The following is a 53,885-nucleotide window of genomic DNA, read 5'->3' as shown; positions in this document are numbered from 1 at the left end:
CCCGCGGATGGAGTGGTTCTCGCCGGGGTAGACCACGTACTCGTGCTCGACGCCGAACCGGCGCAGGGCGCGGTGCAGGTACTCGGCCTGCGACAGCGGCACGTTGGTGTCCTCCGCCCCGTGCAGGATCAGCACCGGCGTGCGGATGGCCGAGGCGTAGGAGATCGGGCTGAGCCGGTCGTGCGGGTGCGGACCGACGCCCTCCCAGCCGGTGCTGCCGCCGAGCGCGGCCTCGAACGCGCCCCACTCGCCGGTGGCCGCCAGCATCCCCCAGTCGCTGATCCCCGCGCCCACCACCGCGGCGGCGAACCGGTCGGTCCGGCCGACCGCCCAGGCGGCGGTGAACCCGCCGTGGCTCCACCCGCCGATGCCCAGCCGGTCGGGGTCGGCGACGCCCTCGGCGACCAGCAGGTCTATCCCGCTGAGGACGTCGGTCCACTCCTGCTGGCCGACCGCGCCCGCGACGGCCGCGGCGAAGTCGTGCCCCCGGCCCTGGCCGCCGCGCGGGTTCGGCAGGAACACCGCGTACCCGGCGTGCGCGAGCCACTGCCCGGACGGCGCCCAGTGCAGCGCGAACTCGTCGGCGTACCGGTCGTAGGGGCCGCCGTGGGCCAGGGTCACCAGCGGGAACGGCCCGTCCTGCCGGGAACGCCCCGGTGGCAGGACCAGCAGGCCGTCCAGCGCGAGCCCGTCGCCCGCCTGCCAGGACAGCCGCTGCTGGTCGCCCCACCGGATGCCGCGCAGTTCGGGGCGGGTGTCGCTGCGCCGGGTGAGCGGACCGCCGACGGGGCCCGCGTGCACGTCGTGCGGCTCGTCGGCCGCGCTGACCACCGCCGCGACCACGTCACCGCCCCGGTCGGCGCTGAGCTGTCCGACCCGGCCCCTGATCCGCGACAGCCGCACCGGGCCGTCGGGTGCCAACCGGTGGATCGCGGTGTCCAGACCGTCGGCGACCAGCACCAGCGGCGCACCTCGGTCGACCTGGACCAGCTCCGCCGGGCACGCGGGCAGGCGGGCCGTGAGGTTGCGGTGCGCCCCGGCCGGTCCGGTGTCGGGCACCTCCAGGTCGAACACGGCGGTTCCGCCGTGCAGCCCCGGCGGGGTGAGCGCGAGGTAGGCCAGGTGCCACCGCTCGCCGCGCCACCACGCGGGCGAGTGGGCGTCGGCCGGGGTGGGGCCGAGGTCGCGGGCCTCGCCGGTGCCGGGGTCGAGCAGGTGCAGCGCGGGGTTGACCAGGCCGGGATCGATGTCCGGGGTGGACCAGGTCAGCACCGCCAGCGGCCCGCCGTCGGGGCGCTGGACCGCGTCGACCACGTGCCTGCCGCCGAACGACGCGGGCGTGCGGACCCGCCCGGTGCGCAGGTCGAGCAACCGCAGCCGGGACGGGGCCGGACGACCGCGCACCCAGGCGTCAGCCGGGTTCTCCGGCTCGGCGGGCTCGTCGGCGGCGATGATCACCACCACGTCGGGATCGGCCGAGCGGCGGCAGGCGTCGATCCCGCCGCGCCAGTCGGTCAGCCGCTGGACGTCCCCGCCGGTGCGGCCGACCCGGTGCAGCTGCGCCACGCCCGGTGAGCCGTGGTCGGACAGGAAGAACAGGGATTCGGAGTCCGAGGCCCACTGCGGGCACGACACGTAGGCCGGTGGCAGGTCCAGCTGCCGCGGCGGCGCGCTGCCGCCAGCCGCGGTGACCCACAACCGGCTCGACGGGTGCTCGCCGGTGCGGCCGATGGGGGCCACGGCGTAAGCCACCCAGCGGCCGTCCGGCGACAGCACCGGGGTCGACGGCGGACACCCGTCGACCACCAGCTCTGCGCTGAGTTCCATGGGCGTGCCTCTCCGCAGCGGCGAAAACTCGTTCGACCGTATCGAATCCGGGCTGCGACAGTGGGCGGGTGGAGCTGAGCGCGGCCGTGAAGAGCTGGCGGGACCGGGGGTTCGCCGTCCTGCCCGGCTACCTGCCCGCCGAGGTGCTGCGCCCGGCGCTGGCCGAACTGGAGCTGATGTTCCCCTCACCGCAGGCGTTCCACGACGGCAGCGACCCGCGGCGGCAGCGCTTCCTCGAAGACGAGTTCGCGGGCATCGACAGCTTCCCCTTCGCCAGCACCGAGATCAGCCTGCTGGCCGTGCACGACCTCCTGATCGACCTCGCCCGGACCCTGCTGGAGGACGACGACCTGCGGCTCTACACGGCCGAGGCGTGGGCGAAGTACACCGGGGCGGCCGACTACGACCAGGCACTGCACCGCGACTACCTCAACCACACGGTGACCGTGCCCAGCGCGGACCCGCGCTTCCGGCAGCTGGAGATGTTCGTCTACCTGGTCGACGTGCCCGAGGAGCTGGGTCCGCCGCACCTGGTTCCCAGGACGCGCACGACCGGGTTCGGGGCCAAGCCGAACTGGCTGGTCCCCGGTCCGGCCGACGTCGCGGACGACTTCGTCGAACCAGGGCATGCCGCCCTGTACGCGCACGAGGTGTCCGCCGCGGGACCGGCGGGCACGGTGGTGGCCTTCGAGACGGGCACCTTCCACCGCGGCACCGGCCTGTCCCGCCCCGGCGGCGCGCGCTACTCGATGCAACTGGGCTACCGGCGCGCCGAGGTCGAGTGGGGGCACCGCACGGGGTGGGTCGCGGCAGGCCACGAGCCCGCCTGGTACCGGTTCGTGGAGCGCGCCACGCCCCGGCAGCTCGCGCTGTTCGGGTTCCCGCCGCCGGGGCACCCGTTCTGGACCGAGGAGACGCTGGCGGGCACGGCGCTGCGCTACCCCGGCCTGGACCTGTCGCCGTGGCGGTCAGGCCAGCGGCGCGACCACGCTGAAGGAGGCGTCAGCGGCGAACCTCCCGCCTAACTCCCGTGGTTCCACCCTCATCTCCTGGCCCGCGTGGCGCAGGTAGTGGCCGGGGTGGTCGTAGGACTCGAACGACGTGGTCCCCCGGCCCGCCAGCCCGGCCCGGCCGCAGAAGGTCGCGTCGCCGCGGAACTCGGCCGACCCGTCGAACCGGCCCAGCACCAGCGCCGTCCCCCGGTGGCGCAGGAAGTGGCCGGGGTAGTTGGACGACTCGAACGAGTAGCAGTCGGTGTGCGCCAGGCCCGCCACCACGGAGAAGGTGGCGTCCTGCCGGTCCAGGGCCGTGCTCACCGGCTCCAGGTAGGCGACGTTGTCACGGTGCCGCACATACCGGTCGGGGTGGTCGACCGAGCGCAGCGAGCGGTTGCCCGCCGGGACGGCGGTGCGGTCCCCGACCTCCTCCCGCAGCACGGTGAAGTGCCGAGCGACGCCGGACAGGCCCGGCAGTTCCGCCTTCGCGCCGAAGGCCCGCAGGTCCGGGGTGTCGGCGTAGAAGTAGCGGCCCGCGCCGTACTGGTCGAAGTAGATCCGCCACCGCCCGTTGGGCAGCTGCACCAGGGCGGGCCCCTCCAGGCCCGGTCCCCAGCCCGCCCAGTCGCCGGTGCCCACGAAGTGCCACGGTCCCGCCAGCGACCGCGCTACCGCGTGCTCGACGTACTTGGTGGTCTCGTTCTTGAGGAAGTTGTGGTACGTGCCGTCGACCTTGACCAGGAAGCTGTCGATGAAGTTCGCCGGGATGCCCAGCGGGGTCGGCGCGGTCCACCTCGACAGGTCGCCGCGGGTGGCGGTGATCCGGTACGGGCGGAACTGCCCGCCGACGCCCTCGCGCGAGGCGGAGAAGATCACGTGGACGCTGCCGTCGGTGTCCTTGAACCACTCCGGCGCCCACGTGCTGCCGGTGGCGCCGTTGAGCCCCACGGTGAGGGTCCGCAGGAAGGTCCAGTTCACGCCGTCGGTGCTGCGGGCGAAGGCGATGGTGTCGCCGGTCCATCCGGTGGTGTGCACGACGTAGTAGCGGCCATCGGTGTGCCGCATGACGCTCGGGTCGCGGATCAGGCCGGTCGGCGGGGTGTAGGCGTTGGCCCTGACCAGTGCGAAGTCCGTCGCGTCCGGCGAGTCGTAGACGTACATGTTGGACTCGCTGGTGTTGGTGAACGCGGTCATCAGGTAGTGCGGGGCCGGACCGACCGCTTCGGCCGCGGGGGCGCGGACGAGCAGGGCGACCAGCGTCGCGGCCACAGCGAGCACAGCGGTGTGCAAGCGGGTGCGCATCGGGTTCTCCTGTCAACCTAGGCGGAGGTCGGCCACTCTGACAGGCGAGGGCGTCGTGCCGCTGGAGATCTGCTGGTACTGCACGGAGATCACGCCTTCAGCGGGCAGCCGGGAGGTGTCCACGTTCACCTCGCCGAAGGCGTTCATGGCCGGGTTGTCGAACACCAGGGCCCAGTCGGTCCACCCGCTGGCCTTGCTCGCCGACACGATCCTCCCCCTGGGCATGATCAGGTAGGCGTTGTCGGCCCGGTCGAAGACGATCTTCGTGCGCTGGGTGTGGCCGGGGGCCACGGGCACCTCGCGCTTGGTCCACCGGCCGTCGGAGCCGCGCACCAGGTGGAACGCGCGCGCGTACTGCGCGCGCTGCCGGGCGTAGCTGGTGACGCACTGAGTGAACCGGCCGGGCACGTAGCTGATCACCGCGTGCGGCGTGCCGGTGGAGTCGACCGCCTGCCCCTCCTGGTTCATCAGGCCGTGGTTCGGGTCGAGGGGGTCGGCCACCAGGCCCGGCGAGCCGATGCCGACCCCGGTCCCGCCGGTGGTGCCCACCACCGCCCCCTCGCCGTTGCGCCAGGTCCGGCCGCGATCGTCGCTGTAGACGTAACCGGTGTCGTGGTTGGCCAGGCCGCCGGAGCTGCACAGCACGCCCGTGTTGCCCTCGCGCCAGGTGAACGCCGCGTGCAGCCGTCCTCGGTGGTCGTAGGTCAGGCCGTGCAGGTACATGTTGCGCGTCGTGGACACCACGCCGTTGGGGCCGGTGTAGTTCCCGGTCGCTGAGCTCCACGCGCCGAGCTTGCGCCAAGATCCGCCGGAGTACTCGGCGAGCTCGTTGACGCCGTTACCCGATCCCCCCGTCCGGTAGCTGAACTGGAGGACGCCCTCCGGGGTGACGACGAATTGCGGGTAGGTCATGTCGCCCAGCTCGGCCCCGCCGAGCGTGCGCTGCACCGCGCCGAACACCGCTGATCCCCACTGGTGCGCGGCGGGCCGCGAGGCCAGCCCGTCGACGGACTTCGCGTAGTACAGGCGGGTGTTGTGGGTGTCCATCGCCACGTGCAGGGTGCCGTCCTGCGGCGAGATGCCCAGCGAGATCACGTTGTGGGAGTCGTTGGCGCTCAGGGTGTGCGGCAGCGTCGCGGTCTCCCACCGGGTGCTGTCGGCCAGGGAGCGGCGGGCGATTACAGCGTTCCGGCTCGCCGTGTACCAGGCGGCGTACTGGTAACCCGCATGGGTGAGAATGGCGTCCTGCTGGAAGGCGTTGTTGTTGACCAGCCCGTCGTAGGACACGAAGTAGATGCCCGAGCGGTCGAGCAGGGTGTCCGACAGCAACGTCACACCGGGTGCCGCGTGGGCCGCGCCGGGCAGGGTGAGGCCCGCGGCCAGCGCCACGGCCGCGGGGAGGGCTTTGCGCATGGCTCCGCCTAGGCAGTGTCCTGTAAGTCTGCGATCAGGGTGTCTGATAGTTCTGGTGGGTGGTAGGCCGTGGTGAGCTGACCGATCGGGCGTGGGCGGCGATCGAGTCGTTGTTACCGGTGTCGGGGCGTGGTCGCAGGTGGCGGGATCACCGTCAGGTGATCAACGCGATCCTGTGGAAGCTGCGCACCGGCGCCCCTGGCGGGACCTGCCCGACCGGTACGGGCCGCGCAAGACCGCGCACGAACGGCTGCGGACCCGGACCGCGTGATCGTCAAGGACGACTCGGTCGGCGAGCTGGAGTGGGTCATCAGCGTCGACTCCAGCGTCGACTCCAGCGTCGTCCGGGCCCCACCGGCACGCCGCCGAGGCCCGGAAAAAAGGGGGATGCCACCCCTGGGGTCGACGCCCTCGCCGTCGACGGGGAAGGACTCGGACGCTCCCAGGGCGGGCTGAGCACCAAGATCCACCTGGCGGTCGACGGACGCGGCCTGCCGATGCGCATCCTGATCACACCCGGCCAGGCCGGGGACAACCCGCAACTGCTGCCGCTGCTCGACGGCATCCGCGTCGCCCGCACCGGTCCCGGCCACCCGCGCGTCCGACCCGAGGCGGTCACCGCGGACAAGGCTTACTCGCACACCTCGACCCGACAGGCCATGCGAACCCGCCACGTCCGGTTCACCTGCCCCGAACGCAAGGACCAGATCGCCCGCCGAGCGTCCCTGGGCTCACACGGCGGACGACCACCGGCCTTCGACCTGGGCACAGTCCGCTGGCCAGTCGAACGCACCTTCGCCTGGCTCAAAGGCTTCCGACGACTCCGCATCCGCACCGAACGACGAGCCGACGTCCACCAAGCCATCCTGAGTCCGGCCTGCTCGATCATCTGCCTGCGCAAACTCATTCTGAACTGATCACTAAGCGGCTCAGGCCGACCCGGTCGCCGAGATATCAGCGAGCGGGCCAGCCTTCTCCACGGTGACAGCCTCCTCGCCGCCAAGGAGCTGTTGGACGCGCCAGGCCCTGTCAGTGTGACTACTCAGGTGTCCAGGACTGTTCGGCGTTGGCGCTGGGTTACGGGTTTTGACAGCCAGGATCGCTGGCCGGCAATGCCCTCGCGTCGAAACCAGGGTAGGCGTCACTGAGCTCCCATTGAGCTCCGCTTGTTCCACCTGGAAGGAGTTGAGGGTCCGTCAGGCCTGACGGAGGCGGGGGATTTTGCTCGGTCCCGTAAAGCCAACCGCGAAGTCTTACGCAGAATCCCGGCCCGACGTAAAGGCCTGCGGTGTGGGCGTAGCCCGAAAAGCGCCCGCCTGGAATCAGGTCATCGTACTGACCGGGATGTTTGTATTGACCGTCGAACACCTGGATGGCACCGATGCCGATCGTGCCTGTATTGCGGACTTCGTTGGCCGTTGGTGACGCTGACGCGGCGGGCGTCAGACCGGTCGCGCCTGCGAAGGCCAAGCCGACCAACACCGTGGCGAGCCCGGCTCTTACCGTCCTGCTCATTGCGTGTTCCCTCCTTTGACGATCACGGCTCCCGTCAACTCCTGACGAGATTCAGCACTCAAAGGTGGCATCTTGGCCTGCGAACCGTTGGAGAACCACGCGAAAGCGTCCGGGAGGCCGGTACGGAGCATCCATGCGCTCGTCGCTCGGTGGACTGATCGGACCACAAATTCCACACGTGGGGTCAATCCCCAGGGTCCCGGCAAAGTCGGATCCGCTGTGTGGCCAGGCGATGTAGGGCGGGCGTTGCAGGACGGGCACGGCGTCCTGGTTGATCATGGATGAAGCCCTTGGTTGATCATCCTTCTTGCGAAAGATGGGAGATCACACCAAGGGCTTCGATGATCGGTGTGCATCACACCGGCGCGGGCGCCGCACCGGGGACCTTTCTCGGTTCCGTGAACGGTTCCACCAGTGTCTCGCCGCACGAGCGGATGCGTTGTTCGAGTTGAGCGATGCGGCACTCTGTGCCGACGGGCCGGTCACCTCGCTGGTCGAGTTGTCGCTGACGCCAGAGCACCGGCGCGGCCATGGCACCCTGTACCAGGCGCTGAACCAGGGGCGGATCGACACCGACCGGTTCCGCGGTATCGTTGCCCGCCAACCGATTCCGCGCGACGACGACGGCCGCGTCATGCCGGCCATCGACATCAGCCACTGGCTGCGCCCGGACGCCGACACCAGCCCACAGCGACTGTTCCGCCACACCTACGGCCGGGGCAAGGGCCGGCCAAGCCCAGGTGATCCCCGGCTGGCCCTACTCCTTCGTCGCCGCGCTGGAACCGGGTCGCAGCTCCTGGACCGCGTTGCCGGACGCTGTGCGGGTCGGCCCGGAGGATGACCGCACCGACCTGGCTGCGGCTCAGCTGCGCGACGTGGTGGACCGGTTGATAGTCGCCGGGCACTGGCAGACCGGCGACCCGGAGATCCGGACCGTCGCCGGCAGTGGCTACGACGGTGTCCGGCTGACGTTCCTGCCGGCCGATCTCCCGGTCCCGGTCCTGGTCCGGCTGCGCTCCGATCGAGTCTTGCGTTCTCCCGCTCCGGCCAGAGCGCCCGGCACGCGCGGGCGCCCCGTCCGTCACGGACCCCGGTTCGGGTTCACCAACCCGGCCGGCCCCGGCACAGTCCACCTCCACTGACAGCACCCGCTACGGCGCAGCGCATGCCCAGTCCTGGGACCGCCTGCACACCAAGCTGACGCGGGTCGGCGCCTGGACAGAGCACGAGGACGTGCTACCGATCGTGGAAGGCACCTGGATCCGTTTGCACGTTCAGCCTCTGCCCGGCACCGCCACCCCGAAACCGTTGTGGCTGTGGCACTTCAGCACTGGCCGGGAAGAGGTCACCGCGGCACGGGTGGACCGGCTGTGGCAGACGTTCCTGCGCCGATTCGACCCGGAACACACGTTCCGGGTCTTCGGACAGACCCCGGACTGGACCCGACCCCGCATCCGGGACCCGCAGGCGGCGGATCGGTGGACCTGGCTGATGATCGCCGTCTACACCCAGCTCCGGTCCGGCCGGTCTCTCGTGGAGGATCGGCGCCGTCCCCGGGAACGCGCACCGGCCACACCCGCCCGGTTGTCTCCGGCCCGGGTCCGTCGAGGGTTTCGTGCGATCCGACCGATGATCGCCTTGCCCGCAAACGCGCCGAAACCCTGCCGCCCAGGTCCCGGACGCCCAGCGGGATCACGAAACCGGCTTCCGGCACAACACCATGAGCCCGGCAAGACCCCAACAACGGACATCAAAGGTTAGAACTCAAGCTTGGGGCAGGTAGAGCGGTGACGGATGATTTCCTTGCACCGCGCGGCTGCGTTGGGCGGTGCCTGCGCCGGCATGGGAAGGGGTGGAATGCCCTGCGGCATCTCCCGTTACCAGAGGCGGTTGAGGACGTGAGCTCACGGCACTCGGAAATCGCCTCCTTCTTCGAAGGGCGCGTGCGCGGGGGACGCGACGCCTCAGGAGAGCGTGCCGGGAGGAAGGGATGCGCGCAGCCGCAGAACGGCCGGGATCGTCAGGGCGGCCAGGATGCCCAGGGTCGACCACAGAACCACGTTCCCCTGGCTCAACAGGCCCGTCAGCAACACCGGGGCAGCCACTTGGGCGACACCCCAGGACAGCTGGAACAGGCCGCTAGCTCGCCCGCCCATGTGCGGCGGCGCCGCGGCAGCGGCGGTCGCGGTGGTGATGGGCGCGAAGATCGCCTCGGCGCCGGATGCCAGCACGCTGAACGCGAGGATCGCTACCGTGGCCAACGACATCGGTAGCGCGGTCAGCGTGGCCAGCGTGGCGAACGAGACGGCGAACAGGATGCTTGCCGTCACCATGCCCGTGCTCCGGTTGCGGCGGGCGAACCACGCGGTGATCGGTCGTTGGCTGGTGACGATGATCACCGTGCTGACCGCGACCGCCGCACCGGGCAGCCACTGGGGGCCACGCAGGACATCGAACACCACCAGAGGCAGAACGGCGAACTTGCTGACGCTGGCCAGCGCGTAGAGCACGTGCGTGGCGCAGAACGCCACGTACGGCCGGTTGCGGAGCAACAGCAGCCAACTGCCCTTCACCGGCTTGGCAGTCGGATCGGGAGGAGCGCTCGGCGCACCCGGCACGGGGACTCCGAACAGCAGCACGGCGGCGAGGGCGAAACTGGCGGCGTTGGCCAGCGCCAACAGGTTGTACATCGCGGCACCGGCGATGGCAGGCAGCACAGCCGCGGCGGCAGCACCGATGCCTGCGCCGGTGAACCGGGCGATGGTCTGGGTTCCCATCAACTTCTCGGCGTCACGACCGCTGGTCAGCGCGGTGACGAGCGGAGCGTTGGCCGTCCAGAAGAGCCGATCGCCGATGCTGATGACCGCCGCAAGAACTATCACCTGCCAGGCGCTGGACACGAAGGGGTAGCACAGGAAGCAGGCGCACCGGATGACGTTGCCCGCTACGAGCACGCGAACGAACCCGATTCGGTCGGCGGCGGTGCCGACCAGCGGCACCGAGGCCAACCCGATGAAACCACCCACGGTCAGCGCCGCCCCGGACTCGACCAGCCCCAGACCGCGTCCGTGCACGAGGAACAACAGCGCGAAGGGCATCCACAGTCCGCTGCCGACGGCGTCGATCACCGTTGAGGCCACGAACCTGCGCCGCGCCCCCGGTGTGACCACGTCATCTCTCGCCGGGGAGAGAGCTTCGGACATGGGTGCGCATTCCCTCTCGGCGAACGCCACGGGCACGTGAATGCTATCGACTGTCGAGCTGGTGATCTTCGGGTTGTGACAAATCGAGGGTGTGGTTGTGGTTGAAGGCGATTCGGCCGGCGTAGGACCGCACGGGTCGGTGGTGGCTCACGCCGGCATCGGTGTGAGCCACCACCGACCCACACGGTGCGATCGTGATCCGAGCGGTCGTCCCCGATGCGACGACTGGCGTCTGCTGGTGATCGAGCGTCAGCATGGCTGCGGGTGGGATTCCATTGACCGAGCTGGTTGTGGTGGGGTCGTCCCCGACCACCAAGCGCGCACGCGGGGCGGCGCGGAGCTTCGGCCCTGACCGAAGCTCCGTAGAGCTCCAATTCCAAACCGCCATACGTATAGCGCCGATCAACCACAGACGATCGTGTGGCACGAGGTCATGGGCTACCCCGACACCGTCCACGGTGGGCTTGTGGGCCTCGTCAGCCGCAGGGTCGACAGATCGTGGTCCAACCGGCGGGCACGGCCCTGGGATCGATCACCACACTGGACGGGTCGCAAACCCCGGCGTCTTTGATCTTGCAACCCTCGGGTCCTATCCCTTGGTGCGACGGTACTTCGCCCAATCGACGACGGCGTCCACCAGGAAGCCGCCCAGCAATGCACCGGCGAGCACCGTGGCCCGCGAAGCCTGATCGCTGAAGATGAACGCGATGATGTTGACGACCACGACGAACGCACCGGCGATGATGCAATGCCGCTTGCTTCGACGCGGATCGACGTCACTAGCTTGATTTTTAACCTTCGGGTGGTGTCTGCTTGCCCCTGGTTGATCATGCGTGCAGCCCTTGGTCGATCATTCCTTCTTGCGACAATTGGAAGATCGACCAGAGGGCTGCGGTGATCAGTGTGCCTCACGCCGATGGCAGGCGTGTCGACGGGGAGTTGTCCGGATTCCGGCGTGAGTTCTACGGGTGCCTGACCCGGCGTGCGGATGCGTTGTTCGAGCTCGCCGATGCGGTGTTGTGTGCCGATGGGCCGGTACGCTCGATCGCGGAGTCGTCCCTGGTGGGCGAGCATCGGCGAGGGCATGGCAGCGGGTATGCCGCGCTCGCTCGCGGCGGGATCGACCTCGCGCGGTTGCGGACCGCGTTGAGCGCGGTGTCGATCCCGCAGGCGGCGGGCGGGCGGTTGGTGTCACCCACGGTTGACCCACCGCATCGCCTGGGCCGCCCATGACGAGGAGCTGCCGATCCTGGAAGGCACCGTGATCCGGCTGCAGGTCGAGCGTCTGCCATCGGGCGCGATTCCGAAACCCGTGTGGCTCTGGCACTCCCGCACCGGCCTCACCTGCACCCAGCTCCGCCTCGCCCGCGAACTTGCCACCGACCTGCGTCGTCCCTGGGAGAAACCCCGGCCGACCCAGCGGCTGAGCCCGTCACGGATCCGCCGGGGTTTTCGGAACCTGCGTCCACAACTGGCCTGTCCGGCCTGTGTCCCGAAACCCTCTCGCCCCGGCCCGGGACGCCCCACAGGACTGCCCAACCATCAGCCCGCGGCACGCCACGACGTCCACACCGTCACCAGCACAAACAAGCAGAAACCCACACGCGGCAAGAAGACCAAGTCGACCACTCCACGCCCCCGCCGAACAGGTTAAAACTCAAGCTAGAAGTCGTAGTCGTCGATGTTGGCGGCGTCGAAGGTGGTGGGCGGACCGAGGATGACCTCGCCGTGCTCGCCGATGGTGCGCTCGCCCAGCGACCCCGCTTCGAAGACCTCGCCCTGGGCCCCGGTGATCCGCCCCGAGGCCAGTGCGGCGGCGGCGTACCCGGCGAGGTAACCCAGCTCCTCGGGGTCCCACAGGGCGAAGGCGGTGACCGTGCCGTCCTTGACGAACTGCCGCATCTGGTTGGGCGTGCCCAGACCGGTCAGCGCGACCTTCCCCTTCTGCGGCGAGGTCGACAGGTAGCGGGCCGCGGCGGAGATGCCCACGGTGGTGGGCGCGACGATGCCCTTCAGGTCCGGAGTGGACTGCAGCAGCGCCTGAGTCTCCTGGAAGGACTTCTGGTCGTCGTCGTCCCCATAGGCGACCTTGACCAGTTCGATGCCCGCGTGCTCGGGTTTGCCGAGCTCATCGCGCATGAACTCGATCCACGTGTTCTGGTTGGTGGCGTTGGGCGTGGCCGACAGGACCGCGATCTTGCCCCGGCCGCCGATCTGCTGGGAGATCATCCGGATCTGCGAGCGGCCGATCTCCTCGGAGTCGGCCTGGTTGACGAACACCCGGCGGGCGTCGTGGGCGGCGTCGGAGTCGACGGTGACCACCGCGACGCCCTCGGCCATGGCCTCCCTGAGGGCGGGCGCGACCGCGTCGGGGTCGTTGGCCGCGATGACGATGGCGTCCTGGCGCTGCTGGACCAGCGTGGTGATGTAGGAGACCTGCGAGGACGCCGAGGCGTCGGACGGGCCGACCTCCTTGCCCTCGCCCTTGAGCTCCCCGACCGCGGTGATGCCGCCGCGGTCCATGAGCGCCTCGTAGGGGTTGTCGATCTCCTTGGGCAGGAAGGCGACCTTGAGCCCCTCCTTGATCGGCGCGTTCGGATCGGCCTTCGCGGTGCCCGCACCCGCGTCGGCGGTGGGCGCGGACCCCTTGGTGGTGCTGCCGCACCCGGCCAGGAGCAGCAGCGCGGCCAGGGTGGCCGCCGCGGCGCGGTTCGGCGTTCGGGGATGGGTCATCGTCGAGCCTCCTCTGGAACGGGTGCGGGAACAGCGGCCGGGGCGGTGCGGCGGCGGGCGCGCAGCGCGCCTGCCGCCACCGGGACCAGCACCGACACGATCAGCAGCAGTCCGTTGACGACGTTCTGGACCTCGTTGGTCACGTCGTTGAGCAGCAGCACGTTGCGCAGGCCAGCGGTGAGCAGCAGGGCGCCCGCGACGCCCAGCACCGTGCCGCGCCCGCCGAAGATCGACACGCCGCCCAGCAGCACCGCGGTGACCGCGACCAGCTCCAGCCCGCTCGCGTTGTCGGCGCGGGCGGTGTTGTAGCGCAGGGTGTAGACCAGCGAGGCCACCGCGCACAGCAGCCCGGAGGCGACGAACAGGGCGAACTTGATCCGCCGCACGCGGATGCCGGAGAAGCGCGCGGCCTGCTCCCCCAGCCCGATCGCGTACAGGGCGCGCCCGACCGGCGTGGCGTGCACGACCACCGCGATCGCCGCGCCGACGACCAGCACCAGCAGCGCGGAGAAGGGCAGGAAGGTGCCGGGGACCGCGTCGGTGGCGATCGGCCGGTAGTTCTCCGGGAACCCGGTCACCGCGCCGTCGCCGAGCACCACGTAGGCCAGTCCCCGGTACAGGCCCAGGGTGCCGATGGTGACCGCCAGCGAGGGCAGGCCCAGCCCCACCACCAGGACGGCGTTGACCGCGCCGAGCAGCGCGCCCGCCAGCAGCACCACCGGTCCGATCGTCTCGAACGGCACACCGGCGTCCCACAGCACGCCGGTCAGCGCCGAGCACAGGCCCAGCGTCGAGGCCACCGACAGGTCGATCTCGCCGACCAGCACGACCGGCAGCAGCGCCAGCGCCAGCAGCGCCACCGCGGTGTGGTCCAGCAGCAGGAAGCCGATGTTGTCGGCGTCGGTGAAACCGGGCGTGGTCGCGGCTCCCGCGACGAACACCGCCGCGCACAGCACCAGCAGGACCGCCTCCCAGCGCAGCGGCTTGTCACCCACGGCGCGCTCCTCTCCCCGTTCGCAGGCGTTCGACCACGCGCAGCAGCACTGCGCGGTCCAGCGAGATCGCCACCAGCAGCGCCGCCCCGTCCACCGCCCGCTGCCAGAAGGCGGGCACGCCCAGCACCGGCAGCGCACCGGTCACCGTGGTCAGCAGCAGCGCGCCCAGCGCCGCACCCAGCACGGTGCCGCTGCCGCCGAAGATCGCCACGCCGCCGACCACCACCGCGGCCACCACGGCCAGCTCACGCCCCGTGCCCACGGAGGCGTTGACCGTGCCGAAGTACGCGGCGTGCAGCACGCCGGCCAAACCCGCCAGCGTCCCGGAGAGCACGAACGCGCCGAAGACCCGCCTGCCCGCCGGGATGCCCGCCAGCCGCGCGGCGTCGGGGTTGGAGCCGATGGCGTACAGCTCGCGACCGGATCGGGAGTCGCGCAGGGCGAACCCGACGACCAGCAGCGCGACCAGCGCGATCAGCGCGAGGTTGGGCACGCCCAGCACCGAGCCGCTGCCGAAGGCCAGGAACCGCGGGGACATCCGGTCGGCGTTGACCTGGTGCACGCCGGAGGCGCTGGCCCAGCCGTAGTCGACGCCGCGGAAGACGTACAGCGTGCCGAGGGTGACCACCAGCGCGGGCACCTTCGCCACGGCCACCAGCGCGCCGTTGAGCGCCCCGCACGCCGCGCCCAGCGCCGCACCCGCCAGCACCACGAGCACCACCGGCGTGTCCCGGTCGGCCAGGAACAGCTGGCCGGACAGGAACGCCGCCAGCCCCAGCACCGAGCCGACCGACAGGTCGATGTTGCGGGTGATCACCAGCGGCGCCTGCCCGATCGCCAGCAGCGCGACGATCGAGGCGTTGAGCAGCAGATCATGCACCCCACGGCCACTGACGAACGCCGGGTTCACCGCCGCCGTCACCCCGACCACGACCACCAGCACCAGCGCGACGCCGCTCTCCCGCCCCAACCTCACACCGAACCACCTCCCACCACCCACTCCGCGCAATGCCGTCCTTTCCCAACCACCACGCGAGGCCGCGTCGGTCTGTCGGGATGCCTTTCGGAAAAAATCACGCTCTTCGATTTTTTCCGAAACGCGTCCCGATGGACCGACTTCCGGGCGGCCGAGCCGCCGTCTGCGAAGCAGCGGCCATCCAACACAGCCGCGTCGGTCTGTCGGGATGCCTTTCGTGCCGATCACGCCCTTCGATCGGCACGAAACGCGTGCCGATGGACCGACTCCCAGGCGGCCGAGCCCGACCCGGCAGAGCCGGGTCAATCCAGCACAGCCGCGCGCATCACGGCCTCCTCGGTGGCCGACTCCCCGGACAGCTCGGCGGTGATCCGCCCTTCCCGCATCACCAGCACGCGGTCGGCCATGCCTAGCACCTCGGGCAGCTCGGAGGAGATCAGCAGCACGGCCATGCCGCGCGCGGCCAGGTCCGACAGCAGCGCGTGCACCTCGACCTTCGCGCCGATGTCGATGCCGCGGGTTGGCTCGTCGACTATGAGCACCGTCGGCTCGGTGGCCAGCCACTTGCCCAGCACGACCTTCTGCTGGTTGCCGCCGGAGAGCGTGGCGGCCGGGTCGGACAGCCGCCGGTGCTTGATGCCCAGCCGCCGCGCCCACCGGGCGGCCAGTGCCCGCTCGCGCGAGCGCCGGGTCAGGCCCAGCGGCGAGACCTGGCGCAGCCGGGCCAGTGCCGCGTTGCGCTCGATGGGCAGCTCCGGCACCAGCCCCTGTTCGCGGCGGTCCTCCGGGACCAGCGCCAGGCCGCCGCGAATGGCCGCGCGCGGGTCGCCTGCGGGCAGTTCGTGTCCGTGCAGCAGCACGCGGCCGTGGTCGCGGCCGTCCACGCCGAAGATCGCCCGCGCCACCTCCGAGCGGCCGGACCCGACCAGGCCCGCCAGTCCGACCACCTCGCCCCGGCGCACCGCGAAGGAGATGTCCTCGAACGCCCCCGCCCTGGTCAGCCCGCGCACCACCAGGGCATCCGGGCCCGGCTCGGTGTCGCGGCGCGGGAACAGCTGCTCGACCGGGCGGCCGACCATGGCGCGGACCAGCGCGTCGGCGTCGAGTTCGGGGACGGTCCCGGTGGTGACCGGGGCGCCGTCGCGCAGCACGGTGACCCGGTCGCACAGCTGGTAGACCTCGTCCAGGCGGTGCGAGATGAACAGCAGCGCCGCACCCCGCGCGACCAGACCACGAGCCACTTCGAACAGCCGTCGCACCTCCACCGGCGACAGCGCAGCGGTCGGCTCGTCCATCACGATCACCCGCGCGTCGGCGACCAGCGCCTTGGCGACCTCGATGAGCTGCCGGTCGGCCACGGACAGCCCGCGCACCGGCCGGGCCGGGTCGACGCGCACGCCCAGCCGCCGGAACACCTCCGCGGTGCGGCGGTGGGTCTCGCGCCGGTCCACCCGGCGCCCCGCCCGAAGCGGCAGCACGCCCATGAACACGTTCTCGGCCACCGACAGGTCCGGGAAGCAGGCGGGTTCCTGGTGGATCACCGCGACACCGTGGCGGTGCGCTTCGCGCGGCGACGCGAAGCGCACCGGACGGCCCTCCAGCAGCACTTCGCCGCTGTCGGGGCGGTGCTCGCCGCCGATGATCCGCACCGCGGTGGACTTGCCCGCGCCGTTCTCGCCCGCCAGCGCGTGCACCTCCCCCGCGTGCAGCGACAGCGAGACACCGCGCAGCGCCTGGACCGACCCGAAGGTCTTGGAGACCTCCCGGAGGGCCAACCGCGGCGCCTGAAACGTTTCATTCGTTCGTGTCACTCCACCACCCCGTCGACTTGGAGCGTCTGCACCGAACCCGCGGCGAAGGGCACCCGGACCGACTTGCCGTCCACGCGGGTGTCCAGGTATCGGGTGTACCGGTCCCCCGCGCCCGAGGTCAACGTCACCCAGCGCGGCACCTGTCCGTCCGCTCCCCCGGTCACCTGGCCGAAGTGGGACAGGTCGAAGGTCAGCGCCTGCGCCGCGCCGGTGTTGACCGCGACGATCACCAGGCGTCGCCCGGCGGGGTCGTAGGCGGCGACCGCGTTGTCGACGCCGGTGGGCAGCACGCGCATCCCCGGCCGGATGTGGCGGGTGAACTGCGCCAGCACGTAGTACTTGGTCTGCACCGCGCCCGCCCGCAGCGTGGTCGGGTCGTAGTGGATCGCCGCCCAGCCCGCGCTGGGGTCCATCACCTGCCAGTAGCACCACGCGGTGGGGCGCAGCCAGCGGAAGTCCAGGCACAGGTTGCGCGCGGTGGTCAGGCCGGTGCCGTCGCTGTCTCCGGTCTCGGAGTTCCACAGCTTCTTGCCCGCCGCCCGGACCTCGCTGTGCAGCAGGTCGCGACGACCGCCGGAGCCCTGGTAGCCGTGCACGTTGACCTGCCCCACCAGCGCCCTGGTCTGCGCGTCGAAGCTGTTCCATGTGGTGCGGGCGAGGTCGTAGCCGGTCTCGTCGGACGCCGAGACCACGATGTTGGACAAGCCGCGCTGGTCCAGTTCGGCGCGCAGGTGGGCGATGATCGTGCGCTGGATACCCGCGTCGACGTGGCAGCCCTCCTGCTTGCCGTCGGCGCGCCACCAGTCCGAGGAGGGCTCGTTGAACGGGTCCACGGTCGCGAACGACACGCCCCAGCGGTCCTCGGCCTGGCGGGCGGTGGCGGCGAGGTGGGCGGCGTGCTGGCGGTAGTTCCACGGCTGGAGGTTGTTGCCGCCGTCGGCCGCGCCGGAGGGGTTGTGGTTCAGGCACATCCACCACATCGGCGAGTTGGCGAACAGCTCGCTGACCGCGCCCCGGCGGGTCGCCTTGACCAGGGCGGCGCGCTGGTTGGCGTCGGCGTCCCAGTTCCACGCCGAGGAGGCCGGGTCGGCGTTGTTCCAGTCCTGCCAGAAGCCCTCGATCTGCTTGAAGCGCGGGATGTTGGGCGAGGCGACCATCCGCTCACCGCCGACGCTGTTCCAGCCGCACGCGCCGAGGTTGTAGCGGGCGATGTTCAGGCCGAGGCCGGGCAGCGCGGTGCCGTTGTAGGTGACGGTGCCGGTGGTGAAGAACAGGTCGGCGAAGTCGTCCCGGTCGCCGAAGACGTTGGCCCACCAGGCCAGCGACGTGCCCCAGCCCTCCCAGGCGCCGTAGTCGGCGGCCGGGTCGATGACGATGGTGGCGTCCGCGCGTGCCGCGCCGGGGCCGAGGGCTGCGCCCGCGACGGCGGCTCCGGCGGCGGTCAGCAGGGTCCTGCGGGTGACCATGAGCTCCTCCTGTTCACGAGTCGCCGGGGCGGTCCGGCAGGGTGATCCGGGTGGCGGGCCCGCCGTGCCAGGCGACGGTGACGCGGTGGCCGTCGCGGGCCCGCTCGACGGCCAGGGCGGGGAGGACGGGCTCGGTGGTGCGTCGGTCGAGCAGCACTGCGGCGGCGAGGACACCGCCGGTGTTCACGGCGGACAGCCACGGGGTCGCGGTGACCGCGCCCAACGCGGTGGCGTCGCGCCGGAGGTCGACACCGGCTCCGGTGAAGCCGCGCAGCGGGGTCACGCGCGAGCGCAGGTCGACGCCGCGGACCTCCGCGTGCCGTTCCGCGGCGGTGGCCGGTTCGGTGTCGGCGGAGATCGGCCAGCCGCCCAGGCGCAGGCGGCGCCCGTCCGCCTCGTGGACCATGACCAGTCGGACCTCCAGCCCGTCGCGGACGAGCGAGGCCACGGTCATCCGCGGTCCCGGCGTCACCGGTCCGGTGCGGCCCGAGCCGTGGTCCGGCGAGTCGTCGGCGCTGGTGTCCACCCAGCGCGTCGGTCCGGTCGAGGCTCCGGCGAGCACGCCGCCGGGCAGTTCGCGGACGAACAGGGTGGTGAACCCGGCCCGGTGGCTCGGGCGGCCCGCGGCGTCCAGCAGCACCACGGCGTTGTCCACCGGCTCGGGCAGCGGCGCGGTGGCGGTCGAGTAGCCCAGCCGCGCGTACAGCGGCGCGTCGGAGCGGGTGTCGCCGGGCAGCGCGTGGTCGGTGCCGTGGTTGAGCACCAGCGCGATGCCGTCGTCGCGGCGGGCCGAGAGCAGCCATCCCGGCGCGGCCACCACGCGGGCGACGTCGCCGGTCTCCACCGGCAGCGGCAGCTCCACGTCGGTCCACGCGGGGTGGTCGGCGGGCAGCGCCAGGCCGAGCATCCCCTTGGCCGCCCAGTACGGCGACCCCGGCCCGGAGTAGGACTGCCGCAGCGCGGGCCACGAGCCGTGCCAGCCCAGCGTGAGCAGGCCGTCCTGGTCCGGCGCGGCGCGGTCGGCGAAGTGCCGCAGCACCCCGCTGGCCGCGCGCCGCAGCAGGCCCGGAGCGCCCACGCCGGTCAGCGCCCCGACCCAGAACGGCGCCGCCGCGGCGAACCGGTAGGTCAGGCTGCGGCCCTGGAACAGCGGCGAGCCGTCCGCGCCGACCAGGCGCACCGCGTCGTCGAGGTAGGCGGCCAGGTCGGCGGTCCACTGGTCGCGGACCTGCACCGGGCACAGCGTGCCGGTCACGTCGAACAGGTGCGTCCACAGCAGCGGGTACAGGTGCAGGGCCCAGCCGGTGTAGTGGTCGTAGGCCCGCTCATGGCCGTCGCTGAGCCACCCGCCGGGGCGGCGCAGCGAGGCGTGCACGGCCAGGTCCTCGGCGATGTCGTCGGCCGACCACGGGCCGCCCACCTCGCGCAGGAACGACTCCACGACCACGCGGAACCACACCCAGTTGATGGGCGGGTAGGGCTGCCCGACGACGGTGGCCAGCCAGGCCACCACGCGCTCCCGCACGGCGTCGTCGAGCCGGTCCCACAACCAGGGCCGGGTCAGCTGCAGCACCAGCGCGATCGAGGCCGCCTCGACCTTGGCCTGCCCCAGCCGGTCGGGGCGGGGCCACGCCTCGGGCGAGGCGGGGTCGGTGCCGGTGGCGAGGCCGCGCGCGTAGCGCTCCAGCAGGCCGCCCGGATCACCGCCCCGCCCCGCGACCCGGAACCCGGCGAGCAGGAAGGTGCGCGCGAAGCCATCCAGCCCGTCGGACTCCCGACCGCTGCGGCTGGCCGGGCCCGGCAGGTCGATCCGGGCGCGGCCGGGCGACCAGTGCGGGTCCAGCGCGGCCAGCACCCGGTCGGCGAGCGCCGCCCAGTGCGCGCGGGTCCACCCGGTGAACGGCGACCGCGCCCGGTCCTCCGGCGGGATCACGCCTCCACCGCCAGCGCCCGCCTGGTCACCGGGGCCAGCGGGGGCAGCCCGGCCCCGTAGCGCTCCAGCTCGTCCAGCGCCGCCGCGCTCATCCGCCGCGTCTCCGACCCCAGCGACCCCGCGACGTGCGGGCTGATCAGCACGTTCGGCAGGTCGTATAGCGGGGAGGAGGCGGGCAGCGGCTCCGGGTCGGTGACGTCGAGGACGGCGTGCAGCCCGTCCACCGCGCAGGCCCGCTCCAGCGCCGCGGTGTCCACCAGCACCCCCCGCGCGGTGTTGACCAGCGTCGCCCCCGGCGGCAGCGCGGCCAGCTCGGCGGCCCCGATCAGGTGCCGGGTCCGCGGCAGCGCGGGCGCGTGCAGGCTCAGCACGTCCGCCTGCGGCAGCGCCTCCGCCAGCGCCACCGGCACCGCGCCCGCCGCGCGCACCGCCGCCGGGTCGGCCACCGGGTCCACCACCAGCAGGCGCGGGAAGTCCAAGCGGCGCAACAGGTCCACCACCCGGCGGCCAACGCGGGAGAAGCCGACCAGCACCACCGTCCGGTCCCTGGCCGACAGCTCGCCCCGGCGCTCCCGATAGCTCCAGTCCTCGCGGTGGGCGCGCGCGTCGGCGGCCAGGAAGGGCACCTTCTTCAACGCCCACAGCACCGCCGCGACCGTGTACTGGGCGACGGGTTCGGCGTTGACACCCGCCGCGGTGGTGACCCGCAGCCCTCGGTCGAACACCGCGTCGCCGACGTGGCCGCGCACGCTGCCCGCCGCGTGCAGGACCGCCCGCAGCCGGGGTGCGGCGCGCAGCACCGCCTCGTCCAGCGGCGGACAGCCCCACGAGGTCAGCAGCACCTCCACCTCGGCCAGGCGGGAGCGCACCTCCGGCGACCGCAGCTCGTCGGTCACCAGCGGGTCGCCCACCCCGGCCAGTTCCCGCAGCCGCGCCAGCTCGGCCGCGCCGAACTGCACGCGCATCGTCTCCCGGCTCATCACCAGCAGCGCCTCCGGGCGCCTCACCGCGCGCTCCCCGCCGCCAGCCCGGCTCGCCACTGCCGCCGCAGCACCAGGAACGCCACCACCAGCGGCAGCACCGCCAGCAGCGATCCGGTCACCACCAGCGGCGTGTACTGCGGGAACTGCGACTGGCGGGTGCTCCACTGGAACAGCCCCAGGCTGAGCGGGAACAGCTCCGGGTCGGTCAGCAGGACCAGCGGCAGGAAGAAGTTGTTCCAGATCCCGACGAACTGGAACAGCAGCACGGTCACCACGCCGGGCCGCATCATCGGCAGCGCCACGGCGAAGAAGGTCCGCAGCTCGCCCGCTCCGTCGACGCGCGCGGCCTCCAGCACCTCGTCGGGCACCGCGGCCTCGGCGTAGACCCTGGCCAGGTAGACGCCGAACGGGTTGGTCAGCAGCGGCAGGAACACCGCCAGCGCGGTGTCCACCACGCGCAGCTGGGAGGCCAGCAGGTACAGCGGCAGCGCCAGCGCCGTGGTGGGCACCAGCACGCCCGCGAGGGTGAGCGCGAACAGCAGCCGCCTGCCGGGGAACCTGGTCTTGGCGATGGCGTAGCCGCAGGCGGCGCAGATCAGCGCGCCGAGCACCGCGCCGCCGCCCGCGTAGAACGCGGAGTTGCCCACCCAGACCAGGAAGATCCCGCCCTCCTGGGCGAACAGCGCCGCCAGGTTGGCACCCAGGTGCCACTGGCCGAGCTCGAACGGGCTGGTGGTGGAGAACTCGCCGAGCGACTTGGTGGCCGAGGTGGCCAGCCACACCAGCGGCAGCAGGCTGTAGAGCGCGGCCAGCAGCAGCACCAGGTGCACCGCCGGGACCGACGTCCAGCGCGACCGGATCACCCCGACCTCCTCGCGGACAGGCGCATCACCAGCGCCGAGAGCGCGGCGCAGACCACCGCCAGCAGCACCGACGCGGCGGCGGCACGGCCGTGGTCGCCCGCGATGAACGCCGCCTCGTACACGTAGAGGCTCGGGGTCCAGGTGCTGGTCACCGAGCCGGTGAAACCGCGCAGCACCAGCGGTTCGGTGAACAGCTGCAGCGAGCCGATCACGGTGAACACCAGTGCCACGAAGGCGGTGGGCCGCACCATCGGCACCTTGACCGACAGGGCGACGCGGACCGGCCCGGCTCCGTCGGCGCGCGCGGCCTCCACCACCTCGCGCGGCACCGCCTGCAACGCGGTGTAGAAGATGACCATGTTGTAGCCGGTCCACTGCCAGGTGGCCATGTTGACCACCGACGGCAGGACGCCGACGTCGCTGAGCGGGTCGAAGGGCAGCACCGCCGCCAGCGGGCCGATGCCGGGGCTGTAGAGGTAGGCCCACACCAGCCCGCCGATCACCACCGGCACCACGTGCGGCAGGAACACCGCCAGCGACCACAGCTGCCGCAGCCGCACCACCGCGGAGTCCAGCAGCAGGGCCAGCAGCAGCGCCGCGCCCAGCATGACCGGGATGTGCACCAGGGCGAACAGCGCGACGTTGCCCAGGCTGTCGTGGAACGCCCGGTCGCCGAGCACGGCGGCGTAGTTGCCCATGGCGGTGAAGACCTGTCGCGGGCCGTCGAAGCCCAGTCCTGCCAGGCGTTCGGTGAACAGGCTCAGGTACAGCGCGTACAGCACCGGGGCCAGCACGGTGCCCGCCAGCAGCAGCGCGAAGGGCCCGGCCAGCAGCAGTCCGGCCACCCCGCGCTCGCGGCGTCGCGGCACCCGCGCGGCGGGCGGCGTCGCGACGGCGGGTCCGCGCGGGACCGGCACGCTCATGCCCGCCTCCCCTCGCGCACCGACAGGCCCCTGGCCCTGAGGTCGGCCACGGCGTCGTCCTGCAGGCGCCGCACCGCGTCGGGCAGGGTGGCGCGGCCGGTGCGCACCGGGCCGAAGCGGTCGGCGGCGGTGGAGAACACGCGCAGCGCGTTCGGCCCCCACGTCCAGTCCGGCACCCGGCGCGCGGCCTCGTCGAGCACGTCGTAGACCGGGTCGCCGAGGAAGTAGCCGCCCCGGTAGGCGTCGCGGGCGACCTGCCTGCTCGGCAGGTGGGCCGGGAACGGCGTGGTGAACGCGGAGCCGATGCGCGGCACCTCGGGGTCGGTGCTCAGCCAGCGCAGGAACTCCACGGCGGCCTCCGGCACCCGGCTCTCCGCGGAGACGCCGAACGCGGTGCCGCCCTGGATGCCGTTGGCGGGTGCGCCGTCCCAGGTGGGCATGGTGGTGACGGCCCAGCGCCCGGCGTCCTGCGGGATGGACCGGTTGAGCGTGCCGACGCTCCACGACGCGCCCAGCAGGCCCCACAGCCTGCCCTCGTGCATCGCGGCGATCCAGTCCTGCGAGCCGTGGACCAGCCCGGCCACCAGGTCGCCTGCGATCATGTCCTGCCAGTGGGCCGCCGTGCGCAGGGTGCCCGCGCCCGCGATGTCCACCCGCCAGGCGTCGCCGTCGACGCTCCACCACGGATCGCCCGCCTGCCAGCACATCCCGGCGAAGAACGACCCGTCGTTGAGCGGGAAGGTGGTGATGCGGGCGGCCGGGTCCACCTCGCGGACCGCCCGCGCGGCCGAGCCGAACTCCGCCCAGGTGCGCGGCACCGCGATGCCGTGCGCGTCGAACAGGTCCTCGCGGTGGTAGAAGACCATGGGCGCCAGGTCCATCGGCACCGCCCAGGTGCGCCCGTCCGGGCGCACGCCGCGCCAGGCCGCCGGGGAGTAGCCGTCGGCCAGGTCGGCCACGTCGTCGGTCAGCTCGCGCAGGCCGCCGGTGAGCAGGATCTGCGGCAGGCCCTGGTACTCCACGTGCAGGACGTCCGGCGCGTTGTGGCCGCGGATGGCGTTGCTCTGCTGGGCGTAGCCGCCCGACAGACCGGCGGCGATCACGCTCAGCTCCACGAAGACGTCGCGTCGCGAGGCGTTGAACGCGGCCACGTAGCGGTCCATGCCGGTCAGCCACGACCAGACGCGGACGCGGGTCGCGCCCGGCGGGGCCGCCGAGGAGGAGCAGCCCGCGAGAGTGAGCGACCCCAGTGCCAGTGAGGCGCGCAGGACCGCACGCCGAGAACGCAGCGCCATCGCCGTCCTCCCGCTGGAGTGGTGGACATCACTCCAGCGCGTGGCATAGTCAAGGTCAACGAAACGAACAGGAACGATCAAAGTCGATCGGAACTGATATGCCGGTGATGGGTTGCGCGTGCGCCGTCCGGGTGAGGCAGGTGCGATGAGGCTGGCGGCGCAGCGCTACGAGCTGATCCTCACCGCGGTCCGCGAACAGGGCGCGGTGCGGCTGGCGGAGCTGGTGGCGCGGCTGGGCGTCACCCCGGTGACCGTTCGGCGGGACGTGACCGCGCTGGCCGACCGGGGCCTGGTGGTGCGGGTGCACGGCGGGATCACGCTGCCCCGCCACGGGCAACACCCCTCCCACGAACCGCACGCGCTGGTCGGTCCCACCGCCCCGCACGCCCTGATGGGCATGGTGGCCCCGTCGGTGGAGTACTACTGGCCCGCGATCATCCAGGGCGCGCAGACCGCGGTCGCGGCGGCGGGCGGGCGGCTGGTGCTGCGCACGTCGTGCTACGACCCGGCCGAGGACCGCAGACAGGTGGCCGAACTGCTGGACCGGGGCGTGCGGGCGCTGCTCGTCGCGCCCAGCACCAGCGGCCGGGCCGGGGCGGAACTGCTGCGCTGGTTGGACGGACTGGACGTGCCGGTGGTGCTCGTCGAGCGGGTGCCGCCGCCGGAACTGCCCACCGTGGCGCTGGACGCGGCGGTGACCGACCACTCGCTGGGCGCCGGGCTGGCCGTGCGGCACCTGGCGACGCTGGGCCACCGGCGGGTGGGCCTGGTGGCCTCCCGCCACAGCCCGCACAGCGCCGCGATCCGCGCGGGGTGGGCCGCCGCGCTGGCGTCGCTGGGGATGTCCGCGCAGGGCGTCCCCGTGGTGGAGGTCCCGCCGTACGGGTCGCCGGGGTGGGCCGCGGCGTGCGAGGAGGTGCTGGACCAGTGCGCGGGCAGCGGCGTGCGGGCGCTGCTGGTGCACGCCGACCGGGAGGCGATCGGGGTGCTGGACCTGGCGCGGCAGCGCGGTGTGGAGGTGCCCGGCGACCTCGCGGTGGTCTCCTACGACGACGAGGTGGCCGCCGCCTCCGATCCCCCGCTGACGGCGGTGAGGCCGCAGAAGCACCGCCTCGGCGCGCTGGCCGCGCAACTCGCGCTGGCGCGGATCACCGACCCGCTGGACCGGCCGGTGCACCGGGTGGCCCTGTGGCCCACCCTCGCCGTCCGCACCTCTTGCGGCACGCCCGCAAGTACCACCCGACCGGTGTCCTCGCGCGCGTAACCGCTACCCGCGCCGGTCAGGTGGCGGATAGCGGCCCGTTCAGGAGGACCCGGTGGTACTTGCAGACGTGGCGGGTTCGTCCTGCCGCACTGAGGTTTGCGCGCATGACCACGTCCGCATCGGCCGGATGACCGAGGCGAGTGCGACCCGCCGGCCGAGGTGGCCCGCCGCGCGCCTCCGTACGGTGCCCCACGTGGACGGACTTCCCCTCAACGAGCGACGTGTCCCGGTACTCGTCGGGTTTTGCCTCGCGGTGCTGCTGGTCTTGGAGATGCTGCCGGGGTTCCGGTTCGGCGCCCACCGGGAGCTGGCCGCGTGGCTGCTGACGTGGCCGGTGATCGGGCTGGCGGTGCTGGCCGTCCGGACCCCGGTGCGCGCGTCGCTGCTGGCCGCCGGGTGGCTGCTGGTCGCGTCCACCGCGGACCGCTGGCTCAACGCCGTGCTGCCTGCCGTGGTCAGCCCGCTGACCCCGGCCGAGACCGCGGCGTGCGCGGTGCTGGTGACGCTGGCGGTGCGGCAGGCGCCTGCCAGGCAGGCGGCGCTGTCGGTGACCGCGCTCTGCGTGGCGGCGGCGGTCGGCGCGGTGGTGCGCGACCCCGTGCTCGTCCGCGTCATCGGCGACTCGTCCGACGCGCTGGCGACCGTCCTGCTGTTCGCGCTCACCGTCGTGGTGGGGCTGTACCTGCGGGGTCGGGACGCGGAGCGGAACCGGGCCCTCATCGGCGCGGAGTCGAGGGTGCGCCGGGAGGAGCGGATCTCGCTGGCCCGCGAGCTGCACGACGTGGTCGCCCACCACGTGTCCGGGATGGTGGTGCAGGCCCAAGCCGCCCTGGAGGTGGCCGGGAACGACCCGACCGCGGCCCACCGGCTGCTGCCGGGCATCGTCAGCACCGGCACGGATGCCCTGTCAGCGATGCGACGGCTGGTGGGCACGCTGCGTCAAGGCGACGACGCGACCGCGGAAGCGACCGTCGACCTGCGCGCGGACGTGCTGGCCGCGGCCAAGCGGGCCGGGCAGGACGGGTTGCCGGTGCGCACGTGCGTGGAGCTGGAGCAGGACGTGCCGCCCGAGGTGGGCCGCTCGGTGCTGCGACTGGTCCAGGAGTCGCTGGCCAACGCCCGGCGGCACGCCGACTCGCCGACCGAGGTCGAGGTGCGGCTGTCCGCGTTCGCGGGGGTCCTGCGGCTGGTGGTCGCCGACGACGGGCGCGGTGCCCCGGCCACCGGGGACGCGGGCTACGGTCTGCTCGGGATGCGGGAGCGAGTGGAGCTGCTCGGCGGCCGGTTCGCCGCGGGCCCCGACGACCGGGGCTGGCGGGTGTTCGCGGAGCTGCCGCTGGAAGGGAGCGGCCGGTGACGATCAGGGTGCTGGTCGCCGACGACCAGGAGATGGTCCGGGTCGGCTTCCGGATGATCCTGGACAACCAGCCCGACATCGAGGTGGTCGCGGACGTGGCCGACGGGGCTGCGGCCGTGGCCAGGGCCCGCGAGCTGCGGCCCGACGTGTGCCTGCTGGACGTCCGAATGCCCGAGCTGGACGGCCTGGAGGTCACCCGCCTGCTGGCGGGTCCCGGCGTGGCCGACCCGCTGAAGGTGGTCGTGGTGACCACCTTCGACCTCGACGAGTACGTGCACGCGGCGCTGGGGCACGGGGCCAGCGGCTTCCTGCTCAAGGACGCGGGCCCGGCGCTGCTGGTGGAAGCCGTGCGCGCCGCGGCTGCGGGCAACGCGCTGATCTCGCCGCAGGTCACCGTGCGGATGCTGCGCCACTTCGCCCGGCCGCTGGACGAACCGGGGGCGGAGCTGCTGACGCCGCGCGAGCGGGACGTGGTGCGGGAGGTCGCGCGGGGGCTGACCAACCAGGAGATCGCGGCCGCGCTGTTCCTGTCGCTGTCGACGGTGAAGACCCACCTGGCGTCGGCGCAGGGCAAGCTCGGCGCGCGCAACCGCGTGGAGATCGCCTCCTGGGCGTGGCGCGTCGGACTGATGTCCTCTTAGGTCGTGCTTCCGGTGTGGCGCAACCAGGATCTGCTCGTCGGAGGCGGGTGTCCGCGCGCCGTCACCTGACCGGGTGGAGATGGTGGTGCCCGACCCGCATGAAGTGGTGTGGTGTTGAGGTAATGCCTCTTGGGGGGAGAAGTCGATGATTCGGAACACTCGCGCAGGTGTCGTCCGCCTGGCAGCTGCCACGGCAGCGGTCGCGTTCATGTTCGTGGGGACCGGTTCGATCGCGAACGCCGCGATGGCCGCTGACAAGCCGTGCGGCTACTCGGAATCCGAGGGCTCGGCCTGGTACAACCACTGCACGTCGGACGGCAGCAAGATCTGGATCAAGATCGATGTCGTCGCCGGGCTCGACAGCGAGCGGTGCGTCAACCCCGGCACCACCAAGCTCGGTCCCGCCTGGTCGACGCGGGGTGCCTGGTACGACCGCCTGTGCAACCGCTGATCCACGCAGCTGGACAAGTTCTTCGAGGAGGCGGACCGCTCGCGCGGCGCAGCGGCACCAGTACCGCAGGTTGAACCTCGTCGTCGGTGCCCGGACGGACTCCAACCGCTTCGCCGGGCTGATGGCCTGGGACATCCTGCGCGGCATGGCCACTTCCCACCAGGGACGCCGCCGACGCTGCGTACCCACATCCACAAGGGGCGGCGTTCACCGGAGGAGCTGGTCGACTTCCACGGCGTCCGCGATCCTGATGTCCGGCAGCTGATCATCGACTACATCGTGCATCGCCAGGGCGACATCGACTACGTCACCCGCGAGGGGCTGGCCAGGGCCATCGCGGGGTCGTTCCGGAGCGGGATCGAGAAGATCGCGCCCGGCCAGCGGGACTTCGACATCGCGTCGGAGGTCTACGACCAGTGGCGTGAGACCGTGCGCGTACGCAAGGACGGCAGCCCTCGGGTTGGCGGAGGCACCGGCCTGCTGCTTCCGGTGCGTGCGTACGGGGCTTCGGCAGGCGGCGACGCGGGATCAAGGAGCGGATGGCCGACCGGGTTCGCCAGCGCCAGCCGCTGCTGTCGACGCTCGTCGCGCACGTCGAGGAGCGCTACACGGGCTTGCGGGAGCTGCTGGTGGCCGCGCTCCGCGCCGCTGGACGGGGTGTTCGCCACGGCGGTCGCTCCTACCAGCGGATGGGCGCTCGCGCCGATCAGCGCCATCGCGACGATCCGCAGTTCCCGCTGGGAATGGGCCTGTGTCGAGGTCCTGCGTCCCACAGGCGTCCGGGCCGAGGAACTCGTGGAGTTGGCGCACACCGGCATCCGCCAGTACGAGCGGCCCAACGGCGAGATGATCGCCCTGCTGGTGATCGCCCCCTCGAAGACCGACCGGGAGCGCGTCATCCCCATGCCGGCGGAGCTGTTCCATGTGATCGCCACGATCGTGCTGCGCCAGACCGCGCACGACCCGATCCCGCTGGTCCCCCGCTACGACGGGCACGATCGGAAGTGGGCCGCGCCGATGCCGCATTTGTTCCAGCGGTAGATCGGTGAAGAGCGGCTGAATCTCGCTGGGAGTGAGCTGCAGGCAAGCCGGCGAAGCGTCCTCAGAAGCAGCAGCGTACGTTCACGCGGCGTGCGCGGACGTCGACGAGACTCGGCGGTCGAAGCGGGGCAAGTCCACTCGGTTTGTCCGCGTGCGGTCGGAGAGGCGGCTGATCCCGCGTCATGGCCCCCAGGCGATGTCAAGATCGGCTGCTCGGCGACGACCACTGGACGAGCGACGTCACCAGGGCGCGCCGGCTGTCGAGGAGAAGACATGAAGTTCCTGTTGATCATGCACGTGAACCCGCAGATCTGGGAGGCCCTCACCGAGGATGAGCGCAACGAGGTGATGCGGGGCCACGGTGGGTTCATCGAGACGATCCGCGAATCCGGTGAGCTGCTCGGCACGACCGCGCTGGCCGGCCCCGACGACAGCGCCGTAGTTCGGGTCCGCGGAGGTGTTCCCACGGTGAGCGACGGACCGTACCTGGAGGCCAAGGAGTTTCTCGGTGGTTACTACCTCGTCGAATGCGCGAGCCGGGACCGCGCTCTCGAACTGGCCGGGATGATCCCGGACGCCAAGGTGGAGGGACTCGGCGTCGAGGTCCGCCCGGTGGTTTTCGCGGCGGGGGCAGAAGCGGCGGCGGACGTGTGAGCGGTGCCGCAGGGATGAAGTTCCTGTTGAACGCATATGCCGCGTCCGCGGTCACGGTGGCGCGGTCGGAGGCCGAGCGGGATGCCGTGGTGGATCACGCGGACTTCGTGGCGGCGGCGCGGGAGTCGGGTGAACTGATCGGTGGCGGGGTGCTCGCGGACTCGTCGACCGGTGTGCTGGTACGTGCCCGCGAAGGCCGGACCACCGTGGCCGACGGGCCCCACCTCGACTCGCCTGTTCGACTTGCCGCCTGTTACCTGGTCGATTGCGAGGACCGCGATCGCGCTGTGGGATTGGCGGCGACGGTCCTGGCCGCGCACTACGACGCGGTCGAGGTGCGGCCGGTGATGCTGGCCGCCGGGATGGAGATGTGAGATGAGCGCCGAGGACCTCGGTCGCCTGTTGCGGGGGCTGGCACCGCAGGTCCTCGGCGCACTCCTGCGCAGGTACCACGACTTCGACTCCTGCGAGGACGCGCTCCAGGAAGCCATGCTGGCGGCGACGATCCAGTGGCCGGTCGACGGCGTGCCGGACAACGCACGCGCCTGGTTGGTCACGGTCGCGTCCCGCAGGGTCATCGACCAGATCCGCAGCGAACGGGCCCGCCGCGACCGGGAAACATCCAGCGCGAGCCGGGAACTCCCGGACGCGCTCGTCGCCCCCGGCCCCGACGAGCGGGTTCCGCGCGACCACGACGACACCCTGACGCTGCTGTTCATGTGCTGCCACCCCGCGCTGACCCCGGCCTCGCAGGTCGCCCTCACGCTGCGCGCCGTCGGTGGTCTGACCACGGCCGAGGTCGCCGGCGCCTTCCTGGTGCCCGAGGCCACCATGGGTCCGCGGATCAGCCGTGCCAAGCAACGGATCCGGGCCGCCGGCACGGCGTTGAGCACGCCCGAGGGGCCGGCGTACGTGGAGCGGCTGGGCGCCGTCCTGCACGTGCTGTACTTGATCTTCAACGAGGGCTACACCGCGAGCTCCGGCCCTGACCTGCAACGACCGGACCTGGCCACCGAGGCCGTCAGGCTCACCCGCGCCATCCACCGTTCGCTGCCCGACGACGGCGAGGTCGCAGGCCTGCTCGCGCTGATGTTGCTGACCGATGCCCGCCGCGCGGCCCGCACCGACGCCGAGGGCGGTCTGATCCCGCTGGCCGAGCAGGACAGGACCCGCTGGGACAGCGACATGGTCCAGGAAGGCGCTCGGCTGGTCACCGATGCGATGCTGCGATCGCCGCTCGGCCCGTACCAGTTGCAGGCGGCGATCGCGTCCCTCCACGTGCAGGCGCCCCGTGCCGCGGACACCGACTGGCCGCAGATCAGGTTCCTCTACCAGGTGCTGTGCCGGATCGCGCCGAGTCCCATGGCCACGCTCAACCACGCGATCGCGGTGGCCATGACCGACGGTCCGGACGCCGGCCTGGCCATGTTGTCGGCGCTGGCGGCCGACGATCGGATGGCTCGTCACCACCGGCTCACGGCCACACGGGCTCATCTGCTGGAACTCGCCGGAGACACGGCGGCCGCGCGGGAGGACTACCTGCTCGCGTCCCGTCTCACCACCAGCCTGCCCGAGCAGCGCTACCTCCGCACCAGGGCCGACCGGCTCACAGAGACGGACCCGACCTCCTGATGGGTGTGCCGTCGTGCAGATCCCGATCAGTTGGCCGGGACGCCTCTCCCGTCCTCGCTGTCCGCGCCGCGTGGGGTGCCCGGTGTGGGCGACTCGCCGGCCGGTGACGCGCCGGTCGGGGGAATGCCGCGCAGCAGGCGAACGATCAGCACGGCGACGACCGCGAGGACCGCGGCGCTGATCGCGCCGACCAGATGCAGCCCGCTGACGAACGCCTCCCGCGCCGGCGCGAGCAGCGCCCCGGCCTGGTCCTCGGACAGGTCGCGGGCGGCGACCACCGCGTCGGCGAGGCTCTCCCGCGCGGCATCGGCGGCGTGCGCGGGAACGTCACTCGGTGGGGTGAACCGGCTGTCGTAGACGGCGGCACCGATGCTGCCGAGCGCGGCGAGCCCGAACGAGAAGCCGAACTGGCCGCTCGTCTCGTTCAGCGCGGCGGCGGAGCCGGCCTTCTCCGGCGGCGCGCAGGCCATGATCAGGTGGACGCTCAGCGTCACGAGCGGGCCTGAGCCCAGGAAGATCAGCGCGAATCCGGTGGCGAGGGTGGTGGGACCGGAGGTCGTGTCGGTTTGGGTGAGCACGATCAGACCGGACACCGAGATCACCAATCCGGCACCGATCAGATACGCCGGTCGGAACCGGCGGGCAAGGATCGGCGACACGGTCAACGACAGCGCGTTCACCGCGACCGCGGGCATCATCCACAAGCCGGCCTCGAACGGCGAGAGACCCTCGACCAACTGCAGGTCCTGGGTGATGAACAGCATGATCGCGCCCATCAGCAGCGTGCCGGACATCATGGCACCCAGCGCCGTGCTGAAGGACCGATCAGCGAACAGCCGTAGGTCGAGCAGTGGGTGCTCCAGCCGCTGCTGCCTGCGGACGAAGAGGACGGCGAAGGCGAACCCGATCGCGATGCCGGCGACCGGCAGCGCCTGCCAGCCGTTCTTGGCCGACTCCTTGAGGCCGTAGATGGCAGGCACCACGGCGGCCAGGGACAGCGCCACGCTGGTCAAATCCAGCGGCCCGTGGTTCGGGTCGCGGTACTCGGGCAGCAGGACCGGACCCACCGCGAGCAGCAGCACCATCGCCGGCACGCCGAGCAGGAAAACCGAACCCCACCAGAACCCCGACAGCATCGCACCACCCACCACCGGGCCGATCACCGCGCCGACCGAGAAGCACATCCCCCAGAGCCCGATCGCCAGCCCCATCTGCTTGGGGTCCCGGAACAGCGTGCGGATCAGCGAGATCGTCGACGGCGCCAGGATCGCACCGGCCACACCCAGCACGGCACGGGCCACGATCAGCATCGCCGGGCTGGTCGAGTACGCGGCGGCGACGGAGGCGACGCCGAACACCGCAGCCCCGATCAGCAGCAACTTCCTCCGGCCGATCCGGTCGCCGAGGGTGCCCATCGTGATCACGAACCCGGCGAGCAGGAACCCGTACATGTCGGTGATCCACAGTTGCTCGATGCTGCTCGCGCCCAGGTCCGCTGTCAGGTCGGGAAGCGCGAGGAGCAGGACGTACACGTCGATGGAGACCAGCAGCGTCGGCAGAGCGAGCACGGCGAGCGCGATCCATTCCCGCCGCCCCGCCCTCGTCGGGGCCATGTCGTTCATGGCGGTCCTTCCAAGTTCACCGGTGGTCCGCCCACCGGCCGGGCCGGTTGTCACGGACAGGTCGGAGCGGTCGACCGGTTCTTGACATCCGGCGGGGAGCACGGTGACAGGCGGTTGGGCCACGGAGGTGCGCTCGACCGCGAGACGTGCATGGTGTGACGATCATGCTGACGCCACGGAGCCGCGTCTTCCGGAACCGCGCCGCCGGGTATTCAGCGGTTGCGTGGCTACCGACGCAGAGGCGGAGCGCCCTCCGGCCACACCTGCCGCTCATCGGCATCAAGGACGTTGTGCGATCGTCTGGCGGCACCGCCACACCGCGAGGTGTGACGGCGAGACGGCCAACTCCTCAAGCACCCGAACCGATCAGCCCGGCGTGTCCTCTTGCTTGGTGCAGAGAAGCTCGCCGAGCCGGTCGGCGTACTCCTGGCGGTAGAGCGTGCCGTGGGACATGCCGTAGTAGCTGATCTTCTCCTCGCCGAGCGCCTCGGGAGGTCGTCCATGTCGCGCACGGCGCTCTGCGCGTCGACCCGGCCGAACACCGGTCCGGTGCGCGCGGCAGTCCTCGGCCAGACCGCGGTTGTAGGCGGCGAGCAGGTCGAACTCCTCCCGCGCGTCCGGTCGGCCGGGGGGTGCGGCAGCCCGACGGCCTCGGTGTCGCAGTAGATCGGGCTGCTGTCGCCCACTCCGCGCGGGTCGAAGCCGACGACCACCAGCACGCCGATGCGGCGCGCGGGGTCGGTCGCCTCGCGCCGGGCGACGGCCAGGTCCACCCTCGGTCCCCTTGGCCGCGCCCGGTCCACCGGGACGGTGAGGGTGGCGCAGTCGGCCTCGGGGACGTCCGGGAAGGACCGCCACCGCAGCGGGAGCGCGGTGGCGGGGACAACGGGTGCGGCCGCGGCGAGCAGCAGACAGGCGGCGAGCGCCCCGAGGGCGCGCTGTGCGGCTCCGGTCACGCCCGGCGAGACGGCCCGCGCGACAGCGCGCGGGCTACCGGGTCAGGTGTCGCTGGGGTTGGACCAGGGCGGCTGCTCCTCGGCCAGTTCCAGGTACTCGTCCACCTGCTGCGGAGTCGGGTCCACGCCCGCCTCCTCGGCGAACTCCTCGGGGTCCGGTTCGGCGGTCGGGTCGTCCGGTGGCGGCGCGTCGTTCTCGGTCACCGGCCGGGGCTACCCGTGAACCGCGCGCCTACACCCGCGCGCCACGGGTACCCACCGGTTCCGCGGAACTCGAACCCAAGGGGTGTGCGATGCCGAAACCGGTGTCCGAGCAGGTCGTCGTCATAGCGGGTGCGTCCACCGGCATCGGCCGGGCCACCGCGCTGGCCTTCGCCGAACAGGGCGCTCGCGTGGTGTGCGCGGCGCGGGGCGTGCAGGCGCTGGACACGCTGGTGCGGGAGATCGGGCCGGAGCGCGCGCTGGCCGTGCCGACCGACGTGGCCGACCCGGTCGCGGTGCGGGCGCTGGCCGCCGCCGCGGAGGAGCGGTTCGGGCGCATCGACACCTGGGTCAACAACGCCGCGGTGGGCGTGTGGGGCAAGGTCGAGGACATCACCGACGAGGAGTTCGACCGGGTCATGCGGGTGAACTTCCTCGGTCACGTGCACGGCGTGCGGGCGGCGCTGCCCGCGCTGCGCCGCGCCGGGGGCGGCGTGATCATCGGGGTCGCCTCGGTCGAGGGCATCCGCTCGGTGCCGCTGCACGCGCCCTACACCGCCAGCAAGTTCGCGCTGCGCGGCTTCTACGACTGCCTGCGCATGGAACTGGCGCAGGAGGGCGCCCCGATCGCGGTGTCGACCATCCTGCCCGCGTCCATCGACACGCCGTTCTTCGAGCACTCGCGCAGCAAGCTCGGCGCGCTGCCCAAGCCGCCACCGCCGGTCTACGCGCCCGAGGTGGTGGCCGAGAGCATCGTGCACGCCGCCGAGCACCCGAGCCGGGAGATCCCGGTCGGTGGCGCGGCGGTGGCGTTCTTCCTCGGCCAGCGGCTGGCCCCCGCGCTGACCGACGCGGTGATGTCCATCCGCCGCCTGGGCGCGAACGTGCTGCGCAACGACCGCCCGGACAACGGCGTGGACAACCTGGACGCGCCGCTGGACGAGCCGGGCCAGGTGCACGGCAGCCACCCCGGTCCGGTGCTGCGGCACAGCACGTTCACCCGGCTGTTCGGCAGGCTGCCCCGACCCGGTGAACTGCTGACCGCCGCGGTGGCCAAGCGGCACCGGCAAGCGAGCTGATGGCATCGATGGCACATCACGTGGGTAACCCGATGGGGTGACGGCGTCCACCGAGAACCGGAGGCAAGGATGCAAGCGTTCCCGTTCGCCCCGTGGCTGTGGCGCGACGCGGTGCAACTGATCACCCAGCCCGAGCACGACCTGCCCGACGACCCCGGCCACGAGCGCCCCGACATCGGTCTGATCGGCTACCGGGTGCACGCCCAGGACGGTCCCATCGGCGCCGTGTCCGAGATCAACGCGCGCGTGCCCGCCGACTGCCTGCTGGTCGACACCGACGACCGCCGCGTGGTGCTGCCGGTCGGCACCGTGCACCGGGTCGACCACCAGCGGCGCGAGGTGCACGTGGACCGCACCCGGCAGCAGGTGGTCGACTCCCCGGAGTACGACCCGGACACCTTCGACAGCGAGGAGTACCGCAGCAAGCTCGGCCAGTACTACGCCGACACCTACCAGCACAGCCCGGCGCGGTAGCCGGCGCGGTGGTCACCACCGCCCGCCGGACGACGGTGGTCGTCCGGCGGGCCGACGGCTGCACCACGGCGCCGGCGCAGCGGATCGCGCGGGCATAGGCGCTCAAGCGGTTCTACGCGGACGCGGGTCCGCTGGTGCCGTCAGCTCAGTCCCACCACAGCACTGCCGCCCGTTCGCGGTCGGCCGCTTCGCCGTAGAAGTCGCGCAGGGCGATGTACTGACGGACGACCTCGTCCCGCAGTCCGACCACCTCGCTCGCCACACCGCGCAGCACAGCCTGGACACCGCCGGAGTCTTCCGGCACGGCCGCGCGAACGGCCTTTGGGGACAACGCGCGCAGCGCGTCGGCGACCTCGGCGACCACCTCCGGCTCCAACGCGGTGACCGGGTGCTCCCACACCGTGTCGGGGTGGTTCCGGTAGGCCGGGTTGACCTCCTCGTCACCGTGGAACGCCCGCCGCAGCACGGGCAGCGCCGCAGGGGCGATGTCGGTGCGCTCCCACACCCGTTCCAGCACTGCGGGCCACCAGTCGAGGTCGAGGTGGTCGGCCCGCGAAACCGACCGCAACGAGCACACCCGGTGCAGCTGCGCCACCGACGCACGGCACTTGGCCAACCGCTTCACCGGAATGCGCACGAGCTGCTGCGTCACCGCCACCCGCGCAGCATGGTCTCCACTCCCCCGCGCCGCACCCCATTTCCGCGCGGTCGGGTGGCCGGGTAGTAGTCAGCGGCCTCGTGGGGCGGGTCGGGTGGTACTTGCACGCGCGGGGTGAGGAGGGGACTGGTCGGTGGACGCGCCGATGTCGGCGGCGCGGGCGCGCAGGCGTTCCCGGATCTCGTCGGGCGTGTAGGCGCGGCGCTGCCGCTCCGCGCGGGCGATCACCGCGCCGGTCGCCGCCACGCCGACCACGCCCGCCAGTCCGAGCCACTTCCACCACCGCACGGGGCCAGTATGTTCCGCGCGGCGGACCCGATCAAGGCTGCCCGGCCGAGCCGCGCCGGGCCGCGGAGCCGTCGACCATCGGGTTGCGCAGCTGCCCGACGCCGGTGATCCAGCTGACCAGGGTGTCGCCCGCGGTGAGGAACACCGGTGGCGTGCGGGCCACGCCGACACCGGCGGGCGTGCCGGTGAAGATCAGGTCACCGGGCAGCAGCGGGCACACCGCGGACAGCCGCGCGATCAGTTCCGGGACGCCGAAGACCATGTCCCCGGTCCGCCCGCGCTGGAGGACCTCCCCGCCCGCCAGGCCGCAGCCGAGTTCGAGGTCGTCGGGGTCCGCCAGTTCGTCCGGGGTGACCAGCGCGGGACCGGTCGGCGCGAATCCGGGGTACGACTTGCCCAGGGAGAACTGGGGAGCGGACCCGGCCAGCTGCAGCCCCCGCTCGGACAGGTCCTGGCCGACGGTCACCCCGGCGACGTGGTGCCACGCCTCGGCCTCGCCGACGCGCTCGCAGCGCCTGCCGATCACGACCACCAGCGCGACCCCCCAGTCGACCGAACCCGCGGGCAGGCGGACGGACGCGGCGGGACCGGTGAGGGAGGTGGGGAACTTGGTGAACACCGCCGGGGTCTCCGGGACGGCCAGCCCGACCTCCTCCGCGTGGTCGCGGTAGTTGAGGCCGATCGCGAACACCTGCCGAGGTCGCGGGACGGGCGGTCCGAGGACCGCGTCCTCGGTGACCCGGTGAGCTCCCGGCACCTCGTGCTCGGGCAGGGCGTGCGACCAGTCGACCAGCTCGTCCCACACCTCGAACGCGGCTTGCGGGTCGTGGCTGAAACGGCCACCGCTGGCCGAGGCGACGTCCACGTAGCCCGCGGCCGTCGACACCACCAGCCTGCCCTCGACGTTGGCGATTCGCATCGGACGCCCCACCTGCCCCAGGAATATCGCCATTCTGACACGCCCTTGCGAGACCACTCCCCCGAGGTGGTGACACTAGGCTGCCCGCATGGGCGAGACGAGGATCAGCCTCGACGAGGCCGTCGAGCTGACGCGCACCGGCGACGTGTGGCTGTTCCGCGGCAGCTCGGCGGCCGACCGGGCCATCCGGATGACCACCAACAGCCCGGTCAACCACGTCGGCATGTCCGTGGTGCTGGACGACCTGCCGCCGCTGATGTGGCACGCCGAGCTGGGCCGCTCGCTGCCGGACCTGTGGTCGGGCACCCACCAGCGCGGAGTGCAGCTGCACGACCTGCGCGAAGCGGTCCTGGTGTGGGCGCGCAAGTACGGCCAGCGCGCGTGGCTGCGCCAGCTGGAGCACGAACCCACCCGCGAGACCGAGGACGCGGTGCTGCGCACCATCGCCCGGTTGGACGGCACGCCGTTCCCCTCCACCGCCCAGCTGGCCACGCGGTGGTTGCGCGGACGGCTGCCGCTGCCGCGGCGCGGCCGGTCCGAGGCGGCGCTGGAGACGGCCTACTGCGCCGAGGTCGTGGCGGTCACCTACGAGGCGATGGGACTGCTGCCCGCCGGGCGCCGGGTGAACTGGTACGACCCCGGCCGGTTCTGGAGCGGGGACGCCCTGGAACTGCTGTCCGGCGCCCGACTGGGCACCGAGATCGCCGTGGAGGTCCCCGCGCCCTGACTGTCCTCAGTGGACGTAGGGCCAGCCCGCCGAGTCGTACGCGAGCAGGTTGACGCCCAGCAGTGCCGCGCCGTTGTCGGCGTAGTAGTGGTAGGCCAGGACGTCGCTGTCGGTGTCGGTGAACACCGCTTGGTGTCCGGGGCCGTGGACGTCGCCGTGGCCTGCGAGGACTTCCGTCCCACCGCCGGAGGTCAGGGCGGTGCCGTCGCGGTCGAGGTAAGGGCCGGTGACGGCGGTGGAGCGGCCGACCATGACGCGGTAGGTGCTGGCGGCCCCTCGGCAGCACAGGTCGAACGAGACGTAGAGGTAGTAGTACGAGCCGCGCTTGACGATCACCGGGGCCTCGACAGCACCGCCGCCGCGCCCGGCGATGGAGCGGATGGCGCTGTCGGACCGCTTGCCGGTGGACGGGTCGAGCGCCACCAGCTTGACGCCCGACCAGAACGAGCCGAAGCTCAGCCACCAGCGCCCCTGGTCGTCGACCACCAGGTTCGGGTCGATGGCGTTGAAGTCGTCCGAGGTCCGGGACTCGATCACCAGTCCGTGGTCGGTCCAGGTGCCGGAGTCGCCGCTCGGACTGGTGGCCAGGAAGATCGCCGAGCGGTTGGAACCGAAGGTGGAGGCCGAGTAGTACAGCCAGTACCGGCCGTCGTGGTAGGACAGGTCCGGCGCCCACAGGTTGCGGCTGCCGCCGGTGTAGGCGGTCGTCCACGGCGCGCCACCGGGGAAGGCCGATCCGGCGTCACGGAAGGCCGTGCGGTCGGCCGAGGTCTTCAGCGCGATGCCGTCGCCGGTGTGCGCGACGAGGTACCCGCCGTTGGGGCGTTTGACCACGGTCGGGTCGTGCACCCCGATGTCCCCGGTGACGTAGCCGGGACCGGGGTAGGCCGCCGCGCGCGCCTCCGCCGGAGTTCCCGGTCCGGTCGCGGTGGCGACCAGTGCCGCCACCGCCAGCAGGACTCCGGCAGACCGGGGTGTGGTCACCGCGGTACCTCCTCGCTGCGTTGTCGAAGGCGGCGGGTCATTCCAGGGTGAACGTGGCGGCGGCTCGTCCGGGCGCGTCGGAGGCGGTCCGCAGCACCAGGCGGGGGTTGTCGTTGCGCACGTAGTAGCCGGGGAGGTTCTGCGACTCCAACGAGATCCCGGCGCTGTCGGCCAGTCCGGCGTGGCGGGTGAAGGTGGCGTCGGCGCGGAAGGTCGCGGTGCCGTCGTCGCGCTCCACCCACAGCTGGTGGTCCCGGTGCCGCAGGTAGTAGCCGGGGTAGTTGGTGGACTCCAGCGACACCGCCGCCGCCCCGCTCAGGCCGGGCACGATCCGGAACTGCGAGTCGGCCAGCAGCCGGACGTCGGCCTCCACCCGTGCCTGGAAGTCGTAGTGGCGCACGAAGGACTCGGTGCCGTGGGCCTTGAGCCGGACCGGTGTGACGCCGTCGGGCACGGGGATGCCGAAGTTCGGCGTGCCGTCGGCGTTCCAGTACAGCTTCTGCACGCGGGTGCGGCGGTTGGGGTCGTCGAGCGGGTCGCCGGAGATGTCGCGGTAGTTGCGGTCGTGGTAGACGAGGATGTCGCTCTGGCCGTCCTCGGACACGGTGAACGAGTTGTGCCCCGGACCGTACTGGCCGGTGGCGGTGTTGCTGGCGAACACGGGGTTCGGCGACTTGGTCCACGCCGCCGGGTCCAGGGGGTCGGCCGACGCCGGGGCGGTGAGCAGGCCCAGGCAGTAGTTGGCGTCGGTGGCGCTGGCCGAGTAGGTCAGGAACAGCCGCCCGTTGCGCTGGATCACCGCAGGCCCCTCGGCGACCTTGTAGCCACGCGTCTCCCACGCCAGCGTCGGCACCACCAGCCGCGTCACCGCCCCGGTGATCGTCCACGGCGTCGCGCCCATGCGGGCGATGTAGACGTTGGAGTTGGTGCTGATGCCCGGTTCCTGCTGCGCCCACACGAGGTAGCGGACACCGTTGGCGACGAACGTGGAAGCGTCCAGGGAGAAGGTGTCCCAGGGCGTGGTGATGCGGCCGCGTTCGGTCCAGGAACCGGTCAGCGGGTTGGCGCTGGAGCTCTCCAGCACGTACATCCTGATGCGCCACACGTCGTCCGCACGACCCGCGGCGAAGTAGACGTACCACTTGCCGTTGATGAAGTGGATCTCGGGCGCCCAGATGTGCGCGCCCATCTCGCCGCTGGCGTGCTTGCGCCAGATGACCGTCTCCGCCGCGCTCGCCAGACCTTGCAGAGTGGTCGCGCGGCGCAGCACGATCCGGTCGTACTCCGGGGCGGTCGCGGTGAAGTAGTAGTAGCCGTCGGTGTGCTTGAAGATGTGCGGATCGGCGCGATTGTTCGCGAGCGGGTTGGTGTACCGCACGGCGGGCGCGGCCTGCGCGGTCGGAACCGCGACGACGGCCGCCGCGGCCAGCACCGCCACCACGATCGGCACGGCCGCCCGCCGGAAGAGGCGCACGCTCATCGGCTGTTCCTCCCGCTGTTATCGCTAACACTCCGAGACGAGCCGAGTGACCGCTCGACGTGGACGGACGCCCTCATTCGTAACGGTGCCTCCAGCACCGTGTCAACACTTCACCTTCCTCGACCGATTTCGACTTCCCTGTCGAACGTATTCGACGGAGACGTCGAACGGTGTCGAATGGAGTACTTCGCCCGGAATCCAGGGGAAATCCGCTGGCGAGATCCGCCGCATCCCACTGTTAGCGCTAACAGCCCCGATACCCTGAATTTCGCCTTCACTTCAAGGTCGACCTGGGGCGGTGGACGCTCACGCGATGGCGCGGAGGTAAGCGGCCAGCGCGCGGTAGTACGGCACGACGGTGGTCAGGTCGGCCCACTCGTCCGGACCGTGCTGGCCGTCTCCGCCGATGCCGAAGATGACCGCGTCCACGCCGCGCTGGTAGTAGAAGCGGGAGTCCGCGGCCCCGTGCTTGCGCAGGAAGTCGCCCGAGTAACCCTGGGACCGCGCGGCCCGCCGCAGCGCCGCCACGTCGGTGCTGCCCGGATCGGCCCGGTGCGGCGGTTCCACCTGGTCGACCTCGACCACCACGCCCGGCGGGCACAGCGCCGCGAGGTGGGCGGCGACCTCCTGCGCCGAGCGGCCGTCGAAGTCGGCGTCCTCGGGCGGGAACCGGATGTCCAGCCAGGCCGTCGCGTCGGCCGGGACCTGGTTCAACGCGGTGTTGGTGGTCTCGACCCCGGCGACGTTGACCGTGGTGCGCCACGCCTCGCCGGTCGCCACCGGGTAGGCCGCGAGCAGCCCGTCCACCGCCCGCATCACCTTGAGCAGCGCGTTGTCCCCCAACCACTGGTAGGCGCTGTGGGCGCTGCGCCCGGTCGCGCGCAGGCGGGCGTTGAGCAGCCCCTTGGACTCGGTCACCAGGCGCAGCCCGCTGTGCTCGCCGATGACCACGAACCGCCCGCGCACACCCCGCTCCAACTGGTGGCGCGTGCCGTCGCGACCGCCGACCTCCTCGTCGGTGACCAGCTGGAGCGCGACCGGGAAGGGCAACCCTGCCGCCACGTCCCGGAAGACCAGTGCCTGCACCAGCGCGGACAGCTTCATGTCCTGCGCGCCTCGGGCGTGCAGGCGGTCGCCCTCCCGGCGCGGGCGGAACTGCTCGGGCGCACCGGGCACCACGTCGAGGTGGGCGTTGAGGATCACCCGGAACTCCGGCCGCGACCCGCCGAGGTGGACCAGCGCGCTGGGTTTGCCGTCGGACTCGAAGCGCTCCACCGCGAACCCCGTGCCGACCACGTCCAGCACGAAGTCCAGAGCGCGGTGCAGGTCATCGGGTCGGTCGGCGGTCGACCGGATGGCGAGCAACTCCTCGGCAAGCGGGAGGAACGTGTCCAACTCCACTGCGCCATGGTGCCCGGTCGAGGGTGGAGCGGATTAGGTTATAACCTATAGAGAGGATGACTACATGACCGGATCTGCGTCGCTGTTCGTCCACGTCCATCGCGCGGCGCGTGGGCAGCGCCTCGCCCGCGACGGGGGTGTGGACCGGTGGTAGCGGTGTTCGCGCACTCGGCGCTGACCCAGGTGGTGATCTTCCTGCTGCGCCCCACCGCCTCCTACCGCGCGCTGGAGCTGGACGTGCCCGCCACGTGGCTGGGCGCGCTGTCGGCGGCCTTCGCGTTCGTGCCCCTGGTGGTGGCGCTGCCCGCCGGCCACTGGGCGGACCGGTTCGGCGAACGGTGGACCCTGGTCGCGGGCGCCGCCCTGATGACGGTGGCGTGCCTGGGATTCCTGCCGTCCAACGGCGGCGTGGCCGGGCTGTTCGCGGCCAGCGCGCTGCTGGGCACCGGCCACCTGTTCGCGATGGTCGGGCAGCAGGCGCTGGTGGCCAACAGCTCCGCGCCCGGCCGGTTCGACGCGGCGTTCGGCTACTACACCTTCTCCGCCTCGCTGGGCCAACTGGTCGGCCCGCTGCTGATCCCGGTGCTGGGCGGCAGCCGCGCCATCCCCGACACCCGCGCCATCTTCGTGGGCGGCGCGGTGTTGTCGGGCGTGCTGCTGCTGGGCTCGCTGTTCGTCCGCCGCACCCCGGCTCGTGGTGGACGAACAGCGGAATCCGGCGGGTGGGCCGCGCTGCTGCGCCTGCCCGGCCTGCCACGCGCGCTGCTGACCAGCTGCGTGGTGCTGGCCTCGGTGGACATCTCGCTGGTCTACCTGCCCGCGCTGGGCGCGGAGCGGCACCTGGCCGCGAGTGCGGTCGGGGTGCTGCTGGGACTGCGGGCCGCCGCGTCGATGACCTCGCGGCTGTTCCTGGGCAGGCTGACGCCGCTGGTGGGGCGCAAGCGGCTGCTGATCGTCAGCACCGCGCTGGGCGCGGCGGGACTGGGTGTGGCGGCGCTGCCGGTGCCGCTGTGGGCGCTGGCGGTGGCCGTGGTCGTCGCCGGGCTCGGCCTGGGCGTGGGCCAGCCGCTGACGATGTCCTGGCTGGCCGAGTCGGCGCCGCCGGGGATGCGCGGCCGGGCGATGTCGCTGCGGCTGACCGGCAACCGCGCGGGGCAGGTCGTGCTGCCTGGCGTGGTCGGGCTGGTCGCGGGCGGCCTCGGCGCGGCCGGGGTGCTCGCGGTGACCGCCGCCGCGCTGGCCTGGACCGGGTTCGGGGCCCGCAAGCTGTCGGTCGACCCGCCGGGCGCGACGACCTGAGCGCGACACGGCCACAATGAGCGCCATGCGCGAGCCCAAGGTGTTCATCGCAGGTCCGGTGTCCTGGAACCAGTTGGTGGCTGTGGAGAAGCTGCCCGAGCCCCGACCGCACGCCGTGTTCGCCTCCGATCACTGGTTCGCCCTCGGCGGCACTTCCGCGGGCAAGGCGCTCAACCTGGCGGCACTGGGCGCGCGGGTGACGCTGCGCACCGTGGTCGGCGACGACGAAGCGGGCCGATTGGTGCTGGACAAGTTGCGGGCCGCGGGCGTCGAGGTGATCGCCGAGGTCATCGACGGTGCCACCGAGCGGCACCTCAACCTGATGGACCCGCGCGGCGGCAGGCTCTCGATCTACCTGGAGCTGCCGCGGTTGCGCTCCCCCCGGCACGACGACCGCGCGCTGGAAGCCCTCGCGGGTGCCGACGCGGCCGTGGTCGACCTCGCCGACCACGCGCGCCCGTTCCTGGCCGCGGCCCGCACCGCCGACGTGCCGGTATGGTGCGACCTGCACGACTACGACGGTGCCTCCGCGTTCCACCAGGACTTCGTCGACGCCGCCGACCACGTGTTCCTCAACGATGACGGCATGGCCACCCATGCGGACCTGATGCGGTTCATCACCTCCCGCAGGGCCGCGGTGGCCACGCTCGGGGCCGAAGGCGCGGTGGCGGCGGTGGACGGCGCGGTGCACCGGGTGGCCGCCGCACCGGTCGAGCGGATCGTGGACACCAACGGGGCCGGGGACGCCTTCTTCTCCGGTTACCTCGTGGCGCACCTGGGCGGTGCCGACGTGCCGGGCGCGCTGGCGGCCGGGGCGGCGCAGGCCGCGCGCTGCCTGGCCTCCCCCGAGCTGGCACCACTGGACTGAAGTTCGGCGGCACCGCGGTCGATCAGGCGGAGCGCTCCTCGATCAGCGCCCCCACGCCCTTGAGCAGCCTGTCCAGCCCGAAGGTGTAGGCGTGCTCCGGGTTGTGCGCCGCCTGGTGCGCCTGCCCGGCCGCTTGGCCCACGCGCGCCGAGATCGGGAACCGGGCTGGGTCCATGACCTCCGCGACGAACGGCTCGACCTCGCGCCACCACTGCTCGTCGGTGATGCCCGTGCGGCGGACGACCCGGTCGGCCTCGACCCGGCGGCGGGCCACCCCCTCGACGTGGGTGTGCACGAGGGTGATCACGGCGTCCATCTCGACGTCGGTGAGCCCGATGCCCTCGACCACGCTGAGCTCCCGCTCGTACTTCGCCGTCGCGTGCGGTCCCAGCGGAGGACGGCCGGTGAACACCTGGAGCACCCACGGGTGGCGCATGCACAGGTCCCAGTTCACCCGCGCGACCCGGCGCAGACCCTCTTCCCAACCGCTGTCCTCCGGTGCGCCCAGCTGCTCGACGGCTTCCCCGTAGACCTTGTCGAGCATGGCCTCGACCAGCTCCTCGCGGGACGCGACGTAGGTGTAGAGCGACATCGTGCCCACGCCCAGCGCTTCCGCGACCCGGCGCATGGACAGCGCGGCCAGGTCCTGGTCGGCGTCGGCCAGCTCGACGGCGGCGGCGACCACCCGCGCGGTGGTCAGGGTGTGCTTGGGTCCGCGTCGCGGGAGCTGTCGGGTGCCCCACAGCATGGCGATCGTGCGCGCCGGATCGCCACTGCCGCTGCTCTCCACCATGACACCATCATAGGAACCCACTCCGTAGGCCCTACGCAATGCGCGTTGCGCAGGGCCTGCGGTCACCGCCCGTCCGGCGCGCCGTCGGCGACCGCGCCGACGAGTGAGATGCCGGGGGCGTCCGGCGCGGAGTTCGGCAGGTCGAAGCGAACCCGCTCGACCGGTTCGGCCTCCCCGTCAATCACCGTCGGCACGAAGAGGTCCTCGCTCACGTCGCCGGGCAGGAAGACGGTGCTGTCCTGCAACCCGGTGGTCGACAGCGGCCGCGAGGGCAGCGGCTCCTCCTGGAAGACGCGCTCGCGGAACCATGTCTCGTCGACGTCGGTGGTGGACAGCTCGACCCCGCCGGGGGCCACCGGAAGGCCGCCGACCGAGACGTTCGAGTCGGCCGCGGCGGACAGCGTCAACCGCCACAGCAGGGTGCCGCCCTCGGAGACCTCGTCGGTGACCGGGGTGGCGGTGAGGACCGGTCGCGGATCGTCGTTGGGCACGGTCAACCTGCCCGCGTAGCGGCCGACGACCGCGCCCCGCACGGCCTTGACCACGACCGTGCGCCGCGCGTCGAAGCTCCACCGGGTGTTGCCGGTGACCTGAACGGGGACTTCCAGCTCGCGCTGTCCCGGCTCGACCGCCACCAGCTGCTCGGTGTAGGTGGTCGCGCCCTGGTCCTGGACGAACACCCGCACCGAGCCCGCGCCGTCCCCGGTGACCGAGACCGGGAACCGGACGGTCCGCGTGCCGGAGTCGCCCTCCTCGACGGTCAGCGCGCCCACGTCGACACGCGGCAGCGCCACCGGTCGCGGGTCCGGCAGGCCGGGGGCCCAGCCGTGGGCGTCGATCAGCCACGCCTCCCCGCCGCCGCCGTGCGGGACCAGCTCCAGCTCGGCGACGCGGCGCAGGTCGATCCCGCGCGCGGGCAGCGGCACCCGGACTTCCTGGGCCCAGCGGCCGGACACCCGGTCGGTGGCGGGCAGCCCGTCCAGCGTCACCGCGCCCAGTCGCGCGCGGCGTCCGGTCGAGTCGGTGACGGCCACGTCGAAGCGGGTGGCCGTGGTGTTCGGCGGCACGGCCAGCCGCAGCGCCAGCTCCCGCGACCCGGCCAGGGACACCGGCGCGCCGGGGCGCGCGGTCGCGGTCTGCCCGTCGGCGCTCCAGCGCAGCGCCACGGCGAGTCGACCGGACTCGGACGCGATGCGGTTGAACCGGACGAAGTGCGGCGACGGGCGGCTGGCGGCCGGGTCGACGCACGCCGCGGCCGGGTCGGCCGAGACCTGCGCGCACATCCGCGCGCCACCACCGGCGGTGGTCGTCTCGTCGGGCACGACGAACGGGGTGCGGTCGGCGCCGACGGCGTGGGCGAGCACGCGCGCCGGGTCGGCCGACGGGGCACGCGCGCCCGAGCCGTCCAGCAGCGGCAGCACCCGCCGGTCACCCGCGACGAACAGGCGCGCCGCCGCGGCGATGTAGGTCGCGCCCGCGCTCTGCTGCTGCTCGGCCGTGAGGCGGGTGGCGGTGCCCGGCGAGCACACCGGGTCCTCCGGCGGGGAGCGGAAGTCGTCGGAGGCCGGGGCCTCCGCCTGACCGGGGGTCCACTCGGCGTTGAAGTAGTTGTGGTTCGCGCCGACGAAGTACAGCGCGCTGTGCAACGCGGTTCCACGGCTGACACCGCGGGTGGCGTCCACGTACATCTGGCCCTGCAGGTCGGCCACGTCCCCGTCGCAGCCGGGCAGGACCGTCACCGACGGCACGTCCGGTGCGGGGTTGTGCCCGAAGACCGTCGGACCGATCAGCACCTGGCCCTTGATCGTCCAGCGCGCGGGCTCGTCGTGGCCGCTGCCGGGTGGCGGCGGGACGAGGCTGTCGACCACTGCCCGGTTGACCCCCTCGCCGCCACGGGAGTGCCCGACCAGCAACACCCTGCCCGGATCGGCCACCGGCGCGGTCCGGACGACCTCGGGTGCCGAGGGCCGTCCCTGGCCCGCCCAGTCCGCCCACCTGGCCAGGTGCGCGCGCACCAGCGCCGACCGCGCGCCCGCACCCGAGTCCTGGTCCAGCGCGTCCTGCGCGTTGACGCCGTTGGCCGAGATGGAGACGGTCACGTAGCCCTGCGAGGCCAGCAGTCGCTGCGCCTGGAGGTAGCCGCGGTGGCTGGGTATCGGCTTGGACGGTGCCGGGCAGGGCCACTCCAGCAGGATCGTGGTCCCGTCGTAGCAGGTGGCGTGCCTGCCGTGCAGCAGCAGCGCCAGCGGACGCCGCCCCGGCGCACCGGTCGGCGCGACCACCACGGCCCGCATCTCCAGCGGCACCGCGTAACCGGGCACGCTGATCGGGTCCAGCTCGTACTCCCCCGTGCTGGTGGCGAACGGGCCGGGTGTGCCGGGATCGACCTCCCCGGCGGGCAGCGGCGCGGGCAGCGGCGCGATCACCCCGGCCGACGGGGAAGCGGGCTCCTCGACGTCCAGGCGCCTGCCCGACACCCGCACCTGCAAGTCGGCGGCGTCGCCGACCTCCGCCGACTCCAGGGTGTAGGTCCGCAGGTCAGCGGACGGGCGCGGCAGACCCAGCAGCCGGTCACCGTTCCAGAACTCCACCGCCGCACCACCCGGCGGAACCGGAGCGGGCGCCGTCCACGTCAACCGCGCGCCGCTGACCACCCACCCCGGCGACGGCGAGTCCGGCACCGGTTGAGCCTGAGCCGTAGCCGCGATCGGCGTGACCAGAGCCGCCACCAATAACGCGGGTAACAGGGTGCTCAGCGAGCGCATGGCAATCCCCTTTGATCGACCGACGTCCGACCAGTTCTAGTGGTGCCGGACGACGCGCCACAAGCGTCTTAGGGGCAGAGAGAGGCGACGACGCGGCCTCAGCCCGAGTTGACAGGGACGGCACATGGCCGGGTTCAGCGGTCGAACCGGCCGCTCTTCACCGCCGCCAGGAAGGCTGCCCCGCGCTCAGCCGGGAAAGCCAGCAGCGGCCCCTGCGGGTTCTTCGAGTCCCGCACGGCCAGCGCGGCGGGAATCAGGGCCAGGTCGACGCAGCTGCCGTCGTGGTTGCTCGCGTTCTTCCAGCGAGCGCTGGCGAAACAAGCGCTGTCGATCATGCGATGCCTCCTGCTCTTGTCCACTCGTTGGCCGCCGTGCGCAACAGCTCGAAGGACAGATCGGGGCTCAACGCCGAGGCGCGCAGACGGTTGAACGCCACGTTATAGGTGTCCAGCTGTCCTGCTTTCTCCAGCAGGTACGAGTGGGACACGTCCTCCACGTACACCATCGGAGGCTCGTCGTCGTTGTCGAACGACAGGATGGTGAACGGCGAGGACATGGCAGCGTGCGCACCGGCGGAAAACGGCAGCACCTGGAGCGTCACGTTCTTCCGTCGAGCCAGTTCCAGCAGTCGCTCCACCTGCCCGATCATGGTCTTCGCACCGCCCACCGCGCGGCGGACGACCGCCTCGTTGAGGATCAACCAGTAGTCGACCGGATCGTCACAGGTCACGAGGGCTTGTCTTGCCATCCTGAGTTCGACTCGACGTCGTACTTCGACGTCGGACATCTGGGGAGCCATCGCCTCCACCACGGCACGGGCGTAGTCCTCTGTCTGGGCCAAGCCGTGCACGAGTTCGGACTCGTACACCTGAAGCCGGGAGGCGTCCTGCTCGAAGGCCATGTAGGGCCGGCGGGTCTCAGGCGCGGCTTCCGGGTGCTCTTGGAGCAGACCGCGATGACGGGCCTCTCGATTCCACTCGATGAGCTGGGTGCGCAAGGGGTCGGGGGTACCGAGGTAGTCGAGGACGCGGATCAACTCCGACGGGTTGAAGTTGGCGCGATAGGTCTCCAGCTTGCTGATCTTGGGCAGCCCGCACTCCAGCAACCGGGCGATGTCATCGCGGGTCCGCCCCGCTTCCTCCCGAAGGCGTCGCACCTCGCGAGCGACTCGGCGGCGTCGGATCGTGGGCCGCGGGCGAACCATCGAGCACCTCCATCGTCTCTTGGCCGCCGCTCAGTGTGCAGGGTCGCGACTCGCCTCCTCCGTCGAGTTACTTCCATCGAGCGACTTCCGTATGGAACATTCCATTCGTAAAGTTCCATGCGAGCGCTCGTCCCGCAGTGCCCAGCCGTCCCAAACCCAGGGGTTCATCGGTACCCGATGACAACCGCGCGCTTTGCGAGCACCGGCAGGGCTTCTCACCACTGAAAGGCACATCGCATGGACAAGCTGGCCGAACTGGAACCGCTGTGGGACGAGGCCGGGTTCGCCGACTTCCTCAAGGGGTTGTCCGAGGACGACGCTCCCCGGCTGTTCGCCATCGCGCACGAGTACGGCACTCGGCACGACGGCTGGATCGCCGCGTGGGGCATGGCTTTCCGCGACCGCGCGGAGGTCGTGTCCACCGAAGGGGATTTCCGCACCAGCACCCAGAGCCCGGACAGCGCTCTGGCCATGTTCGCGCGCATGGCGGGCGGTGAAGACGTGAAGCTGCACCTGCTGTGGCTCACGCCGCCCCGGTCGTGAGCGGGCAGGCCGCGTCCGGTTGACCTGAACGCGCGACTCGCGGTGTCCGAACGCTCGGTTCGGGGTGCGTGAGCGCGCGACTCGCGGAGGGCCGGAGGCGGGTGGGCGCGGTGTGGCGCCCACCCGCCGGAGCGGATCAGGCGATCGTGGCGGGGAACCTCTCCCACACCCGGTGCGCGCCCAGCAGCCCCGAGATCGCGGCGAACACCTCGTCCGCGTCCTCGCCCACGACCACGCCGGGGTCGGACGCGGCGCAGCCCGCCAGGGCGAGCGCGTTCGCGCCCGTGCCCCACGCGCCGATCGCCTTGGCGTGGCGGAAGCACTCCTGGACCATCAGCACCACGCGCGGGTCCACCGGGGCGGTCGCGGTGGCCGGGTCGCCGGTCTTGGCGTCCCTGGCCGGGATCGCGTCCGCGCCGGGCGGCGGGCTGCCCGCCAGCAGCAGCGCGTCGAACTCCACCGACCGCGCGGTCAGCAGCGTGCGCTGCGCCTGCAGGCCGTCGCCGACCGGGCCGCCGTGCGGCGCGACCACCAGCGGCACCATCCCGGCCGCGTGGATGGCCGCGGTGACCTCGCGGACGCCGTCGAGGTGCTCGGGGTCGACCACCACGCCGATGATCCGGCCGTCCGTCGGCCACACCCCGCCGAGCTGGGACAGCGCCGGGCTGGGCTCGACCTCGGGCGCGGGCTTGTCCGCCTCCGGCACGGGCAGGCCCAAGCCCGCCGCCACCTGCGCGCACAGCTCGGCGTCCACGTTGGCCAGCACGCGCAGCTGGCGCTCCTTGATGGCCTGCTCGTAGCACTTGCCCAGTTCGAAGGTGAACGCCCGGACCAGGTGCTCCTTCTCCACCGGGCTCATGCTCTTCCAGAACAGCCGCGCCTGGCTGAAGTGGTCGTCGAAAGACGCAGGCGAGCGCCGCACCTTCGTCGCCGCGGCCACCGGCTGCGGCACCTCGATGTAGGCGCCGGTGGTGTTGCCCGCCATGAACGGGCAGCCGCCGTCGAGCGAGTTCGGCTTGTACGGCGCGACACCGGTGTGCACGGCGTGCTGGTGGAAGCCGTCGCGCAGCATGTCGTTGACCGGCACGTGCGGGCGGTTGATCGGGATCTGGTTGAAGTTGGGGCCGCCCAGGCGGGACAGCTGCGTGTCCAGGTAGGAGAACAGCCGCGCGTGCAGCAGCGGGTCGTCGGTGATGTCGATGCCGGGCACCAGGTGCCCGACGTGGAAGGCGACCTGCTCGACCTCGGCGAAGAAGTTGGAGGGGTTGCGGTTGAGCACCAGGGTGCCGATGGGCTGGACCGGGGCCAGCTCCTCGGGCACGATCTTGGTCGAGTCGAGCAGGTCGATGCCCTCGAAGGTCTGGTCCGGGCTGTCCGGGAACACCTGGATGCCCAGCTCCCACTGCGGGAACGCGCCCGCCTCGATGGCGTCGTACAGGTCGCGCCGGTGGTAGTCCGGGTCGACGCCGTTGACCAGCTGCGCCTCCTCCCACACCAGCGAGTGCACGCCCAGCTTGGGCTTCCAGTGGAACTTGGCCAGCGAGGTCTCGCCCTCGGCGTTGACCAGCCGGAAGGTGTGGACGCCGAAGCCCTCCATCATCCGGTAGGAACGCGGGATGGCGCGGTCGGACATCTGCCACATCACGTGGTGGGTGGCCTCGGTGTGCAGCGAGACGAAGTCCCAGAACGTGTCGTGCGCGCTCTGCGCCTGCGGGATCTCCCGGTCCGGGTGCGGCTTGGCGGCGTGGACGATGTCGGGGAACTTGATGCCGTCCTGGATGAAGAACACCGGGATGTTGTTGCCCACCAGGTCGAAGTTGCCCTGCTTGGTGTAGAACTTCGTGGCGAAGCCGCGGGTGTCGCGCACCGCGTCGGCCGAGCCGCGCGAGCCCACAACGGTGGAGAACCGCACGAACACCGGCGTCTCCACGCCCTCTTCGAGGAACTCCGCCTTGCAGACCTTGGACGCGGTGCCGTAACCGATGAACACGCCGTGCGCGGCTGCACCTCGGGCGTGGACCACGCGCTCGGGGATGCGCTCGTGGTCGAAGTGCATGATCTTCTCGCGCAGGTGGTGGTCCTGCAGCAGGGTCGGTCCGCGTTCGCCCGCCTTGAGCGAGTGGTCGGTGTCGTGCAGGCGCAGTCCGGTCGACGTGGTCAGGTACTCCCCCTGCTGCGCCCTCGCCGTCGGCGGCGCGCCCGTGGGAGCGCCGGTCGCCGTACCGGTGGCGGGCGCGCTCTGGTCGGGCTTGGGCGGCAGCGGTTCCCGAGGCTGCGACGGCGGCTCCGGCGAGGGCGGCTGCGACCCCGGTGCGCCGGGGATCGGCGGCGTGGTCATCTCGGCGATCTTCTCCACCGCCTTGTCCAGCGCGTCCTTGACCACCTTGGCCGGGTTCTTCGAGTCCAACGCGTCCTCCTCGTCGAGTGCTCGCGCGTGGATACCCGCCATGATCGACAGCTACACGCCCACCGCGGCCGAGGCCGGTGCGATCAGCGAGGAACCGGGGTGACCGCGTCCGCCGGGTGGTCGGCGGTGAGCGGGGGCGCGGTGCCGCGCAGGGCGGTGAGCTGGGCGGCCGAGAGGCAGAACACCCGGTTGCCCCCGGCCTGCGCCCACTCGGCCAGCGCCCGGTGCGGCAGCTCGCGGTCGGAGGCGGCCAGCACCGCGTTGCCCGCCCGCTTGCCCAGCAGCAGGCCCGGTTCGGCGAGGAGCACCACGTGCGGGAACACCTCGGCCAGCGACGCCGCGGCGCGCAGCGGCAGGGTCATCTCCGCCGAGGACCACATGTTGCCCAGGTAGAGACCACCGGGGCGGAGGACCCTGGCGATCTCGCGCAGGAACTCCACGGCGGCCAGGTGGATGGCCACGGTGCCCGCCTGGAAGACGTCCATGACCACGACGTCGGCGGTGGCGTCGGGGGTCCGCCGGACTCCCGGCTCGCCGTCCTCGACGCGCACCCGGAGGTTCGCGATCGCGTCCAGGTCCAGGTCCAGGTGGGAGCGCACCAGGTCGACCAGCGGGCCGTCCAGCTCGTAGACCGTCTGGGGCGAGCCGGGGCGGGTCGCGGCCAGGTACCTGGCGATCGTGAAGCCGCCTCCGCCGACCTGGAGGGCCGACACCGGCTCCCCCTCGGGCCAGTGCAGGTCCAGCACCTTGGCCGCCCACGTGGCGTAGGGCATGTGCAGGTACGTCGGGTCGGTCAGGTCCACGCAGGACTGCAGGACGCCGTCGACCGTGAGCAGCCAGGCGGTCGGGCGGTACGGGGCGGGCGCCAGCCGCGCCGTGCCGAACCTCACCTGGCGCTCCACGGCCTCGCGGGATTCCACGCCGCCACCTTAGGCCCAGCCCACCCGGCCGGAGGCGCCAGTCGCGCGACCCCGTCGGAGGGCGACCCTCACGGTTCCCCAAGTCAAGGTCGACCCGCTGTCGGTGAAGGTGATCACCCCGGTAGGAACACCCCGCCCAGGACGGCCAGCGCGGCCAGGCCCGTCAGCACCGCCGAGGCCGCCAGGGTGAACCGCCCCGCCCGCGTTGAGGTTCATCACGACCGGTTGTCGATGAGTCGTCACCGCGATCGGTTCTCCGCTTCGCCCGACAGGTGCACCGCGACACGGCACTGACGGGCGCACGACCGCGCGGGCGGTTCGACCGAACTCAGGCCGAGCGGCTCAGCGCGGTCGGGAACGCGACGCCCGTCAACTCCTCGGAGACCCGCCACAGGCGACGTGCCACCTCCGCGTCCCTGGCGTTGCTCGCGCGGTCGACCAGCTCGGGCGCGCCGCGGCCTTGCATGAACCCGCCTGGGCCTGCGTAGCTGTCGCCCGGCAGGTCCGCCACGGCCGCGTACAGCGTGGGCAGCGCGCCGTCGTCGTCGCTCTGCGCGAACAGGCAGGCGACCGCCTCCTGCGCGCGGTGCAGCAGGCCGCGGCGACCGCTGGAGCGCAGCAGGTTGGTGGCGGCCATGCCGGGGTGCGCGGCGGTGGCGATCACCGGCGAGCCCACCCCGGTGAGCCGCCGCTGGAGTTCGGAGGTGAACAGCAGGTTGGCGAGCTTGGACTGGGCGTAGGCGGGCATCGCCCGGTACGGCTTGCGCTCCCAGTTGAGGTCGTCGAAGTCGATCGAGCCCACCCGGTGGCCGGTGGAGGAGACGGTGACGACCCGGTCCCGGACGCGCGGCAGGAGCAGGTTCGTGAGCGCGAAGTGCCCCAGGTGGTTGGTCCCGAACTGCAGCTCGAAGCCGTCGGCCGTGCGGGACAGGGGCGGGATCATCACCCCCGCGTTGTTGATCAGCACGTCGACGGGGTCGGTGAACCCGGCCGCGAAGGCGCGGACCGAGGCGAGGTCGGCGAG

The 53,885-nt window shown here is 72.1% G+C and carries 51 protein-coding genes and 1 pseudogene; 22 read left to right on the top strand and 30 right to left on the bottom strand.

Annotated elements, in window-relative coordinates; genetic code table 11:
• The coding region (locus IEZ00_RS13190) for a S9 family peptidase (protein WP_229795574.1) at positions 1–1,827 on the bottom strand (1,827 nt) is incomplete at its 3' end.
• Between the two features lie 68 nt (positions 1,828–1,895).
• Between IEZ00_RS13190 and IEZ00_RS13185 the strand changes: the two genes are divergently transcribed.
• Positions 1,896–2,852 carry a phytanoyl-CoA dioxygenase family protein gene (locus IEZ00_RS13185; protein WP_189223511.1) on the top strand — a complete coding sequence of 319 codons (957 nt, stop codon included), beginning with the start codon at positions 1,896–1,898 and terminating at the stop codon, positions 2,850–2,852.
• Here IEZ00_RS13185 and IEZ00_RS13180 read toward each other — a convergent pair.
• Positions 2,796–4,124: a glycoside hydrolase family 43 protein gene (locus IEZ00_RS13180; protein WP_189223510.1), complete on the bottom strand. Its 1,329-nt coding sequence runs from the start codon at positions 4,122–4,124 to the stop codon at positions 2,796–2,798. The two genes, IEZ00_RS13185 and IEZ00_RS13180, sit on opposite strands and share 57 nt — an antisense overlap.
• Before the next feature lie 12 nt (positions 4,125–4,136).
• Entirely contained in the window at positions 4,137–5,537 is a 1,401-nt protein-coding gene (locus IEZ00_RS13175; protein WP_189223509.1) for a BNR repeat-containing protein, read from the bottom strand.
• Between the two features lie 59 nt (positions 5,538–5,596).
• Between IEZ00_RS13175 and IEZ00_RS38120 the strand changes: the two are divergent.
• The 5 genes and pseudogenes from IEZ00_RS38120 to IEZ00_RS38100 all read left to right on the top strand — a co-directional run.
• A pseudogene (locus tag IEZ00_RS38120) lies at positions 5,597–5,743 on the top strand (transposase); the annotation flags it as partial.
• 61 nt (positions 5,744–5,804) lie between these two features.
• The gene (locus tag IEZ00_RS38115; RefSeq protein ID WP_373293135.1) at positions 5,805–5,993 is read left to right on the top strand and encodes a hypothetical protein; all 189 of its coding nucleotides are present in this window, start codon (positions 5,805–5,807) and stop codon (positions 5,991–5,993) included.
• Entirely contained in the window at positions 5,990–6,454 is a 465-nt protein-coding gene (locus IEZ00_RS38110; RefSeq protein WP_373293134.1) for an IS5 family transposase, read from the top strand. The genes IEZ00_RS38115 and IEZ00_RS38110 overlap by 4 nt, the downstream gene beginning before the upstream one ends.
• A gap of 1,037 nt (positions 6,455–7,491) precedes the next feature.
• On the top strand, positions 7,492–7,893 hold the full coding sequence (locus tag IEZ00_RS38105; protein ID WP_268248706.1) for a transposase: 402 nt from the start codon (positions 7,492–7,494) through the stop codon (positions 7,891–7,893).
• Positions 7,793–8,194, top strand: coding sequence for a transposase (locus IEZ00_RS38100; RefSeq protein WP_373293116.1), 402 nt, complete (start codon positions 7,793–7,795; stop codon positions 8,192–8,194). Before IEZ00_RS38105 ends, IEZ00_RS38100 begins: the two co-directional genes overlap by 101 nt.
• An 822-nt stretch (positions 8,195–9,016) precedes the next feature.
• Here the strand turns inward: IEZ00_RS38100 and IEZ00_RS13160 are convergent.
• Both IEZ00_RS13160 and IEZ00_RS37745 read right to left on the bottom strand, forming a co-directional pair.
• Positions 9,017–10,285, bottom strand: coding sequence for an MFS transporter (locus IEZ00_RS13160; RefSeq protein ID WP_229795572.1), 1,269 nt, complete (start codon positions 10,283–10,285; stop codon positions 9,017–9,019).
• A gap of 559 nt (positions 10,286–10,844) precedes the next feature.
• Positions 10,845–10,979 (bottom strand): hypothetical protein, encoded by a 135-nt coding sequence (locus tag IEZ00_RS37745; RefSeq protein ID WP_268248705.1) that lies wholly within the window; start codon positions 10,977–10,979, stop codon positions 10,845–10,847.
• Positions 10,980–11,068: 89 nt separating this feature from the next.
• On the opposite strand from IEZ00_RS37745, the gene IEZ00_RS36565 reads away from it, so the two are divergent.
• Both IEZ00_RS36565 and IEZ00_RS36560 read left to right on the top strand, forming a co-directional pair.
• Positions 11,069–11,488: a transposase gene (locus IEZ00_RS36565; protein WP_229795570.1), complete on the top strand. Its 420-nt coding sequence runs from the start codon at positions 11,069–11,071 to the stop codon at positions 11,486–11,488.
• The gene (locus IEZ00_RS36560; RefSeq protein ID WP_229795568.1) at positions 11,457–11,909 is read left to right on the top strand and encodes a hypothetical protein; all 453 of its coding nucleotides are present in this window, start codon (positions 11,457–11,459) and stop codon (positions 11,907–11,909) included. The genes IEZ00_RS36565 and IEZ00_RS36560 overlap by 32 nt, the downstream gene beginning before the upstream one ends.
• An 8-nt stretch (positions 11,910–11,917) precedes the next feature.
• Here IEZ00_RS36560 and rhaS read toward each other — a convergent pair whose 3' ends face one another.
• The 10 genes from rhaS to IEZ00_RS13105 all read right to left on the bottom strand — a co-directional run bounded on the left by rhaS (position 11,918) and on the right by IEZ00_RS13105 (position 24,233).
• Positions 11,918–12,988 carry a rhamnose ABC transporter substrate-binding protein gene (rhaS, locus tag IEZ00_RS13150; RefSeq protein WP_189223508.1) on the bottom strand — a complete coding sequence of 357 codons (1,071 nt, stop codon included), beginning with the start codon at positions 12,986–12,988 and terminating at the stop codon, positions 11,918–11,920.
• The gene (locus IEZ00_RS13145) at positions 12,985–13,983 is read right to left on the bottom strand and encodes an ABC transporter permease (RefSeq protein ID WP_189223507.1); all 999 of its coding nucleotides are present in this window, start codon (positions 13,981–13,983) and stop codon (positions 12,985–12,987) included. Before IEZ00_RS13145 ends, rhaS begins: the two co-directional genes overlap by 4 nt.
• Positions 13,976–14,959 (bottom strand): ABC transporter permease, encoded by a 984-nt coding sequence (locus tag IEZ00_RS13140; RefSeq protein WP_189223506.1) that lies wholly within the window; start codon positions 14,957–14,959, stop codon positions 13,976–13,978. The genes IEZ00_RS13145 and IEZ00_RS13140 overlap by 8 nt, the downstream gene beginning before the upstream one ends.
• A 302-nt stretch (positions 14,960–15,261) precedes the next feature.
• Positions 15,262–16,734 (bottom strand): sugar ABC transporter ATP-binding protein, encoded by a 1,473-nt coding sequence (locus tag IEZ00_RS13135; protein ID WP_229795566.1) that lies wholly within the window; start codon positions 16,732–16,734, stop codon positions 15,262–15,264.
• Between the two features lie 32 nt (positions 16,735–16,766).
• Positions 16,767–18,236 carry a glycoside hydrolase gene (locus IEZ00_RS13130; RefSeq protein WP_189223504.1) on the bottom strand — a complete coding sequence of 490 codons (1,470 nt, stop codon included), beginning with the start codon at positions 18,234–18,236 and terminating at the stop codon, positions 16,767–16,769.
• Positions 18,237–18,249: 13 nt separating this feature from the next.
• Positions 18,250–20,169, bottom strand: a complete 1,920-nt coding sequence (locus tag IEZ00_RS13125; protein WP_189223503.1) for a DUF2264 domain-containing protein — start codon at positions 20,167–20,169, stop codon at positions 18,250–18,252.
• Positions 20,166–21,176 (bottom strand): hydroxyacid dehydrogenase, encoded by a 1,011-nt coding sequence (locus tag IEZ00_RS13120; RefSeq protein ID WP_229795564.1) that lies wholly within the window; start codon positions 21,174–21,176, stop codon positions 20,166–20,168. Before IEZ00_RS13120 ends, IEZ00_RS13125 begins: the two co-directional genes overlap by 4 nt.
• Entirely contained in the window at positions 21,173–21,982 is an 810-nt protein-coding gene (locus tag IEZ00_RS13115; RefSeq protein WP_189223889.1) for a carbohydrate ABC transporter permease, read from the bottom strand. The genes IEZ00_RS13120 and IEZ00_RS13115 overlap by 4 nt, the downstream gene beginning before the upstream one ends.
• 29 nt (positions 21,983–22,011) lie before the next feature.
• Complete coding sequence (locus IEZ00_RS13110; RefSeq protein WP_189223502.1) at positions 22,012–22,938, bottom strand: carbohydrate ABC transporter permease; 927 nt, start codon at positions 22,936–22,938, stop codon at positions 22,012–22,014.
• Positions 22,935–24,233: an ABC transporter substrate-binding protein gene (locus IEZ00_RS13105; protein WP_189223501.1), complete on the bottom strand. Its 1,299-nt coding sequence runs from the start codon at positions 24,231–24,233 to the stop codon at positions 22,935–22,937. The genes IEZ00_RS13110 and IEZ00_RS13105 overlap by 4 nt, the downstream gene beginning before the upstream one ends.
• Before the next feature lie 145 nt (positions 24,234–24,378).
• Between IEZ00_RS13105 and IEZ00_RS13100 the strand changes: the two genes are divergently transcribed.
• The 8 genes from IEZ00_RS13100 (at position 24,379) to IEZ00_RS13065 (ending at position 31,273) form a co-directional block, all read left to right on the top strand.
• A complete protein-coding gene (locus IEZ00_RS13100) occupies positions 24,379–25,497 on the top strand; it encodes a substrate-binding domain-containing protein (RefSeq protein ID WP_189223500.1) in 1,119 nt (372 codons plus the stop codon).
• A gap of 253 nt (positions 25,498–25,750) precedes the next feature.
• On the top strand, positions 25,751–26,854 hold the full coding sequence (locus IEZ00_RS13095) for a sensor histidine kinase (RefSeq protein ID WP_189223499.1): 1,104 nt from the start codon (positions 25,751–25,753) through the stop codon (positions 26,852–26,854).
• Positions 26,851–27,495 carry a response regulator gene (locus tag IEZ00_RS13090; RefSeq protein ID WP_268248704.1) on the top strand — a complete coding sequence of 215 codons (645 nt, stop codon included), beginning with the start codon at positions 26,851–26,853 and terminating at the stop codon, positions 27,493–27,495. The genes IEZ00_RS13095 and IEZ00_RS13090 overlap by 4 nt, the downstream gene beginning before the upstream one ends.
• Before the next feature lie 208 nt (positions 27,496–27,703).
• Positions 27,704–27,946 (top strand): DUF6355 family natural product biosynthesis protein, encoded by a 243-nt coding sequence (locus IEZ00_RS13085; RefSeq protein ID WP_189223498.1) that lies wholly within the window; start codon positions 27,704–27,706, stop codon positions 27,944–27,946.
• A gap of 279 nt (positions 27,947–28,225) precedes the next feature.
• Entirely contained in the window at positions 28,226–28,987 is a 762-nt protein-coding gene (locus tag IEZ00_RS13080) for a site-specific integrase (protein WP_189223497.1), read from the top strand.
• A 273-nt stretch (positions 28,988–29,260) separates the two neighbouring features.
• On the top strand, positions 29,261–29,641 hold the full coding sequence (locus tag IEZ00_RS13075) for a YciI family protein (protein WP_189223496.1): 381 nt from the start codon (positions 29,261–29,263) through the stop codon (positions 29,639–29,641).
• Positions 29,642–29,655: 14 nt separating this feature from the next.
• On the top strand, positions 29,656–30,015 hold the full coding sequence (locus tag IEZ00_RS13070) for a YciI family protein (protein ID WP_189223495.1): 360 nt from the start codon (positions 29,656–29,658) through the stop codon (positions 30,013–30,015).
• Position 30,016: 1 nt separating this feature from the next.
• Positions 30,017–31,273, top strand: a complete 1,257-nt coding sequence (locus IEZ00_RS13065) for an RNA polymerase sigma factor (RefSeq protein ID WP_189223494.1) — start codon at positions 30,017–30,019, stop codon at positions 31,271–31,273.
• Positions 31,274–31,299: 26 nt separating this feature from the next.
• Here the strand turns inward: IEZ00_RS13065 and IEZ00_RS13060 are convergent, their stop codons facing one another.
• Both IEZ00_RS13060 and IEZ00_RS13055 read right to left on the bottom strand, forming a co-directional pair.
• Positions 31,300–32,895, bottom strand: a complete 1,596-nt coding sequence (locus IEZ00_RS13060; RefSeq protein WP_189223493.1) for an MFS transporter — start codon at positions 32,893–32,895, stop codon at positions 31,300–31,302.
• Between the two features lie 998 nt (positions 32,896–33,893).
• The gene (locus IEZ00_RS13055) at positions 33,894–34,055 is read right to left on the bottom strand and encodes a hypothetical protein (protein ID WP_189223492.1); all 162 of its coding nucleotides are present in this window, start codon (positions 34,053–34,055) and stop codon (positions 33,894–33,896) included.
• 89 nt (positions 34,056–34,144) lie between these two features.
• Between IEZ00_RS13055 and IEZ00_RS13050 the strand changes: the two genes are divergently transcribed.
• On the top strand, positions 34,145–35,131 hold the full coding sequence (locus tag IEZ00_RS13050) for an SDR family oxidoreductase (RefSeq protein ID WP_189223491.1): 987 nt from the start codon (positions 34,145–34,147) through the stop codon (positions 35,129–35,131).
• Between the two features lie 69 nt (positions 35,132–35,200).
• A complete protein-coding gene (locus IEZ00_RS13045; protein WP_189223490.1) occupies positions 35,201–35,605 on the top strand; it encodes a PRC-barrel domain containing protein in 405 nt (134 codons plus the stop codon).
• 145 nt (positions 35,606–35,750) lie between these two features.
• Here IEZ00_RS13045 and IEZ00_RS13040 read toward each other — a convergent pair whose 3' ends face one another.
• The 3 genes from IEZ00_RS13040 to IEZ00_RS13030 form a co-directional block, all read right to left on the bottom strand.
• The gene (locus IEZ00_RS13040) at positions 35,751–36,263 is read right to left on the bottom strand and encodes a DUF1877 family protein (protein ID WP_189223489.1); all 513 of its coding nucleotides are present in this window, start codon (positions 36,261–36,263) and stop codon (positions 35,751–35,753) included.
• A 69-nt stretch (positions 36,264–36,332) separates the two neighbouring features.
• On the bottom strand, positions 36,333–36,551 hold the full coding sequence (locus IEZ00_RS13035; RefSeq protein ID WP_189223488.1) for a hypothetical protein: 219 nt from the start codon (positions 36,549–36,551) through the stop codon (positions 36,333–36,335).
• A gap of 31 nt (positions 36,552–36,582) precedes the next feature.
• Positions 36,583–37,470, bottom strand: a complete 888-nt coding sequence (locus tag IEZ00_RS13030) for a fumarylacetoacetate hydrolase family protein (RefSeq protein ID WP_189223487.1) — start codon at positions 37,468–37,470, stop codon at positions 36,583–36,585.
• Between the two features lie 88 nt (positions 37,471–37,558).
• Here IEZ00_RS13030 and IEZ00_RS13025 point away from each other — a divergent pair, with 88 nt between their 5' ends.
• Complete coding sequence (locus IEZ00_RS13025) at positions 37,559–38,197, top strand: hypothetical protein (RefSeq protein WP_189223486.1); 639 nt, start codon at positions 37,559–37,561, stop codon at positions 38,195–38,197.
• 6 nt (positions 38,198–38,203) lie between these two features.
• Here IEZ00_RS13025 and IEZ00_RS13020 read toward each other — a convergent pair whose 3' ends face one another.
• The 3 genes from IEZ00_RS13020 to IEZ00_RS13010 all read right to left on the bottom strand — a co-directional run bounded on the left by IEZ00_RS13020 (position 38,204) and on the right by IEZ00_RS13010 (position 42,062).
• A complete protein-coding gene (locus IEZ00_RS13020; protein WP_229795562.1) occupies positions 38,204–39,181 on the bottom strand; it encodes an arabinan endo-1,5-alpha-L-arabinosidase in 978 nt (325 codons plus the stop codon).
• Positions 39,182–39,218: 37 nt separating this feature from the next.
• Positions 39,219–40,661, bottom strand: a complete 1,443-nt coding sequence (locus IEZ00_RS13015; protein WP_189223485.1) for a family 43 glycosylhydrolase — start codon at positions 40,659–40,661, stop codon at positions 39,219–39,221.
• A 306-nt stretch (positions 40,662–40,967) separates the two neighbouring features.
• Complete coding sequence (locus IEZ00_RS13010) at positions 40,968–42,062, bottom strand: M20 family metallopeptidase (RefSeq protein WP_189223484.1); 1,095 nt, start codon at positions 42,060–42,062, stop codon at positions 40,968–40,970.
• A gap of 147 nt (positions 42,063–42,209) precedes the next feature.
• On the opposite strand from IEZ00_RS13010, the gene IEZ00_RS13005 reads away from it, so the two are divergent.
• Entirely contained in the window at positions 42,210–43,361 is a 1,152-nt protein-coding gene (locus tag IEZ00_RS13005) for an MFS transporter (RefSeq protein WP_189223483.1), read from the top strand.
• Positions 43,362–43,386: 25 nt separating this feature from the next.
• Entirely contained in the window at positions 43,387–44,229 is an 843-nt protein-coding gene (locus IEZ00_RS13000) for a carbohydrate kinase family protein (RefSeq protein WP_189223482.1), read from the top strand.
• A gap of 22 nt (positions 44,230–44,251) precedes the next feature.
• On the opposite strand, the gene IEZ00_RS12995 is transcribed toward IEZ00_RS13000, so the two are convergent.
• The 4 genes from IEZ00_RS12995 to IEZ00_RS12980 all read right to left on the bottom strand — a co-directional run bounded on the left by IEZ00_RS12995 (position 44,252) and on the right by IEZ00_RS12980 (position 48,991).
• Positions 44,252–45,022, bottom strand: a complete 771-nt coding sequence (locus IEZ00_RS12995; protein ID WP_189223481.1) for a TetR/AcrR family transcriptional regulator — start codon at positions 45,020–45,022, stop codon at positions 44,252–44,254.
• A gap of 62 nt (positions 45,023–45,084) precedes the next feature.
• Complete coding sequence (locus IEZ00_RS12990; RefSeq protein ID WP_189223480.1) at positions 45,085–47,703, bottom strand: hypothetical protein; 2,619 nt, start codon at positions 47,701–47,703, stop codon at positions 45,085–45,087.
• A gap of 218 nt (positions 47,704–47,921) precedes the next feature.
• On the bottom strand, positions 47,922–48,122 hold the full coding sequence (locus IEZ00_RS12985) for a DUF397 domain-containing protein (RefSeq protein WP_189223479.1): 201 nt from the start codon (positions 48,120–48,122) through the stop codon (positions 47,922–47,924).
• A complete protein-coding gene (locus IEZ00_RS12980; protein ID WP_189223478.1) occupies positions 48,119–48,991 on the bottom strand; it encodes a helix-turn-helix domain-containing protein in 873 nt (290 codons plus the stop codon). The genes IEZ00_RS12985 and IEZ00_RS12980 overlap by 4 nt, the downstream gene beginning before the upstream one ends.
• 237 nt (positions 48,992–49,228) lie before the next feature.
• Between IEZ00_RS12980 and IEZ00_RS12975 the strand changes: the two genes are divergently transcribed.
• Entirely contained in the window at positions 49,229–49,534 is a 306-nt protein-coding gene (locus tag IEZ00_RS12975) for a hypothetical protein (RefSeq protein WP_189223477.1), read from the top strand.
• Between the two features lie 136 nt (positions 49,535–49,670).
• On the opposite strand, the gene IEZ00_RS12970 is transcribed toward IEZ00_RS12975, so the two are convergent.
• The 3 genes from IEZ00_RS12970 to IEZ00_RS12960 all read right to left on the bottom strand — a co-directional run.
• On the bottom strand, positions 49,671–51,983 hold the full coding sequence (locus tag IEZ00_RS12970) for a catalase (protein ID WP_276530104.1): 2,313 nt from the start codon (positions 51,981–51,983) through the stop codon (positions 49,671–49,673).
• A 41-nt stretch (positions 51,984–52,024) separates the two neighbouring features.
• A complete protein-coding gene (locus tag IEZ00_RS12965) occupies positions 52,025–52,861 on the bottom strand; it encodes a spermidine synthase (RefSeq protein ID WP_189223476.1) in 837 nt (278 codons plus the stop codon).
• Between the two features lie 328 nt (positions 52,862–53,189).
• A partial coding sequence (locus IEZ00_RS12960; protein ID WP_229795560.1) for an oxidoreductase occupies positions 53,190–53,885 on the bottom strand: 696 nt, incomplete at its 5' end.

Origin of the sequence: Saccharothrix coeruleofusca (genome assembly GCF_014648515.1) — a bacterium.
Taxonomy (GTDB): domain Bacteria; phylum Actinomycetota; class Actinomycetes; order Mycobacteriales; family Pseudonocardiaceae; genus Actinosynnema; species Actinosynnema coeruleofuscum.
This window is presented reverse-complemented; position numbering and strand designations above follow the sequence as displayed.

Coding starts and splice junctions, on each gene's coding strand:
- IEZ00_RS13110 (WP_189223502.1), bottom strand. CDS start 22,938: ATGAGCGTGCCGGTCCCGCGCGGACCCGCCGTCGCGACGCCGCCCGCC.
- IEZ00_RS13075 (WP_189223496.1), top strand. CDS start 29,261: ATGAAGTTCCTGTTGATCATGCACGTGAACCCGCAGATCTGGGAGGCC.
- IEZ00_RS13100 (WP_189223500.1), top strand. CDS start 24,379: ATGAGGCTGGCGGCGCAGCGCTACGAGCTGATCCTCACCGCGGTCCGC.
- rhaS (WP_189223508.1), bottom strand. CDS start 12,988: ATGACCCATCCCCGAACGCCGAACCGCGCCGCGGCGGCCACCCTGGCC.
- IEZ00_RS12995 (WP_189223481.1), bottom strand. CDS start 45,022: ATGGTGGAGAGCAGCGGCAGTGGCGATCCGGCGCGCACGATCGCCATG.
- IEZ00_RS13000 (WP_189223482.1), top strand. CDS start 43,387: ATGCGCGAGCCCAAGGTGTTCATCGCAGGTCCGGTGTCCTGGAACCAG.
- IEZ00_RS13015 (WP_189223485.1), bottom strand. CDS start 40,661: ATGAGCGTGCGCCTCTTCCGGCGGGCGGCCGTGCCGATCGTGGTGGCG.
- IEZ00_RS12970 (WP_276530104.1), bottom strand. CDS start 51,983: ATGGCGGGTATCCACGCGCGAGCACTCGACGAGGAGGACGCGTTGGAC.
- IEZ00_RS12985 (WP_189223479.1), bottom strand. CDS start 48,122: ATGATCGACAGCGCTTGTTTCGCCAGCGCTCGCTGGAAGAACGCGAGC.
- IEZ00_RS13085 (WP_189223498.1), top strand. CDS start 27,704: ATGTTCGTGGGGACCGGTTCGATCGCGAACGCCGCGATGGCCGCTGAC.
- IEZ00_RS13180 (WP_189223510.1), bottom strand. CDS start 4,124: ATGCGCACCCGCTTGCACACCGCTGTGCTCGCTGTGGCCGCGACGCTG.
- IEZ00_RS13025 (WP_189223486.1), top strand. CDS start 37,559: ATGGGCGAGACGAGGATCAGCCTCGACGAGGCCGTCGAGCTGACGCGC.
- IEZ00_RS13065 (WP_189223494.1), top strand. CDS start 30,017: ATGAGCGCCGAGGACCTCGGTCGCCTGTTGCGGGGGCTGGCACCGCAG.
- IEZ00_RS13060 (WP_189223493.1), bottom strand. CDS start 32,895: ATGAACGACATGGCCCCGACGAGGGCGGGGCGGCGGGAATGGATCGCG.
- IEZ00_RS13070 (WP_189223495.1), top strand. CDS start 29,656: ATGAAGTTCCTGTTGAACGCATATGCCGCGTCCGCGGTCACGGTGGCG.
- IEZ00_RS13050 (WP_189223491.1), top strand. CDS start 34,145: ATGCCGAAACCGGTGTCCGAGCAGGTCGTCGTCATAGCGGGTGCGTCC.
- IEZ00_RS12975 (WP_189223477.1), top strand. CDS start 49,229: ATGGACAAGCTGGCCGAACTGGAACCGCTGTGGGACGAGGCCGGGTTC.
- IEZ00_RS13175 (WP_189223509.1), bottom strand. CDS start 5,537: ATGCGCAAAGCCCTCCCCGCGGCCGTGGCGCTGGCCGCGGGCCTCACC.
- IEZ00_RS12980 (WP_189223478.1), bottom strand. CDS start 48,991: ATGGTTCGCCCGCGGCCCACGATCCGACGCCGCCGAGTCGCTCGCGAG.
- IEZ00_RS13030 (WP_189223487.1), bottom strand. CDS start 37,470: ATGCGAATCGCCAACGTCGAGGGCAGGCTGGTGGTGTCGACGGCCGCG.
- IEZ00_RS13105 (WP_189223501.1), bottom strand. CDS start 24,233: ATGGCGCTGCGTTCTCGGCGTGCGGTCCTGCGCGCCTCACTGGCACTG.
- IEZ00_RS13130 (WP_189223504.1), bottom strand. CDS start 18,236: ATGGTCACCCGCAGGACCCTGCTGACCGCCGCCGGAGCCGCCGTCGCG.
- IEZ00_RS13045 (WP_189223490.1), top strand. CDS start 35,201: ATGCAAGCGTTCCCGTTCGCCCCGTGGCTGTGGCGCGACGCGGTGCAA.